Here is a 55,762-nt window from a genome sequence, read left to right as displayed (position 1 = left end):
GCGGTTAACTTAACGACCATCATCCTTAATCGAACGTAAACCGCTTACATTGAGTCGGAGGTCCGTCGACCCAAGCCGAATGCATTTTTTTGTTGCGCCATAAGGCTTAATTGCGATTTTGCGGCAAAGTTGAGGCCCGAACGCGGTTGAAACTGCGGCGGCATGGCGCAGGTCCCGGCGAAAGAACACCGGGAGCAGGTTAACCTTGACCTCAGGTCGACTAGACTTGGCGCTAAAGGTTTTCGCGCAGCCAGGCTGCGGCCTTGGTCACCGGATTGGCCCGGGGGTCCAGGTTCTCCCGGCGGATTCGGGCCCCGGACATCGACTTGGCCGAGACCGCCTCACGCGGGCCGAAGGCCGCTCGATGGAGGACGCCCGCCGCCGCACAGAAGGCTGGCCCTGAGGCCGCGTCGGCCAGGTGCGGCACCCGCCGAGGCCGGCCCAGGCGCACCGGGCGATCAAACACCCGCACCGCCACTTCCCGCACCCCGGCCAACTGGCTCGCGCCGCCGGTCAGGACCAGGCTGGCGCCCGGCTCCACAGGCGCACCCGAAGCCTTGAGCCGGTCGCGCAGCAGTTCCAGGGTCTCCTCGACCCGCGGCGCGATGATGCCCTTGAGCAGGGAGCGCGGCGCGATCACCGGACCGGCGCCGGCGTCGTCCCCCCGGGGCGGCGCCTCGATCATCTCGCGGTCCTCATTAGCTGAGGCGATGGCCGAGCCGTGCAGGGTCTTGATGCGCTCGGCGCCGGCCATGGAGGTCGACAGACCTCGGGCGATGTCGGCGGTCACATGCTGGCCGCCAACCGGCAGGGTCTCCACATGAACCAGGCTGCCGGCGGTGAACACCGCAGCCGAGGTCGAACCGCCGCCCATGTCGATGCACACGGCGCCCAGGTCCATCTCGTCCTCTTCCAGGGCCGCCAGGGCCGAGGCGAAGGGGGCGGCGACGACGCCCTCGAATTGCAGATGGGCGCGCTCGACGCAGGCCCCCAGGGTCTGGAAGGCGGTCTCGCTCACCGACACCACCAGCAGTTCGACCGCCAGGCTGCGCCCGAACATGGCCCGGGGATCGCGCACGCCGCTCTGGCCGTCCACGCGCCAGGCGATGGGCAGAATATGGACCGGCCGCCGCTCGGGCAGCTTGACGGGCGTCAGGGCCGATTGGATGGCCCGGACCAGGTCATGGTCGGAGATCGGGCGGGCGCCGAGGCTGACACGGCCGGAAATGCGGTGGCTGGCCAGCTGGCCGCCGGCCATGGCCACGGTCACGCCCTGCACATTGACGCCGGCCACATTCTCGGCCCGCTCCACGGCCTGGGCGATCGCGTCAGAGGCCTCGTCCAGATTGACGATGGAGCCCCCGCGAATCCCCCGGGACTGGACATAGCCGACCCCGGCGGCCGTGAGGGTGCGATCCCCACGGCGCACGCCGTCGGGCTTCATGATGAAGCAGGACACCTTGGAGGCGCCCAGATCCACCGCAGCCACCAGGGGCTGACGACCCAGGGCGGCCTTCAGGCTTTCGCGACTGCTGTTGCGATCGACCGTTTTGGTCCCGAACGGCACGGTTCTTCCTTCCACCACCTAGGCGCCATCGGCGATCAGACCGCTGGAGCGGACCTGATCACGCGGCCGCACCGCCACCATCGTTGGATCGCGCAGATCGATCCGTGCAAATCCCAGCTCGAGAATCCGTGAGCGCTGGTCGAGCTGTTCCAGCTGAATCAGGGCCGCTTCTTCGTCGACCGCAGGAAGTTGGACGAGAGACCCGTCCTTCAGGCGAAGGTCCCAGCGCCGGTCGTCGACCCGCACCAGGGCTTCCACCCGGTTCATCAGGCGAGGCCGCGCCGCGATCCGAGGCAGGATGGCCGCCGCATGCTGGTCAGCGCCCTGGCCCACCACGAGGGGCAGGTTGGCCGATCCCAAGGGATTGGCTTCGGGGATGACCCGACCCTCGGCGTCGATCACCCGGCTCGTTCCGTGGTGCTGCCACACCGCCAGCTGGCGGCGTTCGGAAATGGCGATGATCAGGGTGTCAGGCAGCAGGCGCACGATGCGCGCCTCCTCGACCCAGCCGACGGCCTCGACCCGTCCGCGCAGAGCCTCAAGGTCGAGGCCGAGCACCGGCTGATCCTTGTAGACGCCGGCCGCGCTCAGAATGTCGGCGGTGGCCGCAGGCGAAGCGCCCTGAAGATGGACGGCGTTGAGCCGGAAACCCAGGGCGGCGAACTGCTGGCCGATCGCGGCCTGCACGCCCTGCCCCAACCGCTCAGCCCGGTCGCCCGTGGCCAGAGCGACCACGGCCATGGCGGCGAGCACGCCGCCGGCGGCGAGTAAAGCATGGGCCGGGGACAGGCCGATACGACCCGCCGCGCCCAGCTTGCCTGGCGCATAGCCCGCCTGGGCCTTTGAAGGGCCGCGGGACTTTCGGGGACTCGAGGGCGCTTTGGCCCGGGGCTTCGCCTTAGTCCGCGCTCCCCCCCGCAATGCCGCGGGCATAGGCGTCCTCCGTAATCCAAAGCACCAATTGGTCGAAATCCACCCCAAGCTTGGCCGCCTGCTCGGGGACGAGCGAGGTCGGCGTCATGCCGGGCTGGGTATTGACCTCCAAGAGGACCAGAATGTCGTTAATGTCGTCATAACGAAGGTCGGACCGGGTGACTCCCCGACAACCTAGGGCTGCGTGCGCCCGCTCGCTAAGTTCCATCGCTTTATCAAAGACATGAGCCGGAATTTGAGCTGGAATGACGTGGTCGGAGCCGCCCTCCCCATACTTGGCCTCATAGTCGTAGAAACCTGTCCTGGGTACGATGTCGGTCACCGTCATGGCCTTGCCGGCCATAACGCCGCAGGCGAGCTCTTTTCCGCGAATATAGGGCTCGATCATCACCTCTTCGCCAAAGGTCCAGCCAGGCGCGACCAGTTCCTGCGGCGGTCGATTCGCCCCCTCAAAGACCAGGAAGACTCCCACCGAAGACCCCTGGCTGTTGGGCTTGACCACATAGGGCGGGGCCATGACGTGGTCGGCGGCGGCCTCGAAGCGGTTGAACAGGCCACCGCCCGGTACGGTGACGCCGGCGGCGGCCAGCACGGCCTTGGCCTTGGCCTTGTCCATGGCGAGCGCCGAGGCCAGGACGCCGGAGTGGGTGTAGGGCAGGCCCAGGGTCTCCAGCACCCCCTGGACGCAGCCATCCTCCCCCCACTCCCCATGCAGGGCGTTGAAGCAGACGTCCGGCTTGAGTTCAGTCAGACGGGCGGCGAGGTCGCGGCCGGCGTCGACGCGGCTGACGCGCGCGCCCAGGCGCTCAAGGGCGTCAGCACAGGCGGCGCCTGAAACCAGGCTCACCTCGCGCTCTGGAGACAGGCCCCCCAGCAGGACGGCGACATGTTGACCGGCGATGGAAAAGGCCATGGGGCTCTCTGGCTGCGACGGGCTGCAAGCCTCCCCCTTCGTCGGCCCGCCCCCCCGCGTCAAGCACCCTCGCCCAATCAGATCATCGGCGCGGCGCCGGGAGCGACGATCTGCTCTTCGGCCATCCCTTCGGGCTCCCCGCGGCTGAGCAGCCAGTACATGACCGGCGTCGCCACCCGCGAGAGGACGGTTGAGGTGACCAGCCCGCCCATGATGGCGATGGCCAGCGGGGAGTAGAGGCCCGAGTTCTCCAGGGCCAGGGGGGTCAGGGCGGCGATGGCGGTCACCGAGGTCAAGAGCACCGGCAGGAAGCGCACCTCACCGGCCCGTTCGATGGCCGGACGCAGGGCCATGCCGGTGCGCCGAAGCTGTTCGGTGAAGTCCACCAGCAGGATCGAGTTTTTGATCTCGATGCCGATGAGCGCGATCATGCCGATGGTGGCGGTGAAGGACAGGGAATTGCCCGTCAGCCACAGGGCGCCCACGGCCCCGAACAGGCCGAGCGGAATGATCCCGGCCACCACCAGGGCGGTCTTGAACTTACCGAACTCAAGCACCAGCACGGCCAGGATGCCGAACACCGCGATCAACACGGCAGCCCCCAGGCCCGCAAAGCTGCTGGACTGAGCCTCGGCTTGGCCGCCCAGTTGCAGAGTGTAGCCCAACGGCAAGGCAAGCTCCGCCTCCAGGCGCTCCACCGCGTCGGCGGTCACCGCAGAGGTCAGGAAGCCGGTGCCCACATTGGCGGTGATGGTCACGGTGCGCTGGCGGTCGACCCGGTCGATTCGGGCGGGGCTGGAGGTCAGGACCGGATTGGACACCGCCGCCAGGGGCACGGCCTGACCGGTGGTGGAGGGCAGATAGATCTCCTGCAGGGCCGACACCTCGTTACGAGCGCCCATGGGCAGGCGGACATTGACGCTGTAGTCGTCGCCGTCGGGATCGCGGTAGCGGGCCACCGACTCTCCCGACAGGGCCAGTCGCGTCACCCGGCGGCCAGCCCCTGCCGGAACGCCCAGGGTCGCGGCCTTGGCCTCGTCCAGGCCAAGGTCCAGGTCGGTGCGGTCCAGGCGGATGGGGTTGTTCACGTCCCGGGCGCCCGGCGTGGCCTTCAAGATCGCTTCAGCCTGAGCGGCCAGACCTTTGAGAACACTGAGGTCCTGCCCCTGGAGACGAACGGCGATGGGCGCCTCGATTGGCGGGCCGTTCTCGAACACGATCACCCGAATGCGCGCGCCAGGATAGCGGTCGAAGTCTGCACGCAGGGCGTCGAGTAAGGCAGGACTCTCGCCCGGCTCCCAAGAGTCGAAGGCGGCGTAAACCTCAGCAAAGTTGGGCTGTGGTTCGGCCTGGGTGGAGTTGTAGAAGATCTGCGGATTACCGCGACCGAGATTGGCCGCCTGCCAGACCACGGACTCCTCCCTGGCCAGCCGCGCCTCCACAAAGCGAAGAGCCTGATCGGTCTTTTCCAGGGATGAGCCCTGCTGGGTCTCAATCTTCACCAGGAACTGCGGGGTCTCAGCCGGGGGAAACAGGGATGAGCCAATGGCGCCCAGCATGGGGACGGTGGTGGCGCAGATTGCCACAGTGATGCCCAGCGCAATCCATGGCCTCGCCAGGGCGCGGTGCAGGATCGGGCTATAGAAGCGGTGGATCGCCCCATTGATCGCCTGCAGCAGGGCGTTGCCCTCGGGGTCTTCATGCCGTGAGAGGATGCGGCTGGCCAGGAAAGGGATGATGGTCAGCGACACGAGCAGGGACGCCGCCACTGTGGTCAGCACCGCCACCGGCAGGGACCGGATATAGGCGCCCGACCCTTCCGGCAGGAACATCAGGGGCAGGAAGGCGAGCATCAGGGTCGCTGTACAGCCGATCACCGCCAAGGAGATCTGGCGCGTGCCGTTGACCGCCGCAGATATCCGATCCTCGCCAGCCCGTAGACGCCGGGCGATGTTCTCGGTGACGACGATAGAGTCGTCCACCAGCAGGCCCAGGCTGAGCACGAAGCCGGCGATGGCCAGCTGGTTGAGGGTAAAGCCCAGCCCCTGCATCACCGACAGGCCGATCAGCAGGGACAGCGGTATAGACATCATCACCACGACGCCCGCCCGGATACCCAGGGGCAGAAGGGTGATCAGAACCAGCCCCAGGGCGATGCCGAAGTCCCGGAACAGCAGGTTCAGTCGGTACTTCACGTTCTCCGCCTGCTGGAAACCCCGCTCCAGGCGGACCCCGGGCGGCAGACTGGTTTCAAACTCATCCAGCGCGGCGTTGACGGCGGTGGTCAGGGTGGCGACATCGGCGCCGTCCCGCTGCTTCACCGTCACGAAGACAGCTCGGTCGCCATTGAACCGTGTCAGGTGAGTCGGCTCGGCCTCAGCCCAGGCCACCGTGGCCACGTCCTCCACTCGTACAACACGCCCGTCGACGGCGCGAACAGGGGTCTGGGCGATGTCGTCCAGTTCGCGGAAGGCGCCGCCGGCCTTGACGTTAAATCGCCGATCTCCGGCGTGAACCGCCCCCACGGGGGCCTCTGCGCCAGCCGCCGCCAGGGCGTCGGCCACGGCGGTAGGCGGCAGCTGCAGAGCCGCCAGCCGCGGCAGGTCCAGGGAGACCCGAACCTCGGACGCCGGCGCTCCCCAGTATTCCGCCTCCCGGACCCCCGGGGCGCGGGCCAGCCGTTCGCGCAGTCGCTCGGCCACCTTTTCCAGTCGCCGCATGGGCAGATGGTCGCTGACCAGGGCCACCTGAACCACAGCCACCTCAGTGGTCCGCGCCCGGTTGACCTCCAGCAGGACAAGGCCGTCCGGCAGCCGGGGGCGCAGGGCGTTCACCTCGCGCACCACCTCGTCAAACTTGCGGTCGGTGTCCACATCCCAGTTGAACTGCACCTGGACCACCGCGGCCCCGTCCTGGCTGGTGGAGCGGATCTCATCCACATCGTCGAGGCCGTCGAGGACGTCCTCCAGGGGATCGGCGATCAACTGCTCCATCTCGGTCGGCTCTGCGCCAGGCAGCACGGCGCGGACGATCATGAGCGGAATGGGGAAATGCGGGTCTTCTGACCGCGGCATGCTGGCGAAGGCGTTCAGACCCAGCATGGTCAGGAGCGCGAAGGCGACCAGGGTGAACTGCCAGCGACGAACCGCAAAGCCGGCGGGATCAAAGTTCATGGCGCGGGGCTCTCAGCAACCGCACCCTTGGCGGTTGCGGCTGAAGTCTGGGCGATCAGGGCGGCGGGGTCGATCACCTGCACCTTGTCGCCGTCGCCGACGAAGCCGCCGCCGGCGGTGATCACCCGGGCGCCCGGGGCCAGACCCGCCACCAGGGCGTCGTCGCCGTCGAAGCCGCCAAAGGTCACCGCCGTGCGCCGCGCCACATCCCCGTCGAGGCGCAGGACGAAGGCCCGGCCGTTCTCCGCCTCCTGGATGGCTTCAGCGGGAATGCGGGAAAAGCCATCGGCTGTCCGGGGCGCCGAGGCCGCAATCTGCGCCCGGCCCACCTGACCACTGCGCAGGCCAGGGGCCGCGGCGATCTCGATCTCCACATCCACGGTGCCGGCGCCGGCCGCGCTGGCCCCACCGATCAGGATGACCCGGCCCGGCAGGGTCTGGTCGCCGACCTCGACCTGGGCTGTGGCGCCCTGGGCGATCCGGGTCGCCTGCCGGTCGGGGACCGGAACCCGCAGCACGAAGGGGGAGCCCGCGTCGGCGATGGTCACCACTGCCTGGCCCGGCTGAACCACCTGCCCGGCCGCTGCGGCGCGCGACAGCACCACGCCGGCGGTGGGCGCGGTCAGGGTCGCCCAGCGGCGATCAAAGGCGGCGGCGGAATAGGCGGCCTCTGCGGCTGACAGGGCGCTCTTGCGGTCGTCGATCCGCTGGCGGCTGACAAAGCCCTTGTCGAACAGGGCCTGATCCCGCTCCAGGTCCCGGCGGGCGCGGTCCAGGGCGGCCTTGGCCTGCTGGCGGCCCGCCTCGACGGCGGTGGGATCAAGCTGGGCGATCACCTGGCCGGCGCGGACCACATCGCCCTCGTCCACGGTCAGGCTGGTGATGACGCCAGGAACCCGGAAGGCCAGCTGCGCCTCCCGCTGGCGAGCGAGCGCCCCGGTGGCGGTGATCAGGGTCTGGGCGCTGGCGGCCCGCACCGCGGCGGCCTCCACCGCCGGCGCCGGCGCCTGAGCCGCAGGCGGCTCAGCCCCGCCCCCGCAGGCCGCCAGGACCGAGGCGAAACCTGCGATGGCCGTAAGCTTGATTGTGCGCCTAAGCTGCCCGTCGCGACCCTGCATAACGCCACCCCGTTCCCCGGCTGAACGGCAATCTAAACAGCGTTAGCTTACGTTGTAAACAGCAAGGATGCTCGACGGAGAGTGAGCTCGCTGGATCGCTTTTGGGTTGATTTCATGAGGGGGCGGTGTGGATGCGAAGTCCTAATACAAAGCCGCGCGACCACGCTCCCGCGGCCTAGACCCTTCAGCCCGGCCGGCCGATCCGCTTGATTTCCCAGTCGAGCGACACCCCCAGCTTCTGCGCCACCTCAGCCCGCACCGCTTCGCCGAGGCCCTCCAGGTCCGCCGCCGTGGCCTCGCCGGTGTTGATCATGAAGTTGGAATGCAGGGGGGAGAACATGGCGCCGCCGTGGGGCTTGCCGCGCCAGCCGGCCGCCTCCACCAGCTTCCAGGCCGAGTGGCCCGGCGGGTTCTTGAAGGTGGAGCCGCCGGTCTTTTCGCGGATCGGCTGGGTGGTCTCGCGCCGGGCGGTGATCTCATTGATCCGGGCGGTGATGGCGGCGGGCTCGTCGGCCTGCCCCTCATAGACCGCCTGAATCCAGATGATGTCGGCGGGCGCCTGACTGTGGCGATAGGTGTAGCCGAAGTCGGCCAGGGTGAAGTCGCGCCGGGCGCCTGTGCGATCGATTCCCCAGGCTGAGACCAGCACGTCCTTGGTCTCTGCGCCGTAGCAGCCGGCGTTCATGGTCAGGGCGCCGCCGATGGAGCCCGGGATGCCGGCGTAGAATTCCAGGCCGGCGATCCCGGCCTTGGCCGCGGCTCGGGCGACCATGGCGTCCAGGGCCGCAGCGCCAGCGGTGACCCGCAGGCCGTCCGTGGTCACCTGGCCAAAGGCCTTGCCGGCCAGGCGCACCACCACGCCCTCGATCCCGCCGTCGCGAATAATGACGTTTGAGCCGACGCCAAGCACGGTGACAGGGACGGCCGGGTCCAGGCCCCGCAGGAAGTCGGCCAGATCCTCAGCGTCGGCCGGCAGGAAGAGGACGTCGGCGGCCCCGCCCACCCGGAACCAGGTGAAGGGCGAAAGCGGCTCGTCCCGCAGGATCTTGCCCCGGGCCGCCGGCAGGCGATCACGCCAGGTCATGTGGCGTGGCTGCGCAGGGCGTCCAGCTGTTCAGGCAGGGCGTAGGCCCAGTTGGTGATGTCCCCGGCCCCCAGGCAGACCACGAGGTCGCCGGCCTGTGTCTCCTGCAGCACCAGTCTCGCCAGATCCTCAGGCCCAGACAACGGCAGGGCGCGGCGATGGCCATAGCGGCGCAGGCCATCGACCAGCGCCTCGCGGCTGGCGCCGTCCAGGGGGGCTTCGCCGGCGGCGTAGATGTCGGCGACGATCACCACGTCAGCGTCGCTGAAACAGGCGCAGAAGTCCTCGAAAAGGTCCTTCAGGCGCGAATAGCGGTGCGGCTGAACCACGGCGACGACCCGGCCGCTGGTCACCGCGCGGGCGGCCGTCAGCACCGAGCTGATCTCGACGGGATGGTGGCCATAGTCGTCGATGATCCGCACCTCGCCCGAGGTCCCGGTGGTGGTGAAGCGCCGCTTGACCCCGCCAAAGCCGGTCAGGCCGGCGGCGATGGCCTCAGGCCCCACCGACAGCTCCCGGGCCACGGCCACGGCGGCCAGGGCGTTCAGCACATTGTGCATGCCGGCCATCGGCATGTGCAGCTTCTCCATCCGCACCGGCTCGCCCTGGAGGGGGCGGATCACCACGTCGAAATGGGCGCCATCGGGGCCCATGGAGATCTTCTCGGCCCTAACCTCGGCCTGGGGATTGACCCCATAGGTGACCAGCCGGCGGTTCTCGACCCGGGATGTGAGGGCCAGGACCTCGGGATGGTCCGTGCAGACCGCGGCGAAGCCGTAGAAGGGGATGTTCTCGATGAAGTCCTGGAAGGCCTTCTTGACCGCTTCGAAGTCGCCGTAGTGGTCCAGGTGCTCGGGATCGATATTGGTCACCACCGCGACCGTGGACTTCAGCTTCAGGAAGGTGCCGTCACTCTCGTCGGCCTCGACGACGATCCAGTCCCCCTCGCCCACCTTGGCGTTGGTGCCATAGGCGTTGATGATCCCGCCATTGACCACGGTGGGGTCCAGGCCGCCGGCGTCCAGCAGTGAGGCGATCATCGAGGTGGTGGTGGTCTTGCCGTGGGTGCCGCCGACGGCGATGGAGAACTGCAGCCGCATCAGCTCGGCCAACATCTCAGCCCGGCGGACCAGGGGCAGGCGCCGTTCCCGGGCCGCCTGCATCTCCGGATTGTCCTGCTTGACTGCGGTGGAATAGACGACCGCCGAGGCGCCTTCGACCTGGCTCGCCTCATGGCCGATGAAGATCTTCGCCCCCAGCTTTTCCAGGCGCTCGGTATTGGCGCCGGCCTTGGAGTCCGAGCCCTGCACCGTATAGCCGATGCGCAGCATGATCTCGGCGATGCCGCTCATGCCGATGCCGCCAATCCCGATAAAGTGGACGGGGCCGAGTTCGAAGGGGACGGGGCGACGGCGGTTCATGGGGCGGCGGGGCCTGTGGCTGGAGGACGAGGGGCCTAGCGGCCCTGAGCGGCGGTCTGTTCGACGAGATCAGCCAGGCGCTCAGCCGCGTCGGGCCGGGCGATGGCGCGGGCGCCGGCCGACATGCGGGCCAGGCGTTCGGGGTTGGTCAGCAGCTTTTCCAGGGCGTTGGCCATGGACTCGACGGTCAGCTGGTTTTCCCGGGCGATCACCGCGCCGCCGGCCTCGACCATCACCTGGGCGTTCTGACCCTGGTCGTCGTCAAGCGCGATGGCCAGCGGGATCAGGATCGAGGGCCGGCCGGCGATGGCGAACTCGCACACTGTGCCGGCGCCGGAGCGACCGACCACCAGGTGGGCCTGGCGCAGACGCGTGGCCATGTCGCGGAAGAAGGGAGCGATCTCGGCCTCGACCATGGCGTCGGCATAGATGCGCCGGGCGATGTCCATGGACTCCTTGCGGGTCTGCTGCTGCACCCTCAGGCGGACGCGGAGGTCCTCGGGCAGGGCGCGGATGGCCTCGGGCATCAGTTCCGACAACAGCCGTGCGCCCTGGCTGCCGCCGGTGATCAACAGGCGCAGGGTGCCGCCGTCTTCCGGGGGCAGATAGGGCTTGTCGGCCAGGTCGCGGATTTCCTGGCGAACCGGATTGCCGACGACCACGGCCTTGGCGGCGGCCTTGGGCGGCGCCTTCTGCAGGCTCGGAAAGGCGCAGGCGACGGCGGTGACATGGCTGGCCAGGCGGCGGTTGGCTCGGCCCATGACCGCGTTCTGCTCGTGGATCACCGTCGGACGACCCTGGGTGATCCCGGCCAGCAGGCCCGGCACCGACGGGTAGCCGCCAAAGCCGACGACGACGGCGGGGTCCAGGCGCTTGAAGGCCGAGCGGGCCTGCATCACCCCCTGGAGGATGGCCAGGCCCGCCTTGGCCATGCCGATGGGGTCGCCGGACTTGAAGGTGCTGGCCGACAGGCCGATGCGCTCCTCGGCGGGGAAGCTCTCGGCGAAGGCCGCGACCCGCTCGTCAGACGCCAGCGCCACACGCCAGCCACGGGCGATCAGCGTCTCAGCGAGCGCCTGGGCGGGAAAGAGATGGCCTCCGGTTCCCCCGGCGGCGACCACGGCGAGCTTGCGCATAGGGGCCCGTTTAGGCGAAGGCGCCGGCCTTGGCGAGCCCTTCGGAGGGGGCATAGGCGCCCGGCCGACGACGGGTCAGGGCCAGGGCCAGGCCAAGGGTGAGGCCAGACGCGATCAAGGACGACCCGCCATAGGAGATGAACGGCAAGGTCATGCCCTTGGTGGGGATCATGTTGAGGTTCACCGCGATATTGATGATGGCCTGCTGCCCGACGATCACGAACAGACCGGCGGCGGCCACCTGCTCGAAGGTGTTGCTGAGCTTCATTGACCGGTGAAGGCCGCGGGTGACGATCAGGGCGAAGAGCCCGATGACGATCAGGCTGAAGACCAGGCCGTATTCCTCGGCGGCGACCGAGTAGACAAAGTCGGTATGCAGGTCGGGGACGTGGCGCTTCATCACCCCCTCCCCCGGCCCGCGGCCAAACAGTCCGCCGGCGGCGATCGCTTCGGCGGCGCGGTCCACCTGGTGAGTGTCGGCGGTCTCAGGGTTCAGGAAGCGGTTCACCCGGTCGGCCACGTGGGAGAAGACGAAGTAGATGGCCACCAGTCCCGCCACGGCCACAGCGCCCAGGCGCATGACCCAGGAGAGCGGCACCCCGGCCATCCAGAAGGCGGCCCCAAAGGCCACTGTGATCAGGACGGTCTGACCTACATCGGGTTGAATGAGCAGCAGCGCGACGGAAACGGCGTAGAGCGCAAAGGCGATCGTGACGCCGGGGACTCCCTCGCCCTTCTGGCCCTCGGAAAACATCCAGGCCACCAGGATGATCAGGGCCGGCTTCATGAATTCTGACGGCTGCAGGGTGAAGCCGGCGAACTCCACCCAGCGGGTGGCGCCCTTGGCGGTGTGGCCCAGGAACGGCAGGGCGACCATCAGGGCGATCGCGCCGACAAAGATGAAGAAGGACAGGCGCCTCACCGTGCGCACCTCCAGCATGGAGGTGACCACCAGCACCGCGGCGCCCAGCATCGCGAAGACGCACTGGCGCAGGGCGAAGTGGAAGGGATCGCCGACATTCATCCGGGCCGCCGCCGCCGGGCTGGCGGCGAAGGACAACAGGATGCCCAGGCCGATGAGCACCGCCGCAGCGCCCAGTAGCCAGCGGTCAATGGTCCACCACCAGACCCCCAGGGCCGAGCGATCGCTGCGGGCGAAGGCGTGCGCCTGGCTGGGCTTGGTCAGATGGTCGGCGCTCATGCCCGCGCGCCCTTCTGGACCGGCGCCTCAAGCCCCTGCACGGCGGACCGAAAAGCCTCCCCGCGGGCCTCGAAGTCAGCGAACTGGTCAAAGGAGGCGCAGGCCGGCGACAGCAGGACCACCGCGTCCTGTCCGGTGGCGGCGGCGTCAGCATAGGCCCGCTGCACCGCACGCTCCAGGTCGCCGCACTCGGCGACGGGCGCCTTGCCGGCCAGCGCGTCGGCGAACACCGGCGCGGCCTCGCCGATCAGATAGGCCTTCTCGATGCGGGGAAAGAGGTCGCTGAGACTCTCGATGCCACCGGTCTTGGCCTGACCGCCGGCGATCCAGAAGAACTTGGGATAGCTGGACATCGCCTGGCGGGCGGCGTCGGCGTTGGTGGCCTTGGAGTCGTTGACGAAGCGAACCCGACCCAACTGGCCGACGGTCTCCATCCGGTGGGCGAGCCCCGGGAAGGTCATCAACCCCTCGGCGGCTTCTTCTGGCGTCAGGCCGAGGCCACGGGCGGCGCTGTAGGCGGCGGCGGCGTTTTGCCAATTGTGCCGACCCGGCAGGGATCTGGCGCGCAGCAGGTCAGCGATCTCCACGGCCCGCTCGCCGGTGGCGTCATAGAGCAGGCCCTGCAGCACATAGACCCCGCGCCCGATGGCCTTGGACGAGGAGATCGGCACGATGGTCCGGCGATTGGCGGCCACCACCTCGGTGCAGATCCGTTGGCCATAGGGGTCATCGACGCCGATGACGGCGGTGTCCCCCTTGCCCTGGTTCAGCAGCACCCGGCGCTTGGCGGCCACATAGCCGTCCATGCCGCCGTGACGATCCAGATGATCAGGGGTGATGTTCAGCAGGATCGAGACGTCAGGCTTGAGGCTGGTGGTCAGGTCGAGCTGATAGGACGACATCTCCAGCACGTAGACCGCACCGCCATGCATGTCCTCCAGCCCCAGAACACCGAAGCCGAAATTGCCGCCGATGCGGGTGTCGCGGCCGGCGCTGGCGCAGATGTGGGCGATCAGGGCGGTGGTGGTGGACTTGCCATTGGTGCCCGTGATGGCCACGACCTTGGGCCGCTTGTGCTCTGGCGCAGCGTTGACCGCCCGGGCGAAGAGCTCGATGTCGCCGAGGATCTCGACCCCGGCCGCCTTGGCCCGGTCGACGGTCCAGTGGGGCGTGGGATGGGTGAGCGGCACGCCGGGCGACAGTAGCAGGGCTGAGAAGCTCCACCAGTCGGCTGACGACAGGTCGGTCAGTTCGAAGCCTTCGGCCATGGCCGCCTCGCGGGCGGCGGGACGCTCATCCCACAGGGCCACATTGGCTCCGCCAGCCTGCAGGGCGCGCGCCGCCGCAAGCCCCGTACGGGCCAGGCCGAACACCGCCACTGTCTTGCCTTCGAAACCACGGACGGGGATCATGGTGTGAGCGCCAGCCTCCCTATCGCAGCTTCAGGGTCGCGAGACCCAGGAGGGCGAGCATCACCGCGACAATCCAGAAGCGGATCACCACCGTGGATTCCGACCAGCCGAGCTTCTCGAAGTGGTGGTGGATCGGCGCCATGCGGAAGACGCGGCGGCCCGTGAGCTTGAAGGAGACCACCTGGATCATCACTGACAGGGTCTCCAACACGAACAGGCCGCCGACGATGGCCAGGACGATCTCGTGCTTGGTGGCCACAGCCACGGCGCCCAGGGCGCCGCCCAGGGCCAGCGAGCCGGTGTCGCCCATGAAGATCTTGGCCGGCGGGGCGTTGTACCAGAGGAAGCCCAGGCCCGCCCCGATGATGGCCCCGCAAAGCACCGCCACCTCGCCCACACCGGGCACGAAATGCAGCTGTAGATAGTTGGCGAACAGATAGTTGCCGACGAGGTAGGCGATCAGACCAAAGGCGGCCGCGGCGATCATCACCGGCACGGTGGCCAGGCCATCAAGGCCGTCTGTGAAGTTCACCGCATTGGCCGCGCCGACGATCACCAGGGCGCCGAACACCAGGTAGAGCCAGCCGAGATCCAGCAGAAAATGCTTGAAGATCGGGAAGGCCAGGGAGGTGTTCAGGTCCGGCGATTCCGCTGTGCGCGCGCCATAGATGATCAGGACGGCGACCGCAGCCAGGGCCACTACCACCTCAAGAACCAGGCGCACCCGGCTTGAGACGCCGGCGGTGCTCTGCTTGGTCACCTTGGCGTAGTCGTCGGTGAACCCCAGCACGCCATAGCTGGCGGTGACGAACAGGACGACCCAGACATAGATGTTGGACAGGTCCGCCCAGAGCAGGGTGCCGATGATCAGGCCGGCCAGGATCATCACCCCGCCCATGGTCGGTGTGCCGGCCTTTTCGACGATGTGGCGCTCGATGCCGTCGGCGCGGATCGGCTGGCCCTTGCCCTGCTTGGCCTGCATCCAGCGGATGAAGCGCGATCCCATGAGGATCACCACCAACTGGGCGGTGAACAGCGCCATGCCCGTCCGGAAAGTCAGGTATTTCAGCAGGTTGAGAAAAGGGACATGTCCCTCGGCCGCCATCTGCGTGTAGAGCCAGTAGAACATCAGCCCTGCCCCCCTTGCGCACGCCCGAGCTCTCCCAGGGCGGCCGCGACCACCCCGGCCCGAGAGCCGTTCGAACCTTTAACCATCACCAGATCGCCAGGCTCTACGGCCTGGGCGACCTGCGGCCCAATTTGAGCTGCGCTTTCGGCGTAGCCGCCCCGACGAGTCGAAGGAAGGGCGTCCCAGAGGGATTTCATCAGCGGCCCGGCGCAGAACACCAGGTCCACCCCGGCTGCGTCCAGGGGCTCTGCAAGGGCGCGATGGAAGGCTTCGGCCTCGCCGCCGAGTTCCAGCATGTCGGTCAGCGCGACGATCCGCCGCCCCGAGGTCTTGCGCGCCCCGAGGCTAGAGATGGCTGCGGCCATGGAGATCGGATTGGCGTTGTAGCTTTCGTCGATCAGGGTGAAGTCGCCGCCGGCCAAGGCCACCTGCCGCTCGGCGCCGCGCCCGGCCAGAGGCTCAAAGGCGCCCAGGGCGATCAGGCCGTCCTCGAGGGTGACGTCGAGAGCCTGGAGCATCAGCAGGACCGCCATGCTGTTCAACCCCCAGTGGAACCCTGTCTGAAGGATTGGGAAGTCCAGGGCCTGTCCCCGCAGTCGGGCCCGGACAATCGCCTGACCGGGACCAGGATTGAATCCGAGGAGGCGGGCGTCGACGCCCTCGCCCGTCCCGAAGGTGGCCACCCTGGCGCCAGCGGCCTTGGCTGCGGTGGCCAGGTCGCCGAACCAGACATTGTCAGCGTTGAGGATCGCCACGCCGCCCGGCTCCAGGCCGTCGAAAATTTCCGCCTTGGCGCGGGCCACGCCGGCCTCGCCGTCCGGGAAGTTCTCCACATGTACGGGGCCGACTGTGGTGATCAGGGCCGCGTGGGGGCGGACCATCCTGGAGAGGGGCGTGACTTCATCGGCGTGGTTCATGCCGATCTCGAACACCGCACGCTCCGTGTCCCGGGGCATCCGGGCCAGGGTGAGCGGCACGCCGATATGGTTGTTGTAGGACTTGACCGACGAATGCGCCTTGCCGGCCAGGGCAAGGCCAACGCGAACCGCCTGAGTGACGCTGGTCTTGCCGACCGAGCCGGTGACCGCGCCACGGCGGACCTTGGTCGCCCGGTCGCGCGCCGCCTCGCCCAGGGCCTCCAGGGCCTTGAAGGTGTCGGCCACCACCACGGCTGGGCCGCCTTGAGGGCGCGAGACCAGCGATCCGGCGGCGCCCTGCCCGAGGGCCTGGGAGACAAATTCATGGCCATCGCGTACGCCCGCCAGGGCGATGAACAGGTCGCCAGAGTCTACGGAGCGGCTGTCGATGGACAGGCCGCTCACCGCGAAGTCGCCGCCGACGACCTCGCCCCCGACAGCCTGGGCGATCTCGGCCGCGGTCCAGAGGGGCTCAGACATGGACCGCCTCCAGAGCCTGGGCGGTCACCGCCACGTCGTCGAAATGATGGGCGGCGCCGGCGATGGTCTGGGTCTGCTCATGGCCCTTGCCCGCGACCACCAGGACATCGCCTTCACGCATGAGGGCGACGGCCGCGGCGATGGCAGCGCGGCGATCGCCGATGTCCTGGGCCTCAGGCGCGCCAGCGCGGACCTGGGCGCGGATCTGGGCGGGATCCTCGCTGCGGGGATTGTCGTCGGTGACGATGGCGATGTCGGCGTGTTCGGCTGCAGCCTCCCCCATCAACGACCGCTTGGTGGGGTCCCGGTCGCCGCCGGCGCCGAACACGACGATCAGACGCCCGCGGGTGTGCGGGCGCAGGGCCGAAAGAGCGGTCTTCAGGCCGTCGGGGGTATGGGCATAGTCGACATAGGCCTCCCCACCCCGGGGTCCGGACCCGATCCGCTGCATCCGGCCAGGGGCGCCCTCCAGGCGCTCCAGGGCGGCCAGGACGGTCTCGATGCTCTCGCCCGCAGCCAGACAGAGGCCGGCGGCGGCCAGCGCATTGGCGGCCTGGAAGGCGCCGGCCAGGGGCAGACGCAGATCGAAGGTTCGCCCGTCGTGGGACAGGCTCATGCGCTGGCCATCTGGCGTCAGCTCCCGGCGGTTCAGCCGCAGGCTCTGTCCGGCCTCGCCCACCGACAGGATGGCGTGGCCGGCCTGGATCGCGGCCGCTGCGAAGGGGGCGAAGGCGTCGGAATCGGCATTGAGCACGGCCGTCCCGCCCCGGGGCAGCAGGGCCTCAAACAGGCGCAGCTTGGCCGCCCGGTAGGCGTCCATGTCGCCGTGATAGTCGAGGTGGTCCTGGGTCAGGTTCAGGAAGCCCGCGGCCTTCAGCTTCACGCCGTCCAGGCGGCGCTGGTCGATCCCGTGGGAGGAGGCCTCCAGGGCCAGATGCGTGACCCCCAGCTCTGCAAGGCGCGCCATCAGCTCCGCCATATCCCCGGCGTCGGGGGTGGTGAGGCCAGGTGGGGTGAGCTGTTCGTTGAGGTCAGGGCCCGAGGCCAGGACGCCGAGGGTGCCCATGCTGGCGGCCCGCCGCCCGGCGCTGGCGAATATCTGCCGGCAGAAGGTGGCCACAGAGGTCTTGCCGTTGGTGCCCGTCACCGCCACGCAGACCGGCGGCTGCGTCCCCCAGAAGGCGGCGGCGGCCAGGGCGTAGGCCCGGCGTGGATCGGCGACCGTGACCACGGGCGCATCAAGGGTTCCCAGCGCCTCACCGGCGATCACCGCGGCGGCCCCGGCCCTGACCGCCTGTTCGGCATAGGCAGCCCCATTGGCCTGCACCCCCGGCAGGGCGGCGAACAGGAAGCCCGGCTGGACCTTGCGGCTGTCAGCGGTGACCCCTGTGATCTCCGGGTCCTGGTCGAGGTCTTGGAAGAGAAGGCTGGAAAGACGCGGCATCAGCGGGCCTCCGCCAGCACGGTCGGGGTCGAAGCCAGACGAGGCTGGTGCTCCATCGGGCCGATGTGGCGCGAAATCCCCAGGAAGGGCGCGATCCGGGCGATGAGCTGACCGGTGGCGGGCGCAGCGACCCAGCCGCCCGTGGAATAGCCAAAGGTCTGCGGAGTCCCGTGCGGCTCATCCAGCAGGATCAGAACAAAATAGCGATCGTTCTCAAGGGGGCCATCAGTGGGAAAGACGGCCGCGAAAGAGGAGACCTGACGCTTGCCGTTGTAGCGTCGGATCTCTGGATCATACTTCTCGCCGGTGCCGGTCTTGCCGCCGACGCTGAGCCCTGGCGCGTCGGCCTTGCCGCCGCTGCCGCCGGTCACATTGGCGCGCATGATCTGCAACATCTGAGTCGAGGTGGTTTCCGACAGCACCCGCTTGGCCTCCGGCCGGAAGCCGGGCGCCTGGCGACGGATCGTCAGGGGGACCAGCTTGCCGCCATTCAACAGGGGCAGCATGGCGCGGGTGAGCGCCAACGGCGAGATGTTCATGCCATGGCCAAAGGAAGTGGAGGCGACCGCATCCTCATTCCATACCTTGGGCGTCAGGGGCGAGGCCGATTCCTTCAGCTCGACCTTGGCCGCCGTGGTCAGTCCCAGGTCGTCGAAATAGCGGCTGAGGCGCTCAGGGCCCACCCCAACGGCAAGCCTGGCGGTGCCGATATTGGAGGAATGCTGGAACACCTCCACGAGGCTCAGCACCTTGCGAGAGGCGTGGTAGTCGCTGATGGTCCTGTAGCCGAGCTTATAGGGCTCGCGGGCGTCGAAGGTCGACGCCATGGTCGCTACGCCGGTATCGAGGCCGATGGCGACCGTGAAGGCCTTGAAGGTCGAGCCCATCTCAAACACAGACGAGGCCGCACGGTTGAGCCGCGCATCGGCGCTGGCGGCGCTAGCGGTGTTGGGGTCGAAATCCGGATAGCTGGCGAGACCGAGAATTTCGCCGGTGTGGACATGGGCGACGAGGCCCACCGCCCCCTTGGGGCCATAGGTTTCGGCCGCCTTTCGCAGCTCGTCTTCGAGCGCCCCCTGGACCCGCAGGTCGATCGAGAGGGCCAACTCGCCGGACTCCCGCGCCAGGGCCCGAAGCTCATCATTCAGGGCCAGCTCAGCCCCCGCCAGCCCCTCGCCGCCCGTGTCCGAGAAGCCAATCAGATGCGAAGCGGTATGGTTGAGGGGATAGACGCGCTTCTGCTCGGGCTCGAAGGAAATCCCAGGCAGGCCCAGTTGATGGATGGCCGACTTCTGGACCGGCGTCATGCCCCCCGCCAGGAACGTACGGCGCTCAGACTTCAGGGCGCGGTCCAGACGCTCAGCCGATACGGTCGGCAGCGCCTTGGCCAAGGCCTGACGGGTGGAGGCGGCGTCCCACACCTCAGCGGGATCCACATAGAGGCCATAGTGCAGGAGGTCGGCGGCCAGAAGGCGGCCCTCCCGGTCGACAATGTCGGCCCGAGCCTGGGGCGGAAGCCAGCCTGCGCCGCCGCCGCCGCCTGAGCCGGAGAACAGCGCGGCCTGGGTCGCGCCCATGGCCAGGGCGCCAAAGCCCAGGCCGAAGAACAGCATGACCATGAAGATTCGGATGCGGGCGTCATCCTCGACGCGGCCAGCCGCCCGGGCGCGCTCAAAGGCATGTTCCAGACGCCAGAGGGCGGCGCCCAGCCAGCGAAGGCCGAAGGGAAACCTGCGGGTGACGACGCCGGCAAGGCTCACGGGACGACCTCCAGCTTCGGGGCCGGAGCCCGAGCCGAAGGGGCCTTGGGCGGCGCCAGGGCGGCCAGGGAGTCGGCCGTCGTCTCCCGCGTCACATCTACAGGGCCCATCTCCAGATAGAGGGTCGAAAGGCGCTCAATGCGGGATGGCTGTTCGAGGTGGGCGACCTCGGCTTCAAGGAGGCGGATCTGCGCGCGCTCAGCGGCGATCTGACGTTCCACAGAGGCGATTTCAGCCCGCTCCCGGCTGGCGATGGTCTTGGCCAGATAGACGCTCATGATCAGCAGGACCAGCAGGCCCAGGGCGATCACATCGACGAGGCGGAACCCGCGAATGCGGCGATTGAGCACGCTCATGCCGCGGTCCTCCAGACGGGCGCCTCGGTGCGCACGGCGGCCCGCAGCTTGGCTGAACGCGCCCGGGGGTTGGCGTCCAGCTCGGCCTGGCCCGAGGTGCGGGCGCCGTTGAAGCTCAGGGCGAAGCTGGGGGCGCGGGCGTCCTCGACGGGGGGCAGATGGCGCGAGCCCGATGGCGTGCGCCCAGCGCGCTCAGTGAGGAAGGCCTTCACGATCCGGTCTTCCAGAGAGTGGAAAGTGACCACGGCCAGGCGGCCGCCGGGCTTCAGGACGCGCTCTGCCGCAGCGAGGCCCGCCTCAAGTTCGGCGAGTTCGTCGTTCACCGCGATGCGCAGGGCCTGGAAGGACCGGGTGGCGGGGTGGGCCTTGGCGCCGCGACGGCCGCCCAGCACGCCCTCAATGAAGTCGGCCAGCTCGGCCGTGCGGGTGAAGGGTTGCTGGACGCGACGCCGGGCGATGGCGCCGGCGATCCGACGGGACTTCTTTTCCTCGCCATAGACCCAGAGGATCCGGGCGAGATCTCCCGGTTCGGCGGTGTTGACCAGATCGGCGGCTGTTTCGCCCTCGTCGCCCATGCGCATGTCGAGGGGACCGTCGCGCAGGAAGGAAAAGCCGCGGTCGGGCTCGTCCAGCTGCATGGACGATACGCCGAGATCGAGGGCCACGCCGTCGGCGCCGCCCTCCCCCAGAACCTCGTCCATCTCGGAGAAGCGGGCGCAGACCAGGGTGAAACGATCCGTCGGCAGATCAGCGGCGAAGCGCGCCGCGGTGGGGTCGCGGTCAAAGGCGGTGACCTTCGCGCCCGCTGTCAGGAAGGCGCGGGCATAGCCGCCGGCGCCAAAGGTGCCGTCGACGACGACGTCGCCCGGCGCGATCACCAGGGCCTCGACAACTTCGCTCAAGAGGACGGGAAGATGGGGCGCGCTCATGAACTGGCCCCCAGGCGGGCGGCGCGCTGATCGGCGCGCATCTGGGCCAGGCCCTCACGGGCCAGTTCGCGTTGGGCGGCGCGATGGGCCTGGAAGGCTTCGCGGGCCCAGATCTGGAACCGGTCACCGAGGCCGACAATGACCACCCAGTCGCTGAGGCCAAACAGGTCGCAGAGGGTTTCGGGCAGGGTCACACGGCCCGCGGTGTCAAAGGATAGGCGCGCCATGCCCCCGAGGACGGAGACTTCCAGGGCTGAGCGCAGCGGGTCGCCGAACTCCAACTCCCCGATCACGCCCGTATAGCGGTCGAGCAGGGCCTTGCCGCCCCCCTCGATGCAGTCGGCCTCAATCGAAGGGAAGCAGACGACGCCGTCGAAGGGACCCGACACGAGGGCGCGGAACTCCTGCGGCACCACGAGGCGCCGCTTCGCATCCAGCTGCTTCTCGAAGGTCGAGACAAACATTCGCGCCCGACGCCCTCATCTGCGACCCCCACAGGCCGCCGCCCCAACCATCCCGTCGGCTCGCCAACGGAGTCCGCCAACCCCCAGCGAACAGGAAATGGGTTAACATGGGATGGATTGGGTCGCAATGACTCTGAAGCCCATAATCCCCAGAATACAAAGATGTCGCATGAGACTTATGGTTAACGCACGTAAACACTCCACAGAACATACACGGAACATGTTAAGTATAGTGGGGGTCGAACGCTCCGGACGGTTTGTGTCGAAAGGGCGGCGGCGGATCAGACGGCCTATAAGCCGGGTTCTGTGCCACCCGGGCCAGGGCGAACCCCAGCGCCGGATGCGGCGACCATTCCTCTGGACCGGCCCTTGCGGGACGGTTCTCGCGACCAACCCGGACGCCTCAGGCCAACGACGGCCCTACCGACTTTCGCCGGCGCGGAATCCCTATTCGGTCTTGCTCCTGGCGGGGCTTGCCGTGCCATCGACGTCGCCGCCAATGCGGTGCGCTCTTACCGCACCCTTTCACCCTTACCCCTCCGAGGAGAGGCGGTTTGCTTTCTGTGGCGCTATCCCTGGGGTCGCCCCCGGCGGGCGTTACCCGCCGCCATGTCGTCGTGGAGCCCGGACTTTCCTCGACCACCGAAGCGGCCGCGGCCGCCCAGCCGTCTGATCCGCGGCGATCAGTGAGGCCCAAGGCGCCGGTGGTCAAGGGTGTCAGTCGGTGGGATTGCGTCCCATTCGCTGCGCGATGGGATGGTCGCCAAGCGCGGTGGCGACCCGAGCCCGCTCATCGGCCGCCTTGTTCTGCGAGAGCTTGAACGTGCCTTCCAAGCGATGGGGTCGCAGACGGAAGCCCTGGATGCCTGCGAGCATGGCTTCAAAGCGCCCGGGCGACATCTTCTGGCGCGTCCAGGGAGGCTTGGGCGCGAGCCTCGCTTCTTCCTGGGCCGACAGATCCTCCAGTAGGGCGACAAGCCCCGGCTCATCGAGAGGCGTCACCTCACCTTCAGCCTCAATGGTGAGGTAGTTCCAGGTGGGGACCTGGTCGGCTGCGGCATACCAGTCGGGGCTGACATAGGCGTCCGGTCCCTGGGACACCGCAAGCGCCGCTGCGCCCCTGTCGAAGGCCGCTGTCAGGGCGTTGTTCCGCGACAGGTGAAAGTCCAGCACGATGTCCTCCCGATCCCGGCGCGCCACGACCGGCGCGTGGGCCACCCGAAGCCCGGCCTCACAGACGGCGAACAGGGCCACGAACGGATAGGCCGCGAGGTGCGCAAGAACCGCCTCGGGGTCGGCCGCCCGGAAGGGCGCAGCCGGATGCATCAGGCCTGGGCCCGCAGGAGGGCGATCAACCGCGCGCGGGTCTCGCCGTCGGCGATCCCGTCCACCTGATGTGGCCGCCAGTGGCGCTGGAACGCGCTGACCACGGTCGTCGTCACGCTGTCGAAGTTCCCCGAAGGCGGGCACTCATAGCCCAGCCGCGTCAGCCCGGCCTGGAAGGCGAACACTCCCGCCCCCTCCTCCCCTTCCGCCAACGGCGCGCCCGGCACGGGGGGCGGCTCGACCCACAGGCCGTGGCCAGCCTCGGCCAGGGTCTTCCAGGGGAAGAGTTCGCCGGGGTCGATCTTGCGGCCAGGCGCCACATCGGAATGGGCGATGATGTCGCCGTCAGCGATCATCCAGCGGGTGCGGATATCGGCGGTGAGCGCGATCACCGCGGCGATCTGCGCGTCGGGAAAGGGTCGGTAGCCAAACTCTTGACCGGGATTGACGATCTCGATCCCGATGGAGCGGCCGTTGATGTCGCGTTCCCCCTTCCAGAACGAAACCCCGGCGTGCCAGGCCCGCCGTTCTTCAGCCACCAGGGTGAAGATGCGGCCGTCCTCTTCCACCACATAGTGGGAGCTGACCTTGGCCTCGGGGTCGCGCAGGCGGGCGACGGCGGCCTCGCCGCTCTCCATCCCCGTATAGTGCATCACGAGAATCTCGGGCGGGCCAGTCCGTTCGTTGAAGTTCGGCGAGGGGGCGGGAATGATGTCCATGACCCTATTCGGCGCGATTTCGCCAAGCGAGCAAGAGGGGGGCGACCTGATTGGGTCGCAGGGCGATGATCAGCACCCCCGCCAGGGCCACAGCCGTACCGATCGCCATGCGCGGGCCAAAGGGGTCGCTCATGATCGCCACCCCGAGCGCGATGGTGGCGAGGGGCGTCATCAGGGTCAGCGGCGAGATCAGATTGGCCTCGTAGCGCTGGATGAGGCCGTAATAGGCGGTGTGGGCGGCCACCGAGACCACCACGGCCGAAAACACCACCGCCACCAGGAACGGCCAGCCAGCGGCGAGGCCCGCGGCGACCTGGCCAGGCTCCAGCCACAGGGACAACACCGCCAGGGGCCAGAAGGAGGCGAAGCCAACCCAGGCCTGAAACTGGAGAGGCCGAACCCCGCCCATCTGCTTCATCATCACCGCGCCAAGCGACCCCAGGAAGGCGGCTGCGACCACAAACAGCAGGCCGGTGGAAACCACGAAGCCGCCGGGATCCCACATGACCAGAAGGGCGCCGGCCAGGGTCAGCGAAATGCCGATGCCCCGGCGCCAGCGCACCTGCTCCCCCAGCATGACCATCGACAGAACGGTGGTGATCGGCACGCCGAGCTGGATGACCACAGCCGCAGCCGAGGCGGTGGCGGTCTGCAGGCCGATGAACAGCAGGGCGAAGTTGCCGCCGCCCATCAGCAGGGCCACCACCAGCAGCCTCCAGCGGGGGCGCGGCATGGGCAGCAGCCAGGGCAGGGTGATCAGCGCCACAAGGGCGAAGCGCACGGCGGCGTAGAACAGCGGCGGCACAGCCAGATCGGCCACCACATATTTCGAGATGATGTTGTTGGTCGCCCAGATCAGACAGACGAGGACGATCAGGGCGAAGTCGCGCAGGGCCATGCGGTGGCCTTAAGCGCGCTTCGCAGGCGCAAGGCAAGGCGAATGCGCGCCGCCCGGGGGCGAACCGGGCGGCGCGCGGCCGTTCAACCTCAGGCCGCCTTGCCGAAGGACAGGGCCTCATAGCGGGCCAGGTGATGGTCGGTGGAGCCAAAGACCCCCTCGATCATGGTGGCGCGCTTGAAGTAGTGGCCAATGGCCATTTCGTCGGTGATCGCCATGCCCCCATGCAACTGGACGGCGTTCTGGCCGACGAAACGGCAGGCCTTGCCGATCTGGACCTTGGCCGCCGAGATCGCCTGGGCGCGCTCGTGGGCCTCATCCGACAGCCGGATCGTGGCCATGTAGGTCATCGAGATCGACTGCTCGAGCTGGATGAACATATCGACCATCCGATGCTGCAGCACCTGGAAGGACGAGATCGGAACCCCGAACTGCTTGCGCGTGCGGGTGTACTCCACCGTCCCTTCCTGCAGCCTGCGCAGGACGCCGCAGGCCTCGGCGCAGGTGGCGGCGATCGCCTCGTCCATGACCTTTTCGACGAGCGGCAGGCCGTGACCTTCGGCGCCGATCAGGGCGTCAACGCCGACGGAGACATTTTCGAAGGTGACCTCCGAGGCGCGCTGACCGTCCACGGTGGGATAGTCGCGGGTGGTGACGCCCGGGGCGGACTTGTCCACCAGAAACACCGAGACCCCTTGGGCGTCGCGCTGGCCGCCGCCAGTGCGGGCGGTGACGATCAGATGGGTGGCCCAAGGCGCGCCGACGACAACCGCCTTCTGGCCGTTGATCAGATAGCCCGTGCCATCCTTGGTCGCCGTGGTCTTCAGGTCCTGCCAGGTGTAGCGGGCCTGGGGCTCGGCATAGGCGAAGGCGAAGATGGCGTCGCCGGCGATGATCTTTTCGATCAGGTCGGGGGCCCCGGCGTGGCCGGAATGCTTGAGGAAGCCGCCGCCGATCACCACCGTGCCCATATAGGGCTCGACGACCAGGGCTTTGCCGAACTCCTCCATGACGACCATGTTGTCGACCGGGCCGCCGCCCAGACCGCCCAGTTCCTCGGAAAAGGGCGCGCCGAGAATGCCGAGTTCCTCGGCGAAGGCCTTCCAGACCTCAGGGCGCCAGCCGGCCTCGCTCTTGATCGCGGTACGACGGGCGTCGAAGGCGTAGTTGTCAGCCAGATAGCTCGCGACCGTGTCGCGGAGCATCGACTGTTCGTCTGTGAAGCTGAAGTCCATGGGTGGTCCTCTTCAGAACCTGTCCGCGCGGCGGCAGGCTTGGAAACTTGGATATGGGGCAGAGAAGAGCGCCCCCTCCCCGCCAGAGGGAGGGGTGTCTTCGGGCGTCACAGACCGAGAACCATCTTGGCGATGATGTTGCGCTGGATTTCGTTGGAGCCGCCATAGATCGAGGTCTTGCGGCCGTTGAAATAATCTCCGGCCACGCCGTCGGCATAGCTGGGGCCGATATTGGCGTTGTGGCCCAGATCCCTCAGGAAGGGCGCGCCGTAGTGGCCGGCGGCCTCCAGGGCGAGTTCTTGCAGGCGCTGCTGAATCTCCGTGCCCTTGATCTTGAGGATCGAGGATTCCGGGCCAGGCCCCTTACCGCTGGATTCTCCGGCCAGGGTGCGAAGCTCGGTGAACTCCAGCGCCGTCAGGTCGATCTCCAGTTCGGCGACCTTGCGCTTGAAGAAGGTGTCCGACAGCAGCGGACCACCCAGGTCGCTCATCTCCGTGGTCGCCATCTCCCGCAGACGCTCCAGGCCGCGCTTGGAACGCGCGACCCCGGCGATGCCTGAACGCTCATGGGCCAGCAGGGCCTTGGCGCAGGTCCAGCCCTGGTTCTCGTGGAAGATCCGGTTCTCCACCGGCACCTTCACATTATCGAGGAAGACGTCATTGACCTCATGGCCGCCCTCCAGGGTGATGATCGGGCGGACCTCGATGCCGGGGCTCTTCATGTCGATCAGCAGGAAGCTGATGCCCGCCTGCGGCTTCACGTCCGGATCGGTCTTCACCAGGAAGAAGCCCCAGTCGGCGAACTGACCCAGGGTCGTCCAGGTCTTCTGGCCATTGACGATGTAGTATTCCTTGCCATCGTCGCCGGTCATCCGCTCAGCCTTGGTCTTGAGCGAGGCCAGATCAGACCCGGCCCCCGGCTCTGAGTAGCCCTGGCACCACCAGACTTCGCCGTTGTAGATGCCGGGCAGGAACTCTTTCTTCTGCTCCTCGGTGCCGAAGGTGTAGATCACCGGTGCCAGCATGCTGACGCCGAAGGGCAGCACCGCGATGGTGTCGGCCCGGGCCTGTTCTTCAGACCAGATATATTTCTGAGTCGGCGTCCAGTCGGTCCCGCCGAACTCCTTCGGCCAGGAGGGCGCGACCCAGCCCTTCTTGGCCAGCACCTTGTGCCAGGCCAGATAGTCGTCCTTGCCCAGCGGCTCGCCGCTGTCCTGCTTGGCGCGCAGGTCCTTGGGATAGTTCTCGGCGATGAAGGTCCGCACTTCCTCGCGGAAGGCGACGTCCTCGGCGGAGAAATCAAGATTCATGGGGCGCTCCCTGGCTGCTCCTGGGTCGGTGAGACTGTCGCCGACGCTCGGAGCCGAACAATAGGCGCACCGGGGGCGAGAGAAAAGATGACGCTAACGTCAACGTAACTAACATCGCTTTTCGACGGCGTCCCGGCCTTGCCTGACCGGCCACAGGCGCGCAGAACACGCGGCCAATGCCCCGTATCCTCACCTACAATGTTCATCGTTGCGTCGGGACCGACCGTCGGCTGGACGTCTCTCGCGTCGCCGACGTTATCGCCGCCCTGGAGCCCGACATCGTGGCCCTCCAGGAGCTGGATGTCGGCCGGATGCGCACCAATGGCGTCGACCAGGCGCACGAGATCGCTCAGCGCCTGGAAATGGCCTTCCATTTCCACCCGGCCATGAAGGTGGAGGAGGAACTTTACGGCGACGCCATTCTGACCCGCCACCCGGAGCGCAAGATCAAATCGGCCGCCCTCCCCGGCCATGAGCGGGTTTCTCAGCTGGAGCCGCGGGGCGCGCTCTGGGTCTCGGTCGACCTGGAAGGGCGGGACCTGCAGATCTTCAACACCCATCTGGGACTGGTGCCCCGTGAGCAGCAGAACCAGGCCGCCGCCCTGGCGGGCCCCCAGTGGTTGGGTCACCCGGACAGCAAAGGCCCGACCATCCTGCTCGGTGACTTCAACGTCACCTCGGCCTCCCAGGTCTACAGGATCCTGAGTGAAAAGCTGCGGCCGGCCCGCCGCCATGCCCAGAAGAAATCCCCCTCGGCGACCTTTCCCTCAGTCCTGCCGGTCCTGCGGATCGACCACCTGTTCGTCAGCGACGAGGTCCGGGTTCTCGATGTTTTCGCCCCCTATGACCCGCTGACCCGGATTGCGTCAGATCACTTGCCGCTGGTGATGGATTTCGAGCTGGACTGAAGGGCCTGGGCCCGACCTTCGGATATCGTCTGGCTGAGACGCCGAGAGGCGGCGTAGAGCCGGTCTCGTCTTTTGAAAATTCGCCAGGAATCGGCCACGTCGGCGGGATCGCCGATATGGAAGGCGGCGATCACCTTGCCCAGATGGGTCATCTTTCGCGGACCCAGGGGACGCAGGCGTCGGTCTTGGTTGAGAACGGAGATCGCCGCGCCCAGTCCGCCGCGTTCAAGACGGGCCTTGGCCACGGCGTCACCCGTATAGCCGATGAAGTGGCCGACCAGACGATCACGCAAGGCGGCGATAGCCAGCCGATCGTCGTCGTCCTGGGCCTCAACGGCGATCTCACATTCAGTGTCGAAGCCGCCCGACCGGTTGTTCAGATTGGCCGAGCCGACCCGCGCAAGGCGGTCGTCAATGATCGTGACCTTGGAGTGGACAATCACCTCCTGACCCGAACGGGTGACGGGCCAATAGGCGTGCAGGCGCCCGAAAATGTCGGCGGCCTGAAGTCGCCAGAGCATGTTGTTCCGCGCCTCGTCCATGGTCAGCTGATCAAACCAGCTGGGGCTGTAGCCCGTGGAGATCAGCACGACCTCGGGTCCGTCCGGCTCGGTCAGGCGGGTGGCCAGGGCCTCGGCGTAGATCGGCGAGGTGAAGTACTGGTTCTCCAGGTAGATCAGCTCCTTGGCCTCAAGGATGGAGGTCAGGGTGAGGCGGCGGATTTCCTCGACCATCCCCTCGCGTTTCCAAGCGGGCTCGGTGCGGGAAATCCCGATCTGGACATTCTGCATGTGGGCCGGGACCCGCGTCGGCCACGGATCGACCGTTGAGGGCGTCGCCTTTGGCACGACTTCGTCGGCCGAGCGACGCCAGCGCGCGCGGAACAGATCCCCCAGCGCGCTGGCGGCCGCGCCGTCCACCATCATCATCACTTCGTGACGGGGCGGGTGATACGCCTGGTCGGGCATGATCCGCCGCTCGTCATCATCCAGATGCCCAGCCGTGTCCCAGCGGTCCACGGAGATGTCCCCGCCGCCGCAGATGGCCACGGCGTCATCGACGATCAGCACTTTCTGATGATGGCAGGCGCCCAGGGGGACAGACTCGTCCAGCCGCAGCTGGACCGTCGTGCCCCGGAACCAGCGCCGGCCCCGGTGCGGAAAGAAGTTCTGGCTGGCGCTGATCGGCAGAGCCGACTTCCAGATCAGCAGGCGGATATCCAGCTCCGGCCGTCGGCGGGAGAGCTCGACCAGAATGCGCCCGATCTCATCGGGATCATCGGGACCATCGACCCCGTCGGGCGCCAGACGGGTCCGCGGGTCGAACCCCCAGCCCAGGAGATAGATCGACTTCTGCGCCTTCGGGAGGATCTCGGCCAAGGCGTTGAAATAGGCCTCGGTGTCGACGAGAAAGGCCGCGCGCGTCGCCGGCTCACGCCGCCAGCAGGTGTCGCCTGGGGTCAGAATAGTCATCGCCTATAGGTCATGCACGGCCAAGCTCACCACGGCAATAAGGCCTGTCCCTTGCCCCGGTTCCCTCCGTGGCCCTAAAAAATTGACGGGCGCGCCCAGGAAGGCGCGCCCGCAATGCGGCGGCGGCTCGATGGTGGATCAGTCGGCCGAAGGGGTGTTGGCGCGGGCGGCTTTGACGCTCTCTTCCCCGCCCAGCCAGACCTGACAGGCGCCGGCCACCTCGTTTCGTACAGACGTCTGGACGGCCTCATCCCCTGACCGCGCCTGCCGGGCGGCCCGGCTGCGCTCGGTCTTGGCCCGCTCCTGGACATGGGGGCTGCGACCATAGCGCTGGTCGCGCACCAGGGCGTCGATGGCGTTGGTGTCAGCCTGGATCAGGGACGACCCGGCCAGGGCATGGCAGCGGACAGCCTGCAGATACTCTATATCCTTGATTTCCAGCGCGCTGGCGGAACCAGCGGCGGCGATGGCGGCGACAGCAGAAATAATGGCGATGAACTTCATGGCGTTTCTCCCTCGAAATCGATGGACACACACTGGTAGATGTTGCGCCTAAGCTCAAATGAACCTTTGGAAATGATTTCACACCAATATTACGGTGCCGTAAGGTTCATTCATTACATAGATTTCATGAACAACGTTCGGTCAGCCCGGTGACCGACCTGGGCTGGCGGGAGGCCCGGTTCGGCCCTATTCTGGGCTGATGACCGATAAGCCTCCGCCCCCCATCAAGACGCCCTGCATCAAGGTCTGCGTGATCGACGGGACCAGCGGCCTGTGCCTGGGATGCTATCGGACCCTGGCCGAGGTCGCCGGATGGGGGCGGCTGAGCGCCGAAACCCGCGAGTCGGTGATCGCCGAGCTGCCAGACCGGCGCAGCCAGATCGCCCCGGAAAAGCTCGCCATGTTCTGAGCCCGCCGGATCCTCGCCTGATTCACCGGATGCAAACCCGCACGCCCTAGGGTGGCCTCACAACAAGGCCGAAACGGCCGTTTGCCTTTGGTGAGGCGGGTGTCGACATGTTCAAGTTTGCTTTGATGACCCTTGTGGCCGCCGTCTCCGCCGTGGGGGCGGCCCAGGCGGTCGTCGCCCTTGATCCGTCCCGGGGGGCCTCGGCCCTTGTGGCCACCCTGCGCGAGGGCCCGGCGCCGGTGGCCGCGGGACACGCGACGGCGATCAGCAAGGCCAGTGATGGTCACTATTGGGCCGAGGGCGATGTCAACGGCGCCCGGGTGCGCTTCCTGGTGGACACCGGCGCCACGGCGGTGGCCCTGACTCTGGAGGACGCCCAGCGCCTGGGGTTCGACCCTGACCAGCTCGACTACCGGCAAAAGGTGATGACCGCCTCTGGCGAGACGCGCGCCGCCGTCGTGCAACTGGCGGCCGTCTCCGTGGCCGGCGCCCGGGTGACCAATGTCGACGCCCTGGTCATCGAAAAGGGGCTGGAAAACTCCCTGCTGGGCATGAGCTATCTCGGTCGGCTGACCCGCTTCGAGGCCACCCGGACCTCGCTGATCCTGCGGCCCTGATGGCAGACCTCGTCCTGCGCCCCATGGCGCCGCAGGACCTGGCCGACGTCCTGGCGCTCCAGGCCAGGGGCTATCCCCCGGCCCTGCACGATTCCGCGGCCGCCTTTCTCAGCCGGATGGCCCTGGCGCCAAGCCTGAACCTGACCGCCTGGCGGGACGCAGCCCTGGTAGGCTACCTGGTCAGCCATCCCTGGGCCGCTGGCGACCCGCCGCCGGTGGACGCCCTGCTGGCGCCCGGAACGCCCGCTGAGTGCTGGTATGTGCATGACCTTTCGGTGGCCGAGGGCGCCCGCGGCCTGGGCCTGGCCCGCACCCTGCTGGTCGCTGGCCGAGACGCAGCACACGCCTTGGGCCTGTCGCGCGCCGAACTGATCGCCGTAGAGGGCGCCGCCCCCTTCTGGTCGCGGCACGGCTGGCGCGCGCCGAAAGCTGTCGCACCGGCGCTGGCGGCCAAGGCGGCCGCCTATGGGCCATCCGCCGCCTTCATGACCCGCGAGGAGCTGGTGACCCTCTAGGCGGCGTCCCGCGACTCCCGCGCCTGGGTCACGGCGGCCAGGGCGGCGTCCACCACCTCAAGCCCGGCCCCAGGCTTCACGCCCTCCACCGTCAGAATGCGCCGCCAGGCCCGGGCGCCGGGACGGCCGTGGAACAGACCCAGCATATGCCGGCTCATGGCCGCGAGCGACGTTCCCTCCTGGAGGCGGGCGGCGAGATAGGGGCGATAGAGCTCCACGGCGGCGGCGGAATCGATCACCTCGCCCTCGCCGAACACCTCAGCATCCACGGCGCCCAGGATTTCCGGCGTGTGATAGGCCGCCCGGCCCAGCATCACCCCGTCCACCTGCGCCAGATGCGTGACGGTCGCCGCCAGGTCGGGAACGCCGCCATTGAGGACGATGGTCAGGTCAGGGCGCTCGCGCTTCAGCTGGTAGACCAGGTCGTAGTCCAGGGGCGGGACATCCCGGTTCTCCTTGGGCGAAAGGCCCTTCAGCCAGGCCTTGCGGGCATGGACGACAAAGCTGCGCACCCCGGCCTGAGCGCAGAGGTCGACCAGGGTGAACAGGCTCTCTTCCGGGTCCTGGTCATCCACCCCGATGCGGCATTTGACAGTGGCCGGCACGTCCACGGCGGCCCCGATGGCGGCCATGCACTCGGCCACCAGGGCCGGCTCGCGCATCAGGCAGGCGCCGAACCGCCCGCTCTGCACCCGGTCGGAGGGACAGCCGACATTGAGGTTGATCTCGTCATAGCCCAGGTCCGCGCCGATCTTGGCGGCCGCCACAAGGTCAGCCGGAACAGATCCGCCCAGCTGCAGGGCCACGGGATGTTCGCCCGCGTCGTAGCCCAGCAACCGCGCCCGATCCCCATGCAGCACCGCGCCGGTGGTGACCATCTCGGTATAGAGCAGCGCCCGCCGCGACAGCACCCGGTGCAGGCTCCGGCAATGCCGGTCCGTCCAGTCCATCATGGGGGCGACGGACAGACGATGGGGTTGGAAGGGCTTTGTGAGGGTCAAGGGCTCTTAAAGTCCGGTGGGGTTTGAGCGCCCTATACACCGGACCGTTCCACCTTTCGACCACTGACCCCTACGGCCCTCCTGCCCCCGGCGGGACTGGCCTACCGCCCCGCTCTCACCCGTAGCGCCTGCAGCCCCACCGGGGCCAGCAGGGCGATCCCGGCCAGGGCGAGCATCGGGGCGGCGTAGCAGGCGGCGCAGTGGACGAGCGGCCCTTCGCCGCAGATCGCGCCGTAGAGCGCCGCGGTCGAGCGGGCGTGCAGCCAGGCGTACTCCGCGCTGAGCGCAGCGCCGACCCAGGCCGCGACCCCGGCAATGATCCGCGAATCCCGATCGTGCAGAAACAACGCGCGCATGAACTGACTCCTCTTTGGCCCTTGTTCGCCATAGCCGCCAAGCCTGGCCTTGAGATGGATCAAAGCCCCCGGTGTTGCAGCGCGTCAGAGGTGATCGGTCTTTCGCACCGAGTCGCTGGGGAACATGAATCATTCAATCACCGAGCCGGATCGAGCGCCCCTCGACGCCGTCCTGCTCTACGTCCTCACGGGGCTGCTTGCCCTGGGGGCGATATTCGCGACCGCGTTCTCAGATGATCGCCTCTTCCGTTTTCACGGCTATCTGCTGATCGCCGCCTTCACGCTGGCCTTCGCGCTGCTGACGGTGGCGATGAGCTCAGGACGGCTGCGCAGCCCCCCTGGCCGCTATGCCGACGGGGTGATCCGGGCCGGTGTGATTGCGACCATGTTCTGGGGGGTCGTCGGCCTGCTGGTGGGGGTGGTGATCGCCGCCCAGCTCGCCTGGCCCAACCTCATGTATTTCCCCGAGCACGGCTGGCTGAACTTCGGCCGCCTGCGACCCCTGCACACCTCCGGCGTGATCTTCGCCTTCGGGGGCAACGCCCTGATCGCCACCTCCTTCTATGTGGTGCAGCGGACCAGCAAGGCGCGCCTGGCCGGCGGCGTCTGGCCCTGGTTCGTCTTCTGGGGCTACCAGCTGTTCATCGTGCTCGCGGCCACAGGCTACCTGGCCGGCATCACCCAGAGCCGGGAATACGCCGAGCCGGAATGGTATGTGGACCTGTGGCTGACCGTGGTCTGGGTCGCCTATCTGCTGGTCTTCCTGGGTACGCTCTGGAAGCGCAAGGAACCCCACATCTACGTGGCCAACTGGTTCTACCTGGCCTTCATCGTCACCATCGCCCTGCTGCACGTGATCAACAACCTGGCCATGCCGGTCGGGGCGCTGCATCACCGCAGCTACTCCCTGTTCGCCGGGGTCCAGGACGCCCTGACCCAGTGGTGGTACGGGCACAATGCGGTGGGCTTCTTCCTGACCGCCGGCTTCCTGGGGATGATGTACTACTTCGTGCCCAAGCGCGCGGAGCGGCCGGTCTATTCCTACCGCCTGTCCATCGTCCACTTCTGGTCGCTGATCTTCATCTACATCTGGGCTGGTCCCCACCACCTGCACTACACGGCCCTGCCGCAGTGGACCCAGACGCTGGGCATGACCTTCTCGATCATGCTGTGGATGCCGTCCTGGGGCGGGATGATCAACGGCCTGATGACGCTCTCAGGCGCCTGGGACAAGCTGCGCACAGATCCGGTGATCCGGATGATGGTGGTGGCCATCGCCTTCTACGGCATGTCGACCTTCGAGGGTCCGCTGATGTCGATCCGGGCGGTCAACTCCCTGTCCCACTACACCGACTGGACCATCGGCCATGTGCATTCCGGCGCACTCGGCTGGGTCGGCTTCATCAGCTTCGGCGCCATGTACTGCATGGTCCCCTGGCTGTGGAAGAAAGACAGGCTGTATTCGAACCAGTTGGTGGAGTGGCACTTCTGGATCGCGACCACCGGCATCCTTCTCTACATCTGCGCCATGTGGGTGTCGGGCATCATGGAAGGCCTGATGTGGCGCGAATACACGTCCCAGGGCTTCCTCGCCAACGCCTTCGTCGAGACGGTCGCCGCCAAGCACGTCGAGAACGTCATCCGGATGGTGGGCGGCCTCATGTACCTCTCGGGCGCCCTGATCATGTCCTACAACCTGTGGCGTACGGTCCGCCTGCCGAGTCCCGTCTCGGCGGCCACGACCCCCGCCCCTTCGCTGATACCGGCCGAGTAAGGGGGCTCTGATGAAAAATATCTGGAAAAAGCACGGCGTTCTGGAACGCCGCTCCATCCTCCTGACCGTCGCCATCCTGGTGGTGGTCTCGGTCGGAGGCCTGGTGGAGATCGCCCCGCTCTTCTACCTGGAGAGCACGATCGAGAAGGTGAAGGGGGTTCGCCCCTACACCCCCCTCGAGCTGGCGGGTCGCGACATCTACATCCGCGAGGGCTGCTACAACTGTCACTCACAGATGATCCGCCCGCTCCGCGACGAGGTGGAGCGCTACGGCCACTACAGCCTGGCGGCCGAGAGCATGTACGACCACCCCTTCCAGTGGGGGTCCAAGCGTACAGGCCCCGATCTGGCCCGGGTCGGCGGCAAGTATTCCGACGACTGGCACCGCGACCACCTGATCGATCCCCGCTCGGTGGTGCCGGAGTCGGTGATGCCGCCCTACGCCTTCCTCTCGGGGCGTGAGCTTGAGCTCAAGGACGTCCAGGCCAAGCTGGCCGCCATGACCAAGGTCGGCGTGCCCTACACCCAGGACATGATCGACAACGCCAAGGCCGACCTGATGACCCAGGCCGACCCGTTCGCTCCGGCCCGCGACTTCAAGGGACGCTATGGCGAGGCGGTGCTGCAGCGGGACTTCGACGGCGACCCGGCCCGTCTGACCGAGATGGACGCCCTGATCGCCTACATGCAGATGCTCGGCACCCTGGTCGACTTCTCCACCTACGAGGCCGAAGCCCCGGAGAACCTGCGATGAGCGGCCTGACCTACGAAACCGTGGCGATGTTCGCCCAGCAGGGCGGCACCCTCTACTTCGCCGCCATCTTCGCCGCGGGCGTGGCCTACGCCCTCTGGCCCAAAAACGGCGAGGCCTTCCGCCGCGCCTCCATGCTGCCCCTCGAGAAGGATGAGGACGACAATGTCCAAGCGTGAGACCGACGAGGTCACCGGCGTCGAGACCACGGGTCACGAGTGGGACGGCATCAAGGAACTGGACAATCCCCTGCCCCGCTGGTGGCTGTGGGTGTTCTGGGCCTGCGTCGCCTACGCCATTGTCTACTGGATCCTGATGCCTGCCTGGCCGGGCATCAATGGCTACACCAAGGGCGTCATGGGCCACTCCGACCGCGCCCAGGTGGCCCGGGAGCTTGAGACCCTGCGGGAGGTTCGCGGCGAAGGCGCCGCGCGCCTGACCAACGCCACCCTGCAGGAGATCGAGGCCGACCCCGACCTCCAACAGTACGCCCTGGCCGTCGGCCAGTCGGTGTTTGGCGACAACTGCGCCACCTGTCATGGGGTGGGCGGCGCCGGCGCCAAGGGCTACCCCAACCTGCTGGACGACATCTGGCTCTGGGACGGCACGCTGGACGGCATCCATCAGACCCTCCAGGTGGGCATCCGCTCCGGGGCGGAGGGCGCCCGGTTCTCGCAGATGCCGGCCTTTGGCCGTGACCAGCTGCTGACCTCGGCGCAGATCAACGACCTGACCGAACTGGTCATGGTCCTGTCCCGCCGCGAGGCCGACCAGGAGGCCGTGGGTCGCGCCCGTCCGATCTACGCGGAGCAATGCGCCTCCTGTCATGGAGCGGCGGGCCTGGGCGATCACACGCAGGGCGCGCCAAACCTCACCGACGCGGAGTGGCTCTACGGCGCCTCGCGCGAAGAGATCCGCACCCAGATCTGGTCGGGCCGCAACGGCGTCATGCCAGCCTGGGCTGGACGCTTCGACGATGAAACCCTGAAGGCCCTGGCCGTGTACGTCCACGCCAACGCCGGCGGGCGATAGGACTGAGCCATGACCGTCGTCATCGACCGCACCAAGCCCCCCGAGGGCGACCCGGCCCCCAAGGGGCCGCGGTCGGCCGCCGCGCGGGCGCGGGGAAAGGGTGACGCCGGGGGCGGGCTCTACAAGCCGCGCACGCCGATCTATCCCAAGCTGGTCCAGGGTCGCTGGCGGAACATCAAGTGGATCCTGCTGGTCCTCACCCTGGCCGTCTATTACGTCACCCCCTGGATCCGCTGGGATCGCCCCGGCGACCTGCCGGACCAGGCGGTGCTCGTGGACTTCGCCGGCCGGCGTTTCTACTTCTTCTTCATCCAGCTCTGGCCCCAGGAGGTGTACTTCATCACCGGGCTGCTGGTCATCGCCGCCCTGGCCCTGTTCCTAACCTCGGCCCTGTTTGGCCGCCTGTGGTGCGGCTACGCCTGTCCCCAGACCGTCTGGACTGACCTCTACATCTATATCGAGCGGATGTTCGAGGGCGACCGTAACGCCCGGATGAAGCTCGATGCCTCCCCCTGGTCGATCAACAAGGCCTGGCGCAAGAGCGGCAAGCACGCCACCTGGCTGGCCGTGGCGTTTGGCACCGGCGGGGCGTGGATTTTCTACTTCCACGATGCGCCCAGCCTGCTGCGGGACTTCTGGGTCGGCCAGGCGCCGATGACCGCCTATGTCTCCTGCGCCATCCTGACCTTCACCACCTACGCCCTGGCCGGGGCCATGCGCGAGCAGGTCTGCATCTATATGTGTCCCTGGCCCCGCATCCAGGGGGCCATGCTCGACCAGCACTCCCTCCAGGTCACCTACCTCTCTGATCGTGGCGAGCCCCGGGCGCCGCACAAGAAGGGCGCATCCTGGGAAGGTCGGGGCGACTGCATCGACTGCAACGCCTGTGTGGTGGTCTGTCCCATGGGCATCGACATCCGCAACGGTTCCCAGCTGGAGTGCATCAACTGCGGCCTGTGCGTCGACGCCTGCGACGAGATCATGGTCAAGGTCGGCCGGCCCAAAGGCCTCATCGCCTATGACACCGATGCGGCCGTCGCCGCCCGGTCCTGCGGGGAAAAGCCGGTCTACAAGCTGATCCGCCCCCGCACCCTCTACTATGCCGGCGCTCTCGCCCTGGTGGGGGGACTGACCCTCTGGGGCCTGGCCACCCGCAGCCCGCTGGACGTCCACGTTCTTCGCGACCGCAACCCCACCTTCGTGCGGATGCAGGATGGCGACGTCCGCAACAGCTACACCCTGAAGATCGCCAACCGGACCTTTGAGCCGGTCACCGCCCAGGTGGCGTTCAGCGGCGTGGCCGGGGCGCAGATCAAGACACCTGGCGCCGACGTCACCCAGGGCCCCGTGGCCCTGAGCGTCGAGCCCAATCAGGTCCGCGCGGTCCGGGTCTTTGTGACGGCCTCGCCCGAGGCTCTGCCCCAGACCAACATGCCCGCCACCTTCACCGTCCAGGCCGCCGGGGCCACCCAGGCCGTGACGACCACCTTCCTCTCTGGAGCCGCGAACGCGCGATGAGCCTCATGGAAACCACAGACGCAGATCGCACGGATGGGTTTCGCATCCGCGGCTGGCACGTGCTGGTCGCCATGATCATGTTCTTCGGGGTCATCACGGCGGTCAATGCGGTGTTCATCACCGCCGCCCTGCGCACCTTTCCCGGAGAAGTCTCCGTCACTCCCTATGAGGATGGCCTCGCCCACAACGCCAAGCTCGCCCGCCAGGCGGCTCAGGCGAAGCTCGGCTGGCGCGCCGCCGCCGGTGCGGAGCCCGACGCCGTGGCCGTGCGTCTCCTGGACGCCGAGGGCGCCCCGCTGCGTGGCCTGTCCCTGGTTGGAAAGCTGCAACGGCCCGCCACCGGCGCAGGCGCCCTTACGCCGCGGTTTCGTGAGACCGAGCCTGGCCTCTACGTCGCCCGCCTGGGCGGCGTCACCGGGGCCTGGGACCTCACCTTCCAGGCCCAGGACGCCAAAGGCCAGCTGTTTGAAGCCGAGCGTCGACTGACATGGCCCTGACCTACGATCTGGCGCGCGCCCCTGACCTCTCGGCCTTTCTGCGCCAGGACAAGGACGGGACCGCCAACCTTGAACTGTTGGTCAAGGGGGCCCGATGCGCGGCCTGCATGTCCAAGATCGAAGCCGGCGTCGCCGCCCTTCCCGATGTCGCCGCCGCACGATTGAACCTCACTGAAGGGCGGCTTTCAGTGCGCTTTGCCTCGTCAAAGGGCGACGCTGGCCGCGTTATCGCCACCCTGGACAAGCTCGGCTATCCCGCCACCCCGTTCGACCCGGCCAAGGCCGTGGAGGCCCATGACAAGGAGAGCCGGCGGCTGATCCTGGCCCTGGCCGTCGCGGGCTTTGGGGCGGGCAACGCCATGATGTTCTCCGTGCCCGTCTGGGCGGGCCTGTTTGGCCAGGAGCTGGGCCCCGCAACCCGCAGCGTGATGCTATGGCTGTCGGCCATCGTCGCCACTCCGTGCGCCATCTATGCGGGCCTGCCCTTCTTCGAGTCCGCCTGGCGCTCGCTGAAGGCTGGCAAGGCCAATATGGACGTGCCGATCTCGGTCGGGGTCATCCTCACCCTGTTCATCAGCTTCGTTGAGACCTTCCTGAACGGCCGGGACGCCTATTTCGACGCCGCTGTCTCGCTGCTGTTCCTCCTGCTGATCGGTCGCTGGCTGGATCATCGCCTGCGGGCCCGGGCCCGCAGCGCGGCCGCCGACCTTCTGGCCCTTCAGGCGCCCGCCGCCACCGTGCTGGGTCAGGACGGCCTTGAGCGGGTCAAGCCGCTGGGCGAGGTCGCGGTCGGCGAGCGGATCCTGGTCCGCCCCGGCGAGCGCATCCCCGTCGACGGCTTTGTCGAGGACGGGGTCTCCGAACTGGACAATGCCCTGCTGACCGGTGAAACCGCGCCAGTGGACGTGCGCCCTGGCGACACCTGCCGGGCGGGCTCGGTCAATCTGACCGGGCAGCTGCGCATCCTGGCCATCGCCCGGTCTGAGGACTCCGCCGTGGCGGCCATCGCCCGTCTGGTGGAGGCCGGCGCCCAGAACAAGTCCCTCTATGTCCGCCTCGCCGACAAGGCCGCCGCAGTCTACGTGCCCGTAATCCACTCGGTCGCCGCCATCACCTTCCTGGGCGGCCTGGCCTTCGGTCTTGGCCCCCGCGAGGCCCTGCTGCGGGCCGTGGCCCTGCTGATCATCACCTGTCCCTGCGCGCTCGGCCTGGCCGTACCCGCGGTGCAGATCACCGCCTCGGCGCGGCTGTTCCGCAAGGGGGTGCTGGTCAAGTCCGGCGCAGCCCTTGAGCGCCTGGCGGAGGTGGATCATGTGGTGTTCGACAAGACCGGCGTTCTGACTGAGGGCCGTCCCAGCCTGATCGACGCGCCTGCCCAGGCCCTGGCCCTGGCCGCGCCGCTCGCCCGCGCATCGGCCCACCCCCTGGCCCGGGCCCTGGCGGCCGAAGCGGGCCCCGGTCCCCGCGCGACCGATGTGCTCGAGACCCCTGGACAGGGCGTCACGGGCATTATCAACGGCCGCCGGGCCCGCCTGGGCCGGGCCAGCTTTGTCGGGCTTGAGGCCGTCCGCGCCGGTGAGACCGAGCTCTGGTTCGCCTATGAGGGCGACACCTGCGTCCGATTCCGCTTCTCAGATCAGCTACGTCCCGACGCGGCGCAGACCATCGCCGAGCTGCGGGCCCTGGGCCTCAGCGTCGAAATCCTGTCCGGGGACCTGGAGGGTCCGGTGGCGCGGGCCGCCCAGACCCTCGACATCGATCACTGGCGGTCTGGCCTGACGCCGCAGGACAAGGCGGCCGCCATCGACGCCCTCGCCGCCCAGGGCCGCAAGGTGCTGATGGTGGGCGACGGCCTCAATGACACCGCCGCCCTGGCCAAGGCCCATGCCGCCATGGCGCCTGGCGGCGCCCTCGACGCCAGCCAGAACGCCGCCGACCTGGTCTTCTCCGGTGAATCGCTGGGCGCTGTGTCCGACTCCATTCGGGTGGCCCGCGCCGCCCGCAGCCGGGCCCTGGAGAACTTTGGCTTCTCGGCCCTCTACAATCTGGGCGCCATCCCGCTGGCCATGCTTGGCTTCGTCAATCCGTTGATCGCGGCCCTGGCCATGTCCGGCTCGTCCCTGGTGGTGACCCTCAACGCCCTGCGCATGCAGGGAGCCGGGAAAGCCTGATGGGTATCATCCTGATCCTCGCCCCCATTTCGGTCGCCATAGGCCTGGCGGGCCTTGGCGCCTTCTGGTGGACCCTGCGCAGCGGCCAGTACGATGACCCGGACGGCGACGCCGCGCGCATCCTGATGGACGACTCCGACAACAAGATCGGCTGATCACCAGCGCAGCAGGCGCGCGCCGATCATCGCACCCAAGGCGCCCGTCGCCAGCACCCCCAGGCCATACCAGACCACCAGGAAGCTCACGGCGGTCTCCGAGCAATGCAAGCCATAGGCGGTGGCCGCGAGCCCCCCTGCCAACAGGCCTGTTGCGGCGCCGGCGGCGGCGGGCTTCAGCGGCGCAAAACCCCTGGCGGCCAGCATGGCTGGGGCGAGCGTAAAGAGGCTCAGAATCAGTATCGCCAAAGGGCAGATCAGGGCCGATTGCCCCATCAGCTGCGCGTACCGCGCCCCGGCGGGCGTGAGCGCCAGGTCCACTCCCGCGGCCGCCAGGCCCCCCACGGTCAGGAGGATGAACGCCATCCAGGCGCGTCGAGCCCTCGCCCCCGGTCGCCCCAGACGATCAAGCAACCACAGCCCCACGACCGCCAGGGCCAAGGTATAGCCTGCCTTGCCGATGAAATTCGCCAGGCCGGGCCCCTGCATCAGGTCGGCGCGCGCACCCATGGCGACCACAACAACCCCGGCGGCGGCCAGGGCGCCCAGGCCGCTCCAAAGCGCGATCTGGCGGCGCAGGCGTCCAGGGCCCGGCCCGCGGGACTCCAGGGCGAGGACCGCGATCAGGTCATCAGTCTTCATCGATGGCCACGCTGGCGGACAGGGACTTCATGGTTCGGTGCAGGGCGACCTTGGCCGCGCCCTCCGTATAGCCGTATCGCGCGGCGGCTTCGGCGATGGTCAGGCCGCGCAGCCGGACGTCCTCCAGCAGGCCACGCTGCCGGGCTGGGAGCTTGGCCAGCAGGCGGTGGAGGTCGGCGCGGGTCGCGCCCGCCTCGGTGTCGGATACGGCGAGCAGCACGCCCGCCGCCTCCAGGGGCACGTGACGTCGGACACCACGACGGCGGAAATGGTCGATAAGCTTGTAGCGGGCGATCCCATAGACCCAGGGCGCAAAGGCCAGCCTCGAGTCATAGGTCGCGCGCTTGGTATGGATGGCGATCAAGGTCTCCTGCACGAGATCCTCCGCATCGGCGGGGTCAGGCAGACGCCGGCTGAAATAGGCCCGCAGGCGCGGCGCCAGCAAGGCCAGCAGCCGTGCATAGGCCGCCCCATCGCCGGCCAGGCTGAGCGCAATGAGGCTCTGTATCTGCAGATCGATGTCTTCCACGCCATTCGACCCCAGGTTCGCGTCCCTGTCCCCCAGGGTTACAAACCCTACGGCTGGCGCCGACACACGGATGGCGGCGCGCCCGGAACGGGCGTGCGCCGCCCGCTGGAATGCGACCTGGACCCGGGGAGATTCAAAGGTCAAGGTTCGCCGTCCGTCCGCAAACTGGAGCCGCTCATGCGCCCCGTCCTCGTCCTCACCCTTGGCGCCGTCCTGCTCTCCAGCTGCCAGGCGGGCTCGGAGGAGCCGTTCGTCGGTTTCGGCGCCGAACCGAACATTCCCGCGCCTGAGGACAGTCTTCTGCCAAGGGTCAATCCGGCCAAGGCGGTCGGATGGTCAAAAGGGGCCGCGCCCACCGCGCCTGACGGATTTGTCGTCACCCGTTTCGCTGGGGACCTGATCCATCCACGCTGGCTGCTCGTCTTGCCCAACGGAGACGTGCTGGTGTCCGAGGCCAGTTCGGAACCTAAGCCGCCGGAAGGCCTCATGGACCGCATCGCCCAACGGATTCAGGCCTATGCCGGAGCCCTCAAGCCTAGCCCCAACCGGATCATGCTGCTGCGGGACGCCGACGGCGACGGGCTTGCCGAGGTGCGGGAGGTCTTCGCCTCAGGCCTGAACCGCCCGCAGGGCATGGCCTTGGTGGGCGAGACCCTTTACATCGCCAACACCGACGCCCTGGTGGCCACCCCCTATCGCGAGGGTCAGCTGCGTATGGAGGGGATCCCGGAAAAGATCGTCGACCTCCCCGCCGGTCCGATCAATCACCACTGGGTCAAGAACGTCATCGCCTCTCCAGACGGCCAGCGGCTGTTCGTCACCTCCGGCTCCAATTCCAACATCGCCGAGAATGGTCTCGCGGCCGAGGAGAACCGCGCCGCGATCCTGGAGGTGGACCCTGCGGCCCGCACCCTGCGGCTCTATGCGTCAGGCCTGCGCAACCCCAACGGCATGGCCTATGAGCCCGTGACCGGCGCCCTGTGGACCGCCGTCAACGAGCGCGACATGCTCGGCGACGACCTGGTCCCCGACTATATGACAACGGTGCAGGAGGGCGGCTTTTATGGATGGCCCTACGCCTATTTCGGCGACACGATCGATACGCGGGTGGAGCCGCAACGCCCTGATCTTGTGGCGGAGTCTATCCGCCCGGACTACGCGCTTGGCCCCCATACCGCCTCGCTGGGCCTCACCTTCTACACGGCGCAGGCCTTTCCCGACCGCTACCAGGGCGGGGTCTTTGTGGGCCAGCACGGCTCATGGAACCGTAAACCCCTCAGCGGCTACCGCGTGGTCTTCATCCCCTTCGCAGGCGGCGTTCCACGGGGCGAGCCCGAGGCCTTCCTGACCGGCTTCCTCAATGACCGGGATCAGGCCATGGGCCGCCCTGTCGACGTGGCCGTCGACCGTCGCGGCGCCCTGCTGGTCACTGACGACGCCGGCGGCGCCGTATGGCGGGTGGCGCCGGCGGCTCAGGCCGCCGAACGGTAGCGCCCCGATCCCGTGGTGGCGTCGAGAACAAATCGACCCACCAGTCCGTTCAGCTGATCGGTTTCCCGCCGCAGGGAGTGGGCCGCGGCGGTGGCCTCCTCCACCATGGCGGCGTTCTGCTGGGTCACATGATCCATTTGGTTGACGGCGGCGTTGACCTCGCCAAGCGCCCGGGCCTGCTCTTCGGCCGAGCCGGCGATCTCCGCGACGCTGCGATCAATTTCGACCACCCGCTCGACGATGCGCCGCAGGGCGTCACCGGTCTCGGCGACCAGATTGACGCCGGACTCCACCTGGGTGGCGCTCTGGGTGATCAGGTTGCGGATCTGCTTGGCGGCCTCCGAGGACCGCTGCGCCAGGGCCCGGACCTCTGAGGCGACAACGGCGAAGCCACGGCCCGCCTCGCCGGCGCGGGCAGCCTCCACCCCGGCGTTCAACGCCAGCAGGTTGGTCTGGAACGCGATCTCGTCGATCACGCCGATGATCTGTCCGATCTCCTTGGAGGAGCCATCGATCTGGCCCATGGCCGCGACGGCACGGTCGACAACCTCACCTGAATGAACCGCCTCGCTCTTTGCAGCGCCGACCATGCCGGACGCCTCACGCGCGCCGGAGGCGGCCCTGCGCACGCTTTCGGTCAGCTCATGGAGGGCCGCAGCGGTCTCTTCCAGACTGGCGGCCTGCTGCTCGGTGCGGCGCGACAGATCATCAGAGGCGGAGCCGATCTCGTCGGCGCCCACGCGGATGCTTCCAGACGACTCCGACACCAGGCGCATGGCGTCATAGAGCTTGCTGACCGCGGCGTTGAAGTCATCCTGCATGCTGGCGAATTGGGGGGCCAGGGGGGCGTCCAGCCGGCTGGTCAGATCGCCGGCGGCCAGTTTGCGCAGGGCTGTCGTCAGGGCGCCCATGGCGGCGTCCTGCTGCTCTTCGACCTGCAGCCTGGCGGTTTCGGCTTTGATGCGTTCGGCTTCCTGGACATCAAGAAAAATCGAGATCGCCAGGTCCATGTCCAGGAGCGTGGCCTTCACCAGAACCGAGACGGTCGCGGCTACGTCATCTGGCTTGGTACGGCGGGTCAGGGTCGGCCAGTTCTTCGCCAGGGCCGCGTGAATCAGCTGCTCCAGGACCAGGGCGTAGCCGCCGATGTACCACTGGGGCTCCAGGCCGAGGCGGGCATGGGTCTCGCCAATGGCGCGGACGCCGCTGGCGTACTCCTCGCCAAACTGTCCCTCGGCGATGATCCGCCAGTGGTTGGCCTGCCGGGACTGGGCGCCCGACATGTGGCTGTCGCCTTTAAAGAATTTCTGGACCTGGGGGGTCTTGCGGACCTTGCCGTAGAAGATGTCCAGGGCTGGTCCAATCGCCTGGGCGACGAGGCCGCGGAGGCCGCGGAGCTTCTCGATCGACGTCGAGTCCAGGCCGATGAAATCCAGCCGCTCTTGGATATCGGCAGGCTTCTTCATGGTGAGGTCCGAATTCTACATAGCGCCGGTATACCTGTTCAGGTAGCCGGCCAGTTGGGCAGTAGATGCGCGGGCACAGCTAACGAGAGCTTAACTGTGCCAGTAGACGAGCGCTCGTCCGGAGGTGGCGGATTGACGCAGTGTCAGACGCCCATCCCAGACAGCCGGGATGAGCGTCGATCCGCTGTCGACCTAGTTGAAGCGATAGGTCACGCCCAGACCCCACATGCGCCCCCTGCCCGGGTTGCAAGACAACTCTGTGAAGCTCGGCCGCAACGGGAGATTTCGGGCGTACAACCCTCGGACCTGTTGCTGTCTGGCCGCGGCCTGACGCCGGCGTCGTGGACCTGCGTTACCCGAAGGTCTTGCGCAGTCGCACGAAGACCGCGCGCCCGTACTCCAGGTCGCGGACATCCACATAGGCCAGTCGGCCGTCGGACCTTGGCCCCACATAGATCTCACGGATCCGCTGCACGTTCCGCTCGCCCAGGTTCTGCAACTCCAGCCGGAGAATGACATCGCGGCGCGGCTTGTACTCGGCGAAGACCACCACCCAGGTTCCAACCTTGCGCGTCTCCACCTCGCTCAGGCGGAAGTAGCGTTCCCGATAGCCGCCCAGGACGTCGACGCCCCAATTGGTCCGCAGGGCCGGGAGATCCTGAGTGAAATGGGCCTCCCATTCGACCGGGCGCAGGCCGGAAATCTCCCGCGGCTGGCCGGTCAGGGGGTCATCGACCTCCGTGCGCCGCCAAGTTCCCTGCCCTCTCAGCTGCCCGCCGCGGACACCCAGGCGGTCCAGGGGCAGGGTCAGGTTGATGATCGCCTCGCGCCGGATCCCGTCTCCCAGGTTCCCAGGGGCGTCGGCCACGGCGACCCCACGAACGAAGATTGGCGCGCGGTCGATGACGTCGGTGAGGTCAGACGCCCGCAGGGTGGCCACCAGCACGGTCCCGCCCTCGAACCGCTGCTCGAACGCAGCCTCGCTCACCCAGGCTTGCTGGGGGCGGAGGTCGGGATTGCCCGCGAGCACTGCTCCGGTGCTGACCGCCGAGGAGGAGGCGACGAAGTCATCAAAATTGAGCTGGCCCACCTCGCGCTCGAGCCGCAGGCGCAACTGTCGCCCGCCGCCGGCCGACCAGGCCAGCGACAGCCGCGGCTTGGTGAAGGCCAGAGATTTTTCCAGCGTCACGTCACCCGTCGAGGCGATGGACGAGGTCTCGTGGCGTATCCCGCCCTCCAGGGTCAGCCCCGGCCCCCCGCGCCAGGTGACCGTGCCGAAGGCCTCGCTGCGGGTTTCCTCCACCTGCACCTGAGCGGCGGGGATCGGAACCGCGCGCCCATTGAGGGTGAAGGCGGTGTGGCTCTCCAGACGATTGAGCGCCCCTTCTCCACCGAACTCCAGGCTCAGGGTTGGGCTGAGGGGTCGCCGCAACGTGACGCGCCCCACGGTTTCGGTCACCGCCTTGTCCAGGTCGAAGTCGCGGCGCAGACCCGGAGCCTCAAAATCGGCCCGGGTCTCCACGTCGTTCCACTGCTGGAAGGCCACGGCCTCAAGGGTGGTCCGCGCCCCTAGGCTGCGGCTGTAACGGCCCCCCAGCTCCCGCTGAAGTCGGACATTGGTGTAGTATTCGTACTCCTTGCCCCCGCCCGTCAGCCGGTCGGTGATCTCGCCGCTGGCGGGCGTCCGCATATAGGCGCCGTTCACCCGCAGTCGGCCCCCCGCCAGGGGGCTCTCCATAGCGCCGGTCGTCCAGGCCCGCAGGCCCCCAGCGTCACCGTCCACCACCGACTCGATCAACACCTCGCCATTGGGGCCAAACCTGATCCGCGGACCGTCGCCCAAGGTGTCATCGGGGCCCTTGCCATAAACCAGGGAGCCCTCGAACCGACGGCCAGCCCACTCGGCCTGGCCCTCGGCCCGCAGGCTGGTGAGCACCCGTCCGTCATTGATGAAATGGACCGAGGACATGACCGCGCCCTGGGCGCCGCCTGTTCGGGCGCGCACCACGTTGGCGATCACCGAGCGCCCCTGCATATCGACCCCCGGCGCGCCGCCTCGGATCAACTCGATTCGCGCCACCGCCGAGGCGGGGATTCGCTTGAGCAGTTCGTCCAGGGCGTCGTTCTTGGAGACTGGCGGCTGGCCATCGATCAGCACATTGCCGCCAGACCCGGCCAGCCCACGCACCACCGCGCCCTTGTCGAAGGCGAACCCCGGCAGGCGCAGCACCATGTCATAGGCGGTGTCCGGCGCAGCCTCCGCAAAGGCGCTGGGGGGATAGGAGATCACGCCCTGCTCGGCGGGCGGGCGCTCAGGGTCGGGCGCCGGCGCAGGCTCTGCCTGCGCGACGACGAGGCTGGCCGCGCCTGCGGCCAGGATTGTGAGGATCATCCCGCTCCTCCCCGGAGCTGTCGTGTTCTGGTTTTTTGACAGCTTGGCGGGAAATGGCCGGCAGGAGAAGGGGGCTCAGCCCCTGATTTCGGTCTGCTAGGTCTCGATCTCGAAATAGGCCCGGTCGCCACCTTCGGTATGGGCGACCATCAGGATGCGGAGGTCGGACCCCTCGGCCAGCTTCAGTGTCAGGCGGCCGTGACGGAAGGCGTCGCGCATCAGTTCCGGGGCGCCGATCAGTTCGCCCTTGCCGATCTTCATCTTCTCGTCGCTCTGGATCTCGTAGCCCACCTTCTCGATGACGCCGGCGTACATCAGGACGCCATCGTCGGCGCTGGTTCGGGAAAGCTTCATCAGGACAGGGTCTCCAGGGCCTTGCCGCGCCTGGGCCAGGATCTGGCCGGCGACGTGCGGTCAATGGGAACGCGCAGCCCTTCGGAACGTTCCGAAAAGCCCTTAGGTCCGGCCTGTCACCGGGATCAGGGCGCCGGTGACCGCGCGCGCCTCGACCGACGCCAGGAAGAGGATCACCTGCGCCAGGTCGGCCGGCGCGACCCAGGCGGAAAAATCGGCCTCTGGCATGTCCGCACGGTTGGCCGGGGTATCAATAATCGATGGCAGGACCGCGTTGACGGTGACCCCGTCAGCCTTGAGCTCCTCGGCCAGACTCTCGGTCAGCCGGTGGACGCCGGCCTTGGCGGCGGCATAGGCGCCCATGCCAGCGCCGGCCTTCACCGCCCCCGCCGCCCCGACATTGACGATGCGGCCTGCTGGGCTGGCCTTCAGCAGGTCCAGCGCTGCGCGACTTGTGTTGGCGGCGGTCTTTACATTGGTGGCGTAGAGCAGATCCCACACCGCCGGGTCGCCCTGCGCCAGGGTCTGCCAGCGGAAGCCGCCTGCAATGTTGATCAGGACGTCCAGCTGACCGAACCGGGCCTTCACCGCCGCCATGGCGGCCTCCGCGCCTGCGGGATCAGCCAGGTCGACCCCGGTCAGGACCAGGGCGTCGAGGCCGCAGGCCTCGACCAGTCCGTCAGGCGGGACCATGCTGTGATCGATCAGCGCCAGTCGGGCGCCCTGGAGGGCGGCGGCCGTGGCGACCACCTCCCCCAGGACCCCGAAGGCGCCGGTGACGGCTATGATGCGCGGGCTCATGCGCCCAAGCTTATCAGAGCCGCTCGATGATTGTCACATTGGCCATGCCGCCGCCTTCGCACATGGTCTGCAGGCCATAGCGCTTGTTCTTGGCCTTGAGACCGTGGACCAGGGTGGTCATCAGCTTGGTGCCCGATGCGCCCAGCGGGTGGCCGAGCGCGATGGCGCCGCCGTTGATGTTCATGTTTTCCGGATTGGCGCCGGTCGCCTTGAGCCAGGCCACGGGCACAGAGGCGAAGGCCTCGTTGACCTCGAACAGATCGATGTCGTCGATCTTCATGCCGGCCTTTTCCAGGGCCCGCTGGGTGGCGGGCAGCGGGGCTTCCAGCATGATGACCGGGTCATGGCCCATGACCGACAGATGGTGAATGCGGGCCAGGGGCGTCAGGCCGAATTCCTTCAGCGCCTTTTCCGACACGATCATCACGCCCGAGGCGCCATCACAGATCTGGCTGGAGGTGGCCGCCGTGATGGCTCCGCCCTCGACCAGCAGTTTCACGCCGCGGATGCCGTCGAGGCTCGCGTCAAAACGGATGCCCTCATCGACCGTATGCGCGCTCTCGGCGCCGGCCTCGTCCTTGATCGTCAGGGCGACGATCTCGTCCTTGAAAGCGCCGGCCTGGGTGGCGGCGATGGCCCGCTGGTGGCTGTGATAGGCGAACTCGTCCAGCTGATCCTTGGTCAGGCCATACTTCTTGGCCATCATCTCAGCGCCCATGAACTGGGAGAACTGGATGTTGGGATAGCGCTCCTCCATCCGCGGGCTCTTGTACTGGCCCATGCCGGCCTTGGCGGCCAGCGCGGCCGAGGAGCCCATGGGCACGCGGGTCATGCTTTCGACGCCGGCGGCGATCACCACGTCCTGCGTGCCGCTCATCACCGCCTGGGCGGCGAACTGCAGGGCCTGCTGGGAAGATCCGCACTGGCGGTCGACGCTGGTGCCCGGCACGCTTTCCGGCAGCTTGGAGGCCATGACGGCGTTGCGCGCCACATTGATGGCCTGCTCGCCCACCTGCATGACGCAGCCCATGATCACGTCCTCGACCCGGGCCGGGTCCATGCCGGTACGGTCGACCAGTTCATTCAGAACCACGGCGCCCAGATCCACCGGATGCCAGTCTTTCAGCTTGCCGCCCTTGCGGCCGCCGGCCGTGCGTGTGGCTGCGACGATATAGGCTTCGCCCATTGTTCCGCTCCCTTGCCTGGACCCTGGCCTGGCCAGATGGTGTCATCTGCGCCGGGCGACGGATCGATCTTCTAAAGCTTGCCGCGCGCCCTCTGGCGCGTCGAAAACAAGTCTATTCAGGCGCCGCGAGGTAAGCCAACCGGGCGTTTTGGGGCGGTTTTCGCTCAGATCGGAAGGACGGCCCCAGGCTGCCCAGGGTCCAGGCGGAAGGTGGCCGGCAGGATCCGCTCATGGGCCTTTTGCAGTTTCAGGGCCTTGGCGCCACGGGCGAGAACCAGCTTGCCCAGATTGGCCGGACTGACCCCGTCGCTCAGGCGCGGCCGCAGGCCCGCGCGGCGGCGCATGACGCCGTTGGCATAGATGACATTGGCCCGCAGCAGGGCCTGGGGCGTCATGAACTCCATGGACAGGGAGACATTGAGCATCGCCCCGTTCTCGATCCGGTGCGGCGCGTTCTGGGCCCAGGTCACCATCTTGCCGGGGGTGAGCTCAACCTCCTGGGCGCCGGTGTCCCAGGCCGGGTCGAAGGCGAACTGCTCGGCGCTCTCCCGCAGGACGATCTTCTCCAGCGCCTCTTCCCCCACATAGGGGGCCTTGGGCGGATAGACCCAGACGCGCTTGGTCCCGCGGATCTGCCACAGGGACACGAGCGGCACGTCCAGATGATAGAAGACCTGGGCGTTGGCCGACGAGATCAGCACGCCCAAGTCACGCTTGAAGGTGCGCAGGCCGGGCGCCATGGCCTCCTTCTCAGCGAAGACCTCTTCGGCCAGATCGCCGTAGGGCTTCAGATAGAGGTTAGCTTCCCGAAGGTTGAGCCAGATCCGGCCCGCCTGGGCCGACTCCAGGAGCTGCGCCCCGCTCAGGCCATCGGCCGAACCCTTGCGCCAGGTGGTCCAGTCCCGGGGATCCTTCCCCATGGTGAAGACGCCAAGCTTGGCCCTGGGATAGGCGTCGAGGGCCTCGGCCAGGCCCTCGTCGGTGAACATCGGCCGCTGGTGCAGGTCGTGGGCGAAGGTCAGGGTCTGCTTGCCGAAGGCTGCAGCCTTCTCAGCCGTCCAGTCTTGGATGATCATTGCAGGTCTCATGGTCAGGCGGCGCTTCGGCCGTAGAATTCGATTTTGAATGGCCCCCACCACAGGGTCTTCCCCAGGCCGCGGGCGGCGCGGTCGAGGGTGAAGGCGAGGTCTGGGGCGCGGATTAGCCATTTGAAGCCCGCAAGGAGCCCGAAGACCCCGGCTTGAACCAGCCCCTGCGCCATCCAGAAGACGAGGCCGGGATAGTTGGGCGGGGTGGCGGCGGCGCAGGCGGCTGAGGGCCCCTGGCCATAGGCGAAGGCGCGGCGGATCGTGTAGTCCAGGCTAAGCCGGTTCAGGACCGGGTCCTCCCAGACAAAGGCCTCCGCCGACCAGGCGAAGCGAGCGCCATGGGCCTTCATCTGGCCAAACAACAGGTCGTCCTCGCCGCCGGTATGATTGCGCAGGGCCGAAAAAGGCGCATGTGGGTCAGGCAGGGCCGCCCGACGCAGCAGACTGTTGCCGCACCCGTAGTAGCCCTCAATGAGCCCGGATGAGGGCGGACCCAGACGGGAAAAGAAGGTCTCCAGATAGTCCCGATGGCGGGTGATCTGCGGCGGGGCCCGGCCGCGCACCGGGCCAAAGACCACATCGGCGTTCAGGGCGGAGCGGGTGGACAACAGGTCGGCCAGCCAGCTCGACGGCGCCTCCTCGTCATCGTCCAGAAAGGCGATCAAGTCACCCTGGGCGCGGGCCATGGCCGCGTTGCGGGCGTTGGCGACGCCCGGCTCGGGCTCGTGGACATAGACCACCGGGAAGGGGGCCTCCACCGCCAGGGCCTCCACGGTCTCCCGGGCCGAGGGCTGCTGGTCGTTGTCGACCACCACCAACTCCAGGCGCGAGCGCTCAACGCCCTGCTGGGCGAAGAGGCTGCGCGCGGCCGTGCTCAGGCCCGAAAGCCGCCGCTGGGTGGGGATGATCAGGCTGATCTGTTCCGACATTTCGCTATCACCCCTCGATCTCCGCGCTGCTGCGACGCGCCTTGGACGCGACAGCGTTCGCCAGGCCGCGCACGCGGCCGCTCAGGGTGACTTCTACGTCCGAGATGGTTTCGAAACGGCGCCGAACCCGGCCAGCGATCGGGCCGCAGCCCGCGCCAGCCAGGCGCCAGGCGCCCTCACCCAGGCGCGAGCGCCAGCCGGCGGCGCCAGCGGCCAGGGCGGTGCCTTCGCCAATCTCGCGCTGGGTCAGGGCATAGGGCGCCTTGTAGTGATCGTGCCCCGGGCCGAGATCATAGGTCCGCAGGCCAAGCTCGGGCATCGCCGCAATCGCCTGCAGCAAAAAGAGCTGCCCCACCGAATAGGCGCCCGCCTCAGGATCGGTGGCGGCGATCCAGGGATGATAAACATCCCCCAGCCGCACGCCGAAATGACCCGCTACGACCCGGCCATCGACCCGCAGGGTGAGCATGAGGCCTCGGAAGTCCCCTTCGGTAGTCGCAAACAGGTTCATCATCAGCGCCCGGGTCCAGTCCGGCGCCAGGAAGTCGTGCGCTCCAGTGCGCTGAAGCTGCTCTCGCTTCCAGGCGATCAGCTGGTCAAAGGCTGCGCGGTCTTGGTCCGGGGCGCTCAGGGTGAGCTCCCCTAGCTCGCGGGCGATCTTGCTCTGCAGGCGGCGATAGTTCTTGAACCGCTTGGGGCTCTGGGCGCGCAGGTCCTCAAGATAGGCTTCGGCGTCGCTTTCGAGATCGATGACATAGGCGACACGCCGGGCCCGGACCGCGCTGGCGAACACGTCGTGGGGATCGACAAGACCCGTGAACCGCAGAGCGCCCAGGCCAGCCTCAGCCAGGGCCTCTCCCGGCGCCAGCGGCGCGCGGCTGACGAGGGCGTGATAGTCGGACAGGGGCGCGCCGATGGGACGCGCCAGGCCGCCTGTCTTCAAATGGTGCGGCAGAAAGCCCACAGCTTGACCGTCCCGCCGCCAGACCGCCACACGCGCGTCCGGCCTCACGGCGCCCACGGCCAAGGCGAAGTCTGGCCCCAGCAATGGCGAGGCGAAGGCCGGTTCGGCCGCAGCGATGGTCCGCCAGGCAGCGATGTCGTCGCTGCAGAGATTGGCCGGGTGCAGGGTTTGGCTAGGTGACATCAGTGAATCCGCTCGGGCCGTCCCGGGGAGAGACGGCTGGTGGAAACGCTGCAAGCCTCAGGCCGTTCTCGCTATGGAAAACGCTTTATGAACAATAGTTTGCAACCAGGAGGCGTCCATCTCGTCGAAGGCCGACTTCTGGTCTGAATCGACGTCAAGCACGCCAATGAGACGGCCCGCGCCGTCGAACACTGGAACGACGATCTCGCTAGCCGACCTGGCGTCACAGGCGATATGTCCAGGGAAGGCGTGGACATCCTCGACGACCTGGGTCTGGCCGGATTCGGCGGCCGCTCCGCAGACGCCACGACCAAAGGCAATGCGCAGACAGCCGAGCGTGCCCTGGTAGGGGCCCACCACCAGTTCCCGGGGCTTGTCGGGGTCGACCACGTAGAAGCCCGTCCAGAAAAAGTGGTCGAAGCTGGCGGCGAGCATTGAGGCCACCGTCGCCATGCGGGCGGTGAGATTGGGTTCGCCGTCGAGCACCGCGGCGATCTCCTCGGCGAGGAGAGCATAGCGCTCAGCCTTTTCAGCCGGCAGGATCAGATCGTTAAAAGCTTCAGCCATGCCCCCTCCTAGACGAAGGCATGCGCCAGGGCGAGATCAGGCCGCAAGGATCTGGCGGGCGGCGCGCTTCCGGCGGATCAGAGCCTCTAGTCCCCGCACCTGCTTGGCCGCGCCGACCGCGTCATGATCGTCGCCTTCCAGGATCTGGCCCAGAACCGAGAGGTGGGCTTCAACGATATCAGACTCACAGTGCTCCATCCCACCGACCTCGGCGGCATAGGCCAGCAGGTCGTCGGTGGCGCGCTCCAGCATCCGGTCACGTACCTGGCGAGCGCGGAAGCGGGTGTGCTGCATCACCCGATAGGTCATCTGAAGCGTGGCCCGATCGACGCCACCGCGCGCGGCGATCAGCCGACGCATGGCCTCCAGCTCGACGCTGATGGTTTCACGCGCCGCCTGGCGCTCCACCACGTCCACCACCTCATCGGGGTCGCTGGTCCGCCGCAGGGGCCCAGCATAGCTGATCTCGGCCTTCCGGCGCCGGTCAGGCCCCAGATAGTTGGCGCTGACGATGAAGCTGCGGGGCTGGGTCAATACCGCCTGGAGCCGCGACAGCAGGGCCGCCGGGGTGAACGGCTTCATCACGAACTCATTGACGCCAGCCTCCCGGGCGACCTCGACCTCGGCGGCGCTTCGATGGCCGGTGACCATGATCACCGGGATGGCGGGGTTTGGGACGCTGCGATCACGGGCGACCGCCGCCGCGCGGATGGAACGGGTGAGCTCCAGGCCGTCCATCAGGGGCATACGCCAGTCAGTGAAGACGACATCGGGTTCTTCCCGGGCGAGCACCTGCCGGGCGCTCAACCCCTCCGCCGCGGAAAACACCGCGCCGATCCCTGCCGCGCGCAGCACGTCGACAATCAGGCGGACCGTGTTGGTGTGATCGTCGACGACCAACACCTTCAGGTCCGACAGATCATCAGCCTTGAGGTTCGCGCTTGGTAGATGCCGCCGAGTGTTCATCAAGCCCCCTGTCTCGCCGAAAATGGCGCGGAGGGCTTGAGATGCGGTTTATGGTCAAGGTTAACGCAGGGCGATCAGGTCGGGCGAACCTTGTCGCGAAACTCATCCTCGGTCCGCTCATAACGCTCGGGATGGCGATACTCCTCCCGCGTCGCCTGCTCGGTGATGGCGTCGTTGCGGCGGTCTCGACGGGCGTAGCGAAATAGGCCGTAGGCGATAGCGAGACCCAGTAGGGCCGCGCCGATGGGGAAGAAGATCTCCCAACTCAAATTTAACATGGTGGTCTCCTTTCAAACCCAACGGTCCTGAAAGGTGCAGAGTTCCGCTGAAACCCTACCAGTCGATGGCGGTGCGGAGGGTCAGCAGGGTCTCGTCCACAGGCGCGGCGCGCAAACGCTCGATCCTAGCCTGGATTAGATTGGCCGACAGGCGCAGCCGGGTGATCGGCAGCCAGTTCACCACCAGACCGTAGGTCGTCATGCTGCCGCCATCGACGGTCTCGTCCGCAAGATCGAGGTGGCTGACCCGCAGGCCGGTCTCCAGCGCGCCGAAGCCCCCCTGACCCAGCGGCCGGGTCGGCCTGATCCGGCCAAAGACGCCGTTTTCGATATCGTAGGGGCGGGACTCACCGGTCCAGCGCCAGGCAGCCTGGGCTGACCACCCCCCGAAATCAGGGCCGGAGATCGCGCCGGCATAGTCGACGCCGCCGCCCTCGGCCTGCAGGGTCAAAGGTCCGGACCCGTACCCAAACTCAAGGCCGGCGAAGGTCCCTTCCTGGGCGATGAAAGCGCCGGTGTCCAACACCCGCGGGGCGCGCCCGGTCTCGGGGCGCACCCGAAGCCAGACCCCCGGTCCCCGGTCCGGCAGCCGGGTATGATAGACCGACAGCCCCAGGTGGAGGGCAGGCTCCCCGCCCAGCAGGTCCACATAACCACGGGCGGCCGCCAGCCAGGCCTCCTCCCGCTCGGTGTCGAGGTCGCTGTCTTCGGTCTCTCCAAACAGACCGCCGCTGACGCCCCACTGTTCACCCCAGGCGCGGGCGGCCACGCCCACGCGCCGCCCCGGCGCAAAGGTGGAGGCGTAGGCCGACCGCTCCAGGAAGACGGTTTCATTGCTGGAGGTGAGCTCATCGAGGGTGATCGGGGGCTTGAAGTATCCGACCGAAAGCGTCCTGCCCTCCGCCAGTTCATAGGTCAGCATCACGTCCTGGAGCGACACCTCGGCCCCGCCGAAGTCGGCCTCGGCCACATAGGACAACTGGTCGCTCAGGTCGCCCTTGGCCCCCAGGCGAAACCGGCGCACCTCGGTGCCCGTGCTCTGCGAGCCTTCGTCATTGTTGTAGACCAGGGCGTCGAACTGGGCCCGCCCTCGCATGGTGGGCGGCGAGAGGCCTGCCGGCTTCGAGGCGACAGCCGCCACCGGCGAGTCTGTTCTCGTGGCGAGGCCGAGCGGCGCCGCCGCCTCTGCGGCGACACTGGGGGCGGGCTCGGCGACGAGGGCGGCCACGTCCCTGCGCGCTTCCAGGCGGGCCAGCCGCGCCTCCAGGTCTCGGATTTTCGCCGCCTGAGCCTCGATCAGGGCGGCGACCTCCGGGGACAG

53 protein-coding genes and 1 other RNA gene (1 of these 54 only partly in view) are annotated in these 55,762 nt (G+C 67.9%); 13 read left to right on the top strand and 41 right to left on the bottom strand.

The window, feature by feature from the left end; translation table 11 throughout:
• Positions 1-232: 232 nt before the first annotated feature.
• The 23 genes from ftsA to Q8K84_RS03605 all read right to left on the bottom strand — a co-directional run bounded on the left by ftsA (position 233) and on the right by Q8K84_RS03605 (position 26,925).
• Positions 233-1,567 carry a cell division protein FtsA gene (gene ftsA / locus Q8K84_RS03715; RefSeq protein ID WP_305280945.1) on the bottom strand — a complete coding sequence of 445 codons (1,335 nt, stop codon included), beginning with the start codon at positions 1,565-1,567 and terminating at the stop codon, positions 233-235.
• An 18-nt stretch (positions 1,568-1,585) separates the two neighbouring features.
• Complete coding sequence (locus Q8K84_RS03710) at positions 1,586-2,308, bottom strand: cell division protein FtsQ/DivIB (RefSeq protein WP_370867824.1); 723 nt, start codon at positions 2,306-2,308, stop codon at positions 1,586-1,588.
• Positions 2,309-2,465: 157 nt separating this feature from the next.
• Positions 2,466-3,413, bottom strand: a complete 948-nt coding sequence (locus Q8K84_RS03705) for a D-alanine--D-alanine ligase (RefSeq protein ID WP_305280941.1) — start codon at positions 3,411-3,413, stop codon at positions 2,466-2,468.
• A 77-nt stretch (positions 3,414-3,490) separates the two neighbouring features.
• Positions 3,491-6,586 (bottom strand): efflux RND transporter permease subunit, encoded by a 3,096-nt coding sequence (locus tag Q8K84_RS03700; RefSeq protein WP_305280939.1) that lies wholly within the window; start codon positions 6,584-6,586, stop codon positions 3,491-3,493.
• The gene (locus Q8K84_RS03695) at positions 6,583-7,704 is read right to left on the bottom strand and encodes an efflux RND transporter periplasmic adaptor subunit (protein WP_305280937.1); all 1,122 of its coding nucleotides are present in this window, start codon (positions 7,702-7,704) and stop codon (positions 6,583-6,585) included. Before Q8K84_RS03695 ends, Q8K84_RS03700 begins: the two co-directional genes overlap by 4 nt.
• 184 nt (positions 7,705-7,888) lie before the next feature.
• Positions 7,889-8,788, bottom strand: coding sequence for a UDP-N-acetylmuramate dehydrogenase (murB, locus tag Q8K84_RS03690; protein WP_305280935.1), 900 nt, complete (start codon positions 8,786-8,788; stop codon positions 7,889-7,891).
• On the bottom strand, positions 8,785-10,209 hold the full coding sequence (gene murC, locus Q8K84_RS03685) for a UDP-N-acetylmuramate--L-alanine ligase (protein ID WP_305280933.1): 1,425 nt from the start codon (positions 10,207-10,209) through the stop codon (positions 8,785-8,787). Before murC ends, murB begins: the two co-directional genes overlap by 4 nt.
• 35 nt (positions 10,210-10,244) lie before the next feature.
• Positions 10,245-11,345: an undecaprenyldiphospho-muramoylpentapeptide beta-N-acetylglucosaminyltransferase gene (murG, locus tag Q8K84_RS03680; protein ID WP_305280931.1), complete on the bottom strand. Its 1,101-nt coding sequence runs from the start codon at positions 11,343-11,345 to the stop codon at positions 10,245-10,247.
• A gap of 10 nt (positions 11,346-11,355) precedes the next feature.
• Complete coding sequence (gene ftsW / locus Q8K84_RS03675) at positions 11,356-12,546, bottom strand: putative lipid II flippase FtsW (protein ID WP_305280929.1); 1,191 nt, start codon at positions 12,544-12,546, stop codon at positions 11,356-11,358.
• Entirely contained in the window at positions 12,543-13,958 is a 1,416-nt protein-coding gene (gene murD, locus Q8K84_RS03670) for a UDP-N-acetylmuramoyl-L-alanine--D-glutamate ligase (protein WP_305280928.1), read from the bottom strand. Before murD ends, ftsW begins: the two co-directional genes overlap by 4 nt.
• A gap of 19 nt (positions 13,959-13,977) precedes the next feature.
• On the bottom strand, positions 13,978-15,087 hold the full coding sequence (gene mraY / locus Q8K84_RS03665; protein WP_305280926.1) for a phospho-N-acetylmuramoyl-pentapeptide-transferase: 1,110 nt from the start codon (positions 15,085-15,087) through the stop codon (positions 13,978-13,980).
• Positions 15,087-16,484, bottom strand: coding sequence for a UDP-N-acetylmuramoyl-tripeptide--D-alanyl-D-alanine ligase (gene murF / locus Q8K84_RS03660; RefSeq protein ID WP_305280924.1), 1,398 nt, complete (start codon positions 16,482-16,484; stop codon positions 15,087-15,089). The genes mraY and murF overlap by 1 nt, the downstream gene beginning before the upstream one ends.
• Positions 16,477-17,931, bottom strand: coding sequence for a UDP-N-acetylmuramoyl-L-alanyl-D-glutamate--2,6-diaminopimelate ligase (locus Q8K84_RS03655; RefSeq protein WP_370867829.1), 1,455 nt, complete (start codon positions 17,929-17,931; stop codon positions 16,477-16,479). Before Q8K84_RS03655 ends, murF begins: the two co-directional genes overlap by 8 nt.
• The gene (locus tag Q8K84_RS03650; RefSeq protein ID WP_305280921.1) at positions 17,928-19,688 is read right to left on the bottom strand and encodes a penicillin-binding protein 2; all 1,761 of its coding nucleotides are present in this window, start codon (positions 19,686-19,688) and stop codon (positions 17,928-17,930) included. Before Q8K84_RS03650 ends, Q8K84_RS03655 begins: the two co-directional genes overlap by 4 nt.
• The gene (locus Q8K84_RS03645; protein WP_305280919.1) at positions 19,685-20,044 is read right to left on the bottom strand and encodes a cell division protein; all 360 of its coding nucleotides are present in this window, start codon (positions 20,042-20,044) and stop codon (positions 19,685-19,687) included. Before Q8K84_RS03645 ends, Q8K84_RS03650 begins: the two co-directional genes overlap by 4 nt.
• A complete protein-coding gene (gene rsmH / locus Q8K84_RS03640; protein ID WP_305280917.1) occupies positions 20,041-20,973 on the bottom strand; it encodes a 16S rRNA (cytosine(1402)-N(4))-methyltransferase RsmH in 933 nt (310 codons plus the stop codon). The genes Q8K84_RS03645 and rsmH overlap by 4 nt, the downstream gene beginning before the upstream one ends.
• Positions 20,970-21,437: a division/cell wall cluster transcriptional repressor MraZ gene (locus Q8K84_RS03635; RefSeq protein WP_305280916.1), complete on the bottom strand. Its 468-nt coding sequence runs from the start codon at positions 21,435-21,437 to the stop codon at positions 20,970-20,972. The genes rsmH and Q8K84_RS03635 overlap by 4 nt, the downstream gene beginning before the upstream one ends.
• Before the next feature lie 277 nt (positions 21,438-21,714).
• Positions 21,715-22,110, bottom strand: an RNA gene (gene rnpB, locus Q8K84_RS03630) — RNase P RNA component class A.
• A gap of 44 nt (positions 22,111-22,154) precedes the next feature.
• Positions 22,155-22,763 (bottom strand): FMN-binding negative transcriptional regulator, encoded by a 609-nt coding sequence (locus Q8K84_RS03625; protein WP_305280915.1) that lies wholly within the window; start codon positions 22,761-22,763, stop codon positions 22,155-22,157.
• Positions 22,763-23,482: an N-acetylmuramoyl-L-alanine amidase gene (locus tag Q8K84_RS03620; protein WP_305280914.1), complete on the bottom strand. Its 720-nt coding sequence runs from the start codon at positions 23,480-23,482 to the stop codon at positions 22,763-22,765. The genes Q8K84_RS03625 and Q8K84_RS03620 overlap by 1 nt, the downstream gene beginning before the upstream one ends.
• A gap of 4 nt (positions 23,483-23,486) precedes the next feature.
• On the bottom strand, positions 23,487-24,380 hold the full coding sequence (locus tag Q8K84_RS03615) for a DMT family transporter (RefSeq protein ID WP_305280912.1): 894 nt from the start codon (positions 24,378-24,380) through the stop codon (positions 23,487-23,489).
• An 89-nt stretch (positions 24,381-24,469) separates the two neighbouring features.
• A complete protein-coding gene (locus Q8K84_RS03610) occupies positions 24,470-25,615 on the bottom strand; it encodes an acyl-CoA dehydrogenase family protein (RefSeq protein WP_305280910.1) in 1,146 nt (381 codons plus the stop codon).
• 107 nt (positions 25,616-25,722) lie between these two features.
• Positions 25,723-26,925 carry an acyl-CoA dehydrogenase family protein gene (locus tag Q8K84_RS03605; protein ID WP_305280908.1) on the bottom strand — a complete coding sequence of 401 codons (1,203 nt, stop codon included), beginning with the start codon at positions 26,923-26,925 and terminating at the stop codon, positions 25,723-25,725.
• A 176-nt stretch (positions 26,926-27,101) separates the two neighbouring features.
• On the opposite strand from Q8K84_RS03605, the gene Q8K84_RS03600 reads away from it, so the two are divergent.
• On the top strand, positions 27,102-27,833 hold the full coding sequence (locus tag Q8K84_RS03600; RefSeq protein ID WP_305280907.1) for an endonuclease/exonuclease/phosphatase family protein: 732 nt from the start codon (positions 27,102-27,104) through the stop codon (positions 27,831-27,833).
• On the opposite strand, the gene Q8K84_RS03595 is transcribed toward Q8K84_RS03600, so the two are convergent.
• Together Q8K84_RS03595 and Q8K84_RS03590 are read right to left on the bottom strand one after the other, a co-directional pair.
• A complete protein-coding gene (locus Q8K84_RS03595; protein WP_305280905.1) occupies positions 27,797-29,305 on the bottom strand; it encodes a phospholipase D-like domain-containing protein in 1,509 nt (502 codons plus the stop codon). The two genes, Q8K84_RS03600 and Q8K84_RS03595, sit on opposite strands and share 37 nt — an antisense overlap.
• Before the next feature lie 138 nt (positions 29,306-29,443).
• Positions 29,444-29,809, bottom strand: a complete 366-nt coding sequence (locus Q8K84_RS03590) for a hypothetical protein (RefSeq protein WP_305280903.1) — start codon at positions 29,807-29,809, stop codon at positions 29,444-29,446.
• A 199-nt stretch (positions 29,810-30,008) separates the two neighbouring features.
• On the opposite strand from Q8K84_RS03590, the gene Q8K84_RS03585 reads away from it, so the two are divergent.
• The 3 genes from Q8K84_RS03585 (at position 30,009) to Q8K84_RS03575 (ending at position 31,350) form a co-directional block, all read left to right on the top strand.
• Complete coding sequence (locus Q8K84_RS03585) at positions 30,009-30,218, top strand: DUF1289 domain-containing protein (protein ID WP_305280901.1); 210 nt, start codon at positions 30,009-30,011, stop codon at positions 30,216-30,218.
• Between the two features lie 107 nt (positions 30,219-30,325).
• Complete coding sequence (locus tag Q8K84_RS03580; protein WP_305280900.1) at positions 30,326-30,835, top strand: TIGR02281 family clan AA aspartic protease; 510 nt, start codon at positions 30,326-30,328, stop codon at positions 30,833-30,835.
• Positions 30,835-31,350 (top strand): GNAT family N-acetyltransferase, encoded by a 516-nt coding sequence (locus Q8K84_RS03575; RefSeq protein WP_305280898.1) that lies wholly within the window; start codon positions 30,835-30,837, stop codon positions 31,348-31,350. Before Q8K84_RS03580 ends, Q8K84_RS03575 begins: the two co-directional genes overlap by 1 nt.
• Here the strand turns inward: Q8K84_RS03575 and dusA are convergent.
• Positions 31,347-32,351 carry a tRNA dihydrouridine(20/20a) synthase DusA gene (dusA, locus tag Q8K84_RS03570; protein WP_305280896.1) on the bottom strand — a complete coding sequence of 335 codons (1,005 nt, stop codon included), beginning with the start codon at positions 32,349-32,351 and terminating at the stop codon, positions 31,347-31,349. The genes Q8K84_RS03575 and dusA overlap by 4 nt on opposite strands.
• 101 nt (positions 32,352-32,452) lie before the next feature.
• Entirely contained in the window at positions 32,453-32,707 is a 255-nt protein-coding gene (locus Q8K84_RS03565) for a hypothetical protein (protein ID WP_305280895.1), read from the bottom strand.
• Between the two features lie 310 nt (positions 32,708-33,017).
• Between Q8K84_RS03565 and ccoN the strand changes: the two genes are divergently transcribed.
• From ccoN to ccoS, 8 genes are read left to right on the top strand one after another with little or no spacing between them, the layout of a single operon-like run.
• Complete coding sequence (gene ccoN, locus Q8K84_RS03560; protein WP_305281234.1) at positions 33,018-34,481, top strand: cytochrome-c oxidase, cbb3-type subunit I; 1,464 nt, start codon at positions 33,018-33,020, stop codon at positions 34,479-34,481.
• Positions 34,482-34,491: 10 nt separating this feature from the next.
• The gene (gene ccoO / locus Q8K84_RS03555; protein WP_305280893.1) at positions 34,492-35,235 is read left to right on the top strand and encodes a cytochrome-c oxidase, cbb3-type subunit II; all 744 of its coding nucleotides are present in this window, start codon (positions 34,492-34,494) and stop codon (positions 35,233-35,235) included.
• Positions 35,232-35,411: a cbb3-type cytochrome c oxidase subunit 3 gene (locus Q8K84_RS03550; RefSeq protein WP_305280892.1), complete on the top strand. Its 180-nt coding sequence runs from the start codon at positions 35,232-35,234 to the stop codon at positions 35,409-35,411. The genes ccoO and Q8K84_RS03550 overlap by 4 nt, the downstream gene beginning before the upstream one ends.
• Complete coding sequence (gene ccoP / locus Q8K84_RS03545) at positions 35,398-36,264, top strand: cytochrome-c oxidase, cbb3-type subunit III (RefSeq protein WP_305280891.1); 867 nt, start codon at positions 35,398-35,400, stop codon at positions 36,262-36,264. Before Q8K84_RS03550 ends, ccoP begins: the two co-directional genes overlap by 14 nt.
• Before the next feature lie 9 nt (positions 36,265-36,273).
• Positions 36,274-37,782: a cytochrome c oxidase accessory protein CcoG gene (gene ccoG / locus Q8K84_RS03540; protein ID WP_305280889.1), complete on the top strand. Its 1,509-nt coding sequence runs from the start codon at positions 36,274-36,276 to the stop codon at positions 37,780-37,782.
• Entirely contained in the window at positions 37,779-38,279 is a 501-nt protein-coding gene (locus tag Q8K84_RS03535) for a FixH family protein (protein ID WP_305280887.1), read from the top strand. Before ccoG ends, Q8K84_RS03535 begins: the two co-directional genes overlap by 4 nt.
• Positions 38,270-40,450, top strand: a complete 2,181-nt coding sequence (locus Q8K84_RS03530) for a heavy metal translocating P-type ATPase (protein ID WP_305280884.1) — start codon at positions 38,270-38,272, stop codon at positions 40,448-40,450. The genes Q8K84_RS03535 and Q8K84_RS03530 overlap by 10 nt, the downstream gene beginning before the upstream one ends.
• Entirely contained in the window at positions 40,450-40,605 is a 156-nt protein-coding gene (gene ccoS, locus Q8K84_RS03525; protein ID WP_305280881.1) for a cbb3-type cytochrome oxidase assembly protein CcoS, read from the top strand. Before Q8K84_RS03530 ends, ccoS begins: the two co-directional genes overlap by 1 nt.
• Here ccoS and Q8K84_RS03520 read toward each other — a convergent pair whose 3' ends face one another.
• The gene (locus Q8K84_RS03520) at positions 40,606-41,247 is read right to left on the bottom strand and encodes a DUF1109 domain-containing protein (RefSeq protein ID WP_305280878.1); all 642 of its coding nucleotides are present in this window, start codon (positions 41,245-41,247) and stop codon (positions 40,606-40,608) included.
• A complete protein-coding gene (locus Q8K84_RS03515) occupies positions 41,237-41,776 on the bottom strand; it encodes a sigma-70 family RNA polymerase sigma factor (protein WP_305280876.1) in 540 nt (179 codons plus the stop codon). Before Q8K84_RS03515 ends, Q8K84_RS03520 begins: the two co-directional genes overlap by 11 nt.
• Positions 41,777-41,953: 177 nt before the next feature.
• Between Q8K84_RS03515 and Q8K84_RS03510 the strand changes: the two genes are divergently transcribed.
• A complete protein-coding gene (locus tag Q8K84_RS03510) occupies positions 41,954-43,267 on the top strand; it encodes a sorbosone dehydrogenase family protein (RefSeq protein ID WP_305280873.1) in 1,314 nt (437 codons plus the stop codon).
• On the opposite strand, the gene Q8K84_RS03505 is transcribed toward Q8K84_RS03510, so the two are convergent.
• The 12 genes from Q8K84_RS03505 to Q8K84_RS03450 all read right to left on the bottom strand — a co-directional run.
• Positions 43,249-44,733 (bottom strand): globin-coupled sensor protein, encoded by a 1,485-nt coding sequence (locus Q8K84_RS03505; RefSeq protein ID WP_305280870.1) that lies wholly within the window; start codon positions 44,731-44,733, stop codon positions 43,249-43,251. The two genes, Q8K84_RS03510 and Q8K84_RS03505, sit on opposite strands and share 19 nt — an antisense overlap.
• Before the next feature lie 352 nt (positions 44,734-45,085).
• Positions 45,086-47,125: a TonB-dependent siderophore receptor gene (locus Q8K84_RS03500; protein WP_305280867.1), complete on the bottom strand. Its 2,040-nt coding sequence runs from the start codon at positions 47,123-47,125 to the stop codon at positions 45,086-45,088.
• Positions 47,126-47,221: 96 nt separating this feature from the next.
• Positions 47,222-47,479 (bottom strand): hypothetical protein, encoded by a 258-nt coding sequence (locus Q8K84_RS03495; RefSeq protein ID WP_305280865.1) that lies wholly within the window; start codon positions 47,477-47,479, stop codon positions 47,222-47,224.
• Positions 47,480-47,581: 102 nt separating this feature from the next.
• A complete protein-coding gene (locus Q8K84_RS03490; protein ID WP_305280860.1) occupies positions 47,582-48,280 on the bottom strand; it encodes an SDR family NAD(P)-dependent oxidoreductase in 699 nt (232 codons plus the stop codon).
• A gap of 13 nt (positions 48,281-48,293) precedes the next feature.
• Positions 48,294-49,466 carry an acetyl-CoA C-acetyltransferase gene (locus tag Q8K84_RS03485; RefSeq protein WP_305280858.1) on the bottom strand — a complete coding sequence of 391 codons (1,173 nt, stop codon included), beginning with the start codon at positions 49,464-49,466 and terminating at the stop codon, positions 48,294-48,296.
• A gap of 164 nt (positions 49,467-49,630) precedes the next feature.
• A complete protein-coding gene (locus Q8K84_RS03480; RefSeq protein ID WP_305280856.1) occupies positions 49,631-50,542 on the bottom strand; it encodes a hypothetical protein in 912 nt (303 codons plus the stop codon).
• Between the two features lie 14 nt (positions 50,543-50,556).
• Positions 50,557-51,483: a glycosyltransferase gene (locus Q8K84_RS03475; RefSeq protein WP_305280853.1), complete on the bottom strand. Its 927-nt coding sequence runs from the start codon at positions 51,481-51,483 to the stop codon at positions 50,557-50,559.
• Between the two features lie 7 nt (positions 51,484-51,490).
• Complete coding sequence (locus Q8K84_RS03470) at positions 51,491-52,630, bottom strand: GNAT family N-acetyltransferase (RefSeq protein WP_305280851.1); 1,140 nt, start codon at positions 52,628-52,630, stop codon at positions 51,491-51,493.
• 57 nt (positions 52,631-52,687) lie between these two features.
• Positions 52,688-53,197: a GAF domain-containing protein gene (locus Q8K84_RS03465; RefSeq protein ID WP_305280846.1), complete on the bottom strand. Its 510-nt coding sequence runs from the start codon at positions 53,195-53,197 to the stop codon at positions 52,688-52,690.
• A gap of 36 nt (positions 53,198-53,233) precedes the next feature.
• The gene (locus tag Q8K84_RS03460) at positions 53,234-54,163 is read right to left on the bottom strand and encodes a response regulator (protein ID WP_305280843.1); all 930 of its coding nucleotides are present in this window, start codon (positions 54,161-54,163) and stop codon (positions 53,234-53,236) included.
• 74 nt (positions 54,164-54,237) lie between these two features.
• The gene (locus tag Q8K84_RS03455) at positions 54,238-54,441 is read right to left on the bottom strand and encodes an HIG1 domain-containing protein (RefSeq protein ID WP_305280840.1); all 204 of its coding nucleotides are present in this window, start codon (positions 54,439-54,441) and stop codon (positions 54,238-54,240) included.
• Positions 54,442-54,496: 55 nt separating this feature from the next.
• Positions 54,497-55,762 carry the 3' portion of an OprO/OprP family phosphate-selective porin gene (locus Q8K84_RS03450; RefSeq protein WP_305280836.1) on the bottom strand. The gene runs 51 nt beyond the window's last position, so 1,266 of the gene's 1,317 nt are visible here — the last part of the coding sequence; its start codon lies off the right edge, out of view; the stop codon is at positions 54,497-54,499.

It is taken from the genome of Phenylobacterium sp., from assembly GCF_030679875.1.
In the GTDB taxonomy this organism is placed as follows: Bacteria; Pseudomonadota; Alphaproteobacteria; order Caulobacterales; family Caulobacteraceae; genus Phenylobacterium.
Note: the sequence above shows the minus strand (reverse complement) of the source record. Positions and strands in the feature narration are given on the sequence as shown.

What these genes read in the sequence shown, in the direction of transcription:
- murG (WP_305280931.1), bottom strand. Translation starts at nt 11,345, where the DNA reads ATGCGCAAGCTCGCCGTGGTCGCCGCCGGGGGAACCGGAGGCCATCTC.
- ccoP (WP_305280891.1), top strand. Translation starts at nt 35,398, where the DNA reads ATGTCCAAGCGTGAGACCGACGAGGTCACCGGCGTCGAGACCACGGGT.
- Q8K84_RS03470 (WP_305280851.1), bottom strand. Translation starts at nt 52,630, where the DNA reads ATGTCACCTAGCCAAACCCTGCACCCGGCCAATCTCTGCAGCGACGAC.
- Q8K84_RS03710 (WP_370867824.1), bottom strand. Translation starts at nt 2,308, where the DNA reads ATGGCCGTGGTCGCTCTGGCCACGGGCGACCGGGCTGAGCGGTTGGGG.
- murD (WP_305280928.1), bottom strand. Translation starts at nt 13,958, where the DNA reads ATGATCCCCGTCCGTGGTTTCGAAGGCAAGACAGTGGCGGTGTTCGGC.
- Q8K84_RS03460 (WP_305280843.1), bottom strand. Translation starts at nt 54,163, where the DNA reads ATGAACACTCGGCGGCATCTACCAAGCGCGAACCTCAAGGCTGATGAT.
- Q8K84_RS03625 (WP_305280915.1), bottom strand. Translation starts at nt 22,763, where the DNA reads ATGCATCCGGCTGCGCCCTTCCGGGCGGCCGACCCCGAGGCGGTTCTT.
- Q8K84_RS03475 (WP_305280853.1), bottom strand. Translation starts at nt 51,483, where the DNA reads ATGTCGGAACAGATCAGCCTGATCATCCCCACCCAGCGGCGGCTTTCG.
- ccoS (WP_305280881.1), top strand. Translation starts at nt 40,450, where the DNA reads ATGGGTATCATCCTGATCCTCGCCCCCATTTCGGTCGCCATAGGCCTG.
- ccoG (WP_305280889.1), top strand. Translation starts at nt 36,274, where the DNA reads ATGACCGTCGTCATCGACCGCACCAAGCCCCCCGAGGGCGACCCGGCC.
- Q8K84_RS03590 (WP_305280903.1), bottom strand. Translation starts at nt 29,809, where the DNA reads ATGAAGTTCATCGCCATTATTTCTGCTGTCGCCGCCATCGCCGCCGCT.
- Q8K84_RS03615 (WP_305280912.1), bottom strand. Translation starts at nt 24,380, where the DNA reads ATGGCCCTGCGCGACTTCGCCCTGATCGTCCTCGTCTGTCTGATCTGG.
- Q8K84_RS03580 (WP_305280900.1), top strand. Translation starts at nt 30,326, where the DNA reads ATGTTCAAGTTTGCTTTGATGACCCTTGTGGCCGCCGTCTCCGCCGTG.
- mraY (WP_305280926.1), bottom strand. Translation starts at nt 15,087, where the DNA reads ATGTTCTACTGGCTCTACACGCAGATGGCGGCCGAGGGACATGTCCCT.
- Q8K84_RS03465 (WP_305280846.1), bottom strand. Translation starts at nt 53,197, where the DNA reads ATGGCTGAAGCTTTTAACGATCTGATCCTGCCGGCTGAAAAGGCTGAG.
- rsmH (WP_305280917.1), bottom strand. Translation starts at nt 20,973, where the DNA reads ATGAGCGCGCCCCATCTTCCCGTCCTCTTGAGCGAAGTTGTCGAGGCC.
- Q8K84_RS03605 (WP_305280908.1), bottom strand. Translation starts at nt 26,925, where the DNA reads ATGAATCTTGATTTCTCCGCCGAGGACGTCGCCTTCCGCGAGGAAGTG.
- Q8K84_RS03550 (WP_305280892.1), top strand. Translation starts at nt 35,232, where the DNA reads ATGAGCGGCCTGACCTACGAAACCGTGGCGATGTTCGCCCAGCAGGGC.
- Q8K84_RS03575 (WP_305280898.1), top strand. Translation starts at nt 30,835, where the DNA reads ATGGCAGACCTCGTCCTGCGCCCCATGGCGCCGCAGGACCTGGCCGAC.
- murC (WP_305280933.1), bottom strand. Translation starts at nt 10,209, where the DNA reads ATGAACCGCCGTCGCCCCGTCCCCTTCGAACTCGGCCCCGTCCACTTT.
- Q8K84_RS03490 (WP_305280860.1), bottom strand. Translation starts at nt 48,280, where the DNA reads ATGAGCCCGCGCATCATAGCCGTCACCGGCGCCTTCGGGGTCCTGGGG.
- Q8K84_RS03695 (WP_305280937.1), bottom strand. Translation starts at nt 7,704, where the DNA reads ATGCAGGGTCGCGACGGGCAGCTTAGGCGCACAATCAAGCTTACGGCC.
- Q8K84_RS03535 (WP_305280887.1), top strand. Translation starts at nt 37,779, where the DNA reads ATGAGCCTCATGGAAACCACAGACGCAGATCGCACGGATGGGTTTCGC.
- Q8K84_RS03600 (WP_305280907.1), top strand. Translation starts at nt 27,102, where the DNA reads ATGCCCCGTATCCTCACCTACAATGTTCATCGTTGCGTCGGGACCGAC.
- murF (WP_305280924.1), bottom strand. Translation starts at nt 16,484, where the DNA reads ATGTCTGAGCCCCTCTGGACCGCGGCCGAGATCGCCCAGGCTGTCGGG.
- Q8K84_RS03500 (WP_305280867.1), bottom strand. Translation starts at nt 47,125, where the DNA reads ATGATCCTCACAATCCTGGCCGCAGGCGCGGCCAGCCTCGTCGTCGCG.
- Q8K84_RS03700 (WP_305280939.1), bottom strand. Translation starts at nt 6,586, where the DNA reads ATGAACTTTGATCCCGCCGGCTTTGCGGTTCGTCGCTGGCAGTTCACC.
- murB (WP_305280935.1), bottom strand. Translation starts at nt 8,788, where the DNA reads ATGACCTGGCGTGATCGCCTGCCGGCGGCCCGGGGCAAGATCCTGCGG.
- Q8K84_RS03610 (WP_305280910.1), bottom strand. Translation starts at nt 25,615, where the DNA reads ATGGACTTCAGCTTCACAGACGAACAGTCGATGCTCCGCGACACGGTC.
- Q8K84_RS03530 (WP_305280884.1), top strand. Translation starts at nt 38,270, where the DNA reads ATGGCCCTGACCTACGATCTGGCGCGCGCCCCTGACCTCTCGGCCTTT.
- Q8K84_RS03595 (WP_305280905.1), bottom strand. Translation starts at nt 29,305, where the DNA reads ATGACTATTCTGACCCCAGGCGACACCTGCTGGCGGCGTGAGCCGGCG.
- ccoO (WP_305280893.1), top strand. Translation starts at nt 34,492, where the DNA reads ATGAAAAATATCTGGAAAAAGCACGGCGTTCTGGAACGCCGCTCCATC.
- Q8K84_RS03620 (WP_305280914.1), bottom strand. Translation starts at nt 23,482, where the DNA reads ATGGACATCATTCCCGCCCCCTCGCCGAACTTCAACGAACGGACTGGC.
- Q8K84_RS03645 (WP_305280919.1), bottom strand. Translation starts at nt 20,044, where the DNA reads ATGAGCGTGCTCAATCGCCGCATTCGCGGGTTCCGCCTCGTCGATGTG.
- Q8K84_RS03520 (WP_305280878.1), bottom strand. Translation starts at nt 41,247, where the DNA reads ATGAAGACTGATGACCTGATCGCGGTCCTCGCCCTGGAGTCCCGCGGG.
- Q8K84_RS03635 (WP_305280916.1), bottom strand. Translation starts at nt 21,437, where the DNA reads ATGTTTGTCTCGACCTTCGAGAAGCAGCTGGATGCGAAGCGGCGCCTC.
- Q8K84_RS03565 (WP_305280895.1), bottom strand. Translation starts at nt 32,707, where the DNA reads ATGCGCGCGTTGTTTCTGCACGATCGGGATTCGCGGATCATTGCCGGG.
- ftsW (WP_305280929.1), bottom strand. Translation starts at nt 12,546, where the DNA reads ATGAGCGCCGACCATCTGACCAAGCCCAGCCAGGCGCACGCCTTCGCC.
- Q8K84_RS03455 (WP_305280840.1), bottom strand. Translation starts at nt 54,441, where the DNA reads ATGTTAAATTTGAGTTGGGAGATCTTCTTCCCCATCGGCGCGGCCCTA.
- Q8K84_RS03585 (WP_305280901.1), top strand. Translation starts at nt 30,009, where the DNA reads ATGACCGATAAGCCTCCGCCCCCCATCAAGACGCCCTGCATCAAGGTC.
- Q8K84_RS03510 (WP_305280873.1), top strand. Translation starts at nt 41,954, where the DNA reads ATGCGCCCCGTCCTCGTCCTCACCCTTGGCGCCGTCCTGCTCTCCAGC.
- Q8K84_RS03480 (WP_305280856.1), bottom strand. Translation starts at nt 50,542, where the DNA reads ATGATCATCCAAGACTGGACGGCTGAGAAGGCTGCAGCCTTCGGCAAG.
- ccoN (WP_305281234.1), top strand. Translation starts at nt 33,018, where the DNA reads ATGAGCTCAGGACGGCTGCGCAGCCCCCCTGGCCGCTATGCCGACGGG.
- Q8K84_RS03485 (WP_305280858.1), bottom strand. Translation starts at nt 49,466, where the DNA reads ATGGGCGAAGCCTATATCGTCGCAGCCACACGCACGGCCGGCGGCCGC.
- Q8K84_RS03705 (WP_305280941.1), bottom strand. Translation starts at nt 3,413, where the DNA reads ATGGCCTTTTCCATCGCCGGTCAACATGTCGCCGTCCTGCTGGGGGGC.
- Q8K84_RS03495 (WP_305280865.1), bottom strand. Translation starts at nt 47,479, where the DNA reads ATGAAGCTTTCCCGAACCAGCGCCGACGATGGCGTCCTGATGTACGCC.
- Q8K84_RS03505 (WP_305280870.1), bottom strand. Translation starts at nt 44,733, where the DNA reads ATGAAGAAGCCTGCCGATATCCAAGAGCGGCTGGATTTCATCGGCCTG.